Below are 41,101 nucleotides of genomic sequence, written 5' to 3' on the forward strand. Positions count from 1 at the left end.
ACAATGTAGTCAGAAGGCATGGGACTAATGGTGGACTGAGTCCCATGATGTACGAACTGAGAAATTAACCCCCGTGTCTACTTTACGGGGGTCATATCACTCTAGCCTCTAGCCTCTAGCCTCTAGCCTCTAGCCTCTTAAGCAACAACGTTCGCCACTTCTTTTACTAGTACGGCTAGTTCGTCCCAACGCTCTTCATCGATAAGGTTGCCTGGAACCATCCACGTACCGCCACAAGCGAAAACAGATTTCACTGCCAAGTAGTCTTTAACGTTAGCCGGGCTTACACCACCCGTTGGCATGAAGCTGACAGGGTAAACTGCAGTCATTGCTTTTAGCATGTTCACACCGCCTGAAGGCTCAGCTGGGAAGAACTTCAGGGTATCAAGACCCAGTTCCATTGCCTGCTCAACCATGCTTGGGTTGTTAACACCTGGGATGATAGGCATTTCACGCTGCTGGCAGTATTTCACAGTCGTTGGGTTGAAGCCCGGGCTTACGATGAAATCAACGCCGGCATCAATGGCTTGGTCAACTTGATCGGCATTCAGTACTGTACCTGCACCAATTAGCATGTCAGGAAAAGCATCACGCATGTTGCGGATAGCTTGCGCTGCCGCCTCTGTACGGAAAGTTACCTCGGCGCAAGGTAGGCCGTTCTCAGACAGTACTTCTGCCAGTTTCACGGCTTTGTCTGCGTCTTTGATAGCAATTACAGGGATAACTTTCAGCTCGGCCATGCGAGCGTTTAGCGTAGTCATGATGTCTTCCTTAATTCGAATTGAATAACACAGGCATTGCTGTGGCTGGAATAATGGCGCCCTGATGTTGGATCACGGTGCCAGCTAATAAGTGGGCATTTTTTGCCGCTTGTTCGGTGTTGCCGCCGGTGAGGCGTGTTGCCAGGTAACCGGCACTAAAAGAGTCACCCGCTGCGGTGGTATCAACTACATTGTCGACTTTGGTAGCAGCAACAGATTGGCAGTTGTCGCTTGTTATCACAAGGCAGTCTTCCGCGCCGCGCTTGATTACGATTTCACCAACGCCGCACTGTTGGGTACGGGCGATACAATCTTCAACAGAGTGCTCGCCGTAAAGCATGATTTCATCATCGAAGGTCAGCAGGGCGATATCGGTCAGGGAAAGCATGGTCTGGTAGTGCTTGGCGGCGATATCGGCGCTTTGCCATAGGCGAGGGCGGTAGTTATTGTCGAAAACAATCTTGCTGCCTTGGGCTTTGCAGGCTTTCAGTACCTCGAAAAGTCGTTCGAGGGCTGTCTCAGGCAAAATGGCCAGGCTAATACCGCTTAGGTAAAGCATTTCGAAACCGGTCAGTTTCTCAACCAAGGCATTGGTATCGATATTTTCCAGCCAGTAACGCGCAGCAGAGTCATTGCGCCAGTAATGGAAGGTGCGCTCACCAGTATCGTCAGTTTCGATCAGGTAAAGGCCGGGGTTCTTTTCTTCTGACTGGAAGACCAATTCGGTATTGATGTGCTCTTGCTGCCACTGGGCAAGCATATCGCGGCTGAAGCTGTCGGTACCAAGCCCAGTGATGTAGCTCGTCTCGACGCCATGCTGGTGGGTCAAGCGGGAAAGGTAAAGTGCAGTATTTAGCGTATCGCCACCAAAGCTCTGTTTGATAAGCTCGCCTTTACGCTGCAGTTCGACCATACATTCACCGATCACAGCAACACGATTTAAAGCCATAAAAATACCCTCAAGATTGGTCATTGAGGGTATTTTCAACAAGAAGGCTTAATAAGTCAATAAAAATGAAATTATGTTTCTATTTATTGCGGGTAGTTATGAAAACCTAGTTGTTCTGACACCTTACGGCTAGCATTTTGTAGCAGCTCTACGTAGTAGGACTTACGCTTTTCATCAAAACGGATGGTTGGTAGCGAGATCGACAGGCCGGCAATCACATTACCAAAGCGGTCAAAAACAGGGGCCGCCATGCAGCGAAGGCCTGGCTCTTGCTCTTCGTTATCTTCAGCAAAGGCCTGCTCTTTAACGGCTTTCAACTCGCTAAGTAGTTGATCGATATTCTCCAGCGTTTTGTCAGTATGCTTAACAAAGTCGACACCTTCCAGCGCGTTGCGGGTGAACTCTTCGCTGCGGTAAGCCAAAAGGACCTTGCCGATTGCGGTGCTGTAGAGTGGGTTACGACGGCCGATGCGCGACTGCATACGCAGGTTGTAGCCTGAATCAATCTTGTGGATGTAGATGATGGCATTCTCATCCAGCGCACCAAGGTGAAGGGCCTCGTTGGTCTGCTGCGAGATAAGCTGCATCTCTTTGTCACATAGGTCAACCAGGTCGACATGCTCCAATGATGTCGCTCCTAGCTCGAACAGTTTCAAAGTCAGCGCATACTTATCAGTCTCACCTTCTTGGGAAACATAGCCCAGCATCTTCATGGTTTGCAGGAAGCGGTAAACCGTACTTTTAGACATCATTAGGCGCTGAGACAGCTCGGTTACGCCGATCTCTTTTTGTTCGCCCAGGGCCTGAAGGATACCGAATACCTTCATCACCGAGGAGACGGCTTCAGGCTGTTTTGCGGATTCCATCTATCTTTCCTTTCTTTATATTCGTTGTTCTGTGCATTATACGTTCTAACTTTTTGTGTATCTATTTTTATGAAAACCTTTTTCAAAAAATATGAATCAACGCGAATTCCCCTTGTTTGTGTGACTGCGATCAAAGCTGAGCAATCAAAAATAAAACAGCTTTTCAAAAAACTTGATGAGGTTTTTCAGTGTTGTTATAGTGCAACCACATCAACGGAACACAAACATCTTGTTCAGGGCGTTGGAGCCGGGAACACATATCGAGGAAATGACATGATTCTGAATACATTCAACCTAGAAGGTAAAGTTGCCATCGTAACCGGCTGTGATACCGGTCTTGGACAAGGTATGGCGCTGGGCCTGGCACAAGCAGGTTGTGACATTGTGGGTGTCAACATTGTTGAGCCAACAGAAACGATTGAGAAAATCAAAGCCACTGGCCGCGAGTTCCTGGATATCCGTGCCAACCTGATGAAAACCGATGACATTGCAGGCATTGTTGATCAGGCGGTGACAAAGTTCGGCAAGATCGACATCCTGGTTAATAACGCCGGCATCATCCGCCGCAACGACGCGATTGATTTCAGCGAGCAAGATTGGGACGATGTAATGAATATCAACATCAAGTCGCTGTTCTTCATGTCTCAGGCAGTCGCCAAGCAGTTCATTTCTCAGGGGCATGGCGGCAAGATCATCAATATTGCATCGATGCTGTCTTACCAAGGTGGTATCCGCGTACCGTCATACACGGCATCGAAAAGCGGCGTAATGGGCGTGACTCGCCTGATGGCCAACGAGTGGGCGAAGCACAACATCAATGTCAACGCGATTGCTCCGGGTTACATGGCGACCAACAACACCGCGCAGCTACGTGCCGATGAGAAGCGTAATGCCGAAATCCTAGAGCGTATCCCTGCGGATCGTTGGGGCGAGCCTGCAGATCTGGCGGGTCCTTGTGTGTTCCTAGCTTCTGATGCGGCTTCTTATGTTAACGGTTATACCGTGGCTGTTGATGGCGGCTGGCTAGCACGTTAATCGCAACAAGACATCAAGCGGCTGCATCTGTATGGGGGTGCGGCCGCTTTGTCGTATTTGAGAGCTGCTCGTTTTGGCAGCTAACTACCAGTGGAAAAAACATTGTTCGGTGAATTATCTTTTGCCCAGGCGCTGGGCTTTGTCAGCTTTGCCTTGGGTATTGCGGCGTTTTATCAAAAGGATGATAAGAAGCTAAAGCTGGTGATGGTGATATTCAATATCAACCATATGATGCACTTCTTCTTACTCGGTGCCGTCACCGCAGGTTTCAGTGCGTTGCTGTCGGCTTTCCGCACCGCCTTGTCGGTCAAGTTTCAATCCAAGCTGCTCGCCTATTTATTTATTGGCTGTAACTTGGCGGTTGGCTTCTATCTAGCGGATGGTTGGCTGGATTTACTCCCCATTGCCGGGGCCTGTATCGGCACCTATGCCTTATTCTGCCTTGAAGGGATCAAGCTGCGTCTGGCGTTCTTTGTCGGTGCCCTATGCTGGCTCAGCAACAATATTGTGGTGGGCTCGATTGGTGGCACCTTGCTTGAAGCGACCCTGCTTAGCGTCAATGTGGTAACGATGCTAAGGCTTCACCGCCAGCAGCAACTCGCGACAGCGTAAGAAAAACGATATTAATCAGTCAACGCATTGTTTCCCGACAGGGACGTCATAGGAAAGAATGCATTGAATTAATCGGATATATTGTAAGCTCTTTCAAATGACTAGCATGAGGGAGCCATGAAGCTAGATGCGATTTTATGGGATTACGATGGCACTATCGTGAATTCTGTCCCCAAGAATATCGACATAACCAAGCGTATCCTCTCTATTGTTGCCCCCCACTTATCAGGCGACAACCTGCCCCAGTGCCTGCAAAGCGAAACTGCCTACCACCAGGTAAACCATGCTGCCAAAAACTGGCAGGAACTCTACGTGAAATACTACGGTATGACCGAGGCAGAAATGCTGCAAGCTGGCACTATGTGGGCAGAGCATCAGCTTAGCAATACGACGCCTGTCACCCTTTTTGAGGGGATGAAAGATACGGTTAGAAAACTGTCTGTTATTCCCCATGGTATTTGCTCGCAAAACGCAGCAATGAATATCAAAGGGGTACTTTCTGAAGCGAAGGTCGATACTTATTTCAAGGCAGTGATTGGCTATGACGATGTTTCGACGGGCGGGCAGAAGCCTTCTCCTGAGGGCGGTGTAAAGTGCCTGGAGCGGTTATTTGGTAAGCCTGACGGCAAGGTGATCATGTATGTCGGCGACCATGAGGCGGATGTGAAATTTGCCCGGAACCTGCAATCTGAACTCGGCCAGTATTCTACCGTCATTACCGTTGCGGCGGCTTATAGCGGCGCGCGGCCGGATACATGGCAGGCAAAGCCTGATTTTATTATTCGCTCGCCATTAGAGTTAACGGCAATCTGTGAGCCTTACCTCTAAAGAGATTATTGAATAAACCCCATAGCAAAAGGCCCAGAGCATGCTCTGGGCCTTCTTCATTTCAGTCAATAAACCAAAATCAAATTGGTCTATTGGCAAATTACTTTTCTAGTACAGACAGAACGTAGTCTTTGATGGCTTCGTCCTGGCAGTTTGCGAAGAAGCACTCCTGGAACTGCTTGCTGCCAACCGCAGTTTTCACCAATTCCTGGTCAATCCCACGTAGGCCTTCAACCACATCTTTAGATACAGCTGCTTTTACTTCGTTAAGGATTGCTGCGTTTGCCTGCTGAGGTGCTGCACGCTCAATTGGGTAACCCTCGCCACGCTTGCCAGTAAAGGCTTTTTCGAAGATGTAGCGGATGTTCAGCTCGCCTGCCCAGCCAAAACCTTTAGCGAAGGCTAGAGAGATAGCATTGCCGTTGTTGATTTGGTTGAAAAGGAATGCATCCGAAGGCTCTAGGCAGTAACCACACACAACACCTGGGTGAAGGTTGCTTGCCATCAATGCGCCCTGGCCTGTGCCACAGCCCGTTACGACGAAATCTACAGCCTTAGAGTTAAGAAGAATGCTCGCCATGATACCTAAGTGGATGTAGGTAAGGTGGTGATCGTTCTCATCTGTCATACCAACGTTGAAAACGTCGTGGCCTAGGCCACCTGCAACGTTGTTAAGCTCAGCTGCAACCATAGCATTCTTAGGTGCTTGGCTGTTTTCCATCATTAGTGCGATTTTCATAACTATATCTCTCTGTCGTTGATGGTTTGAGTATAAGATAGAGGTTTAAAAATGAAAAGGCTTTTCAAAAAAAATAAAAATTAAATTATTTAAACTGTGACTTTGAGCGAGTTACGTCACATTTAGTAAGGGGGATAGTGCTCATTCAAGACCAATTTTTGCGTCATTTCTTTATAGGTTTGTAACTTATTGAATTACCATGTATGGTTTTAAGTTTTTGTTTTTTATAGATTTGCTTGTGAGTGGTTAGATCGGGTGGTACTCAGGAGAGCGTAGTGGACTCTGGCTTTACAATGGACCTTCAAGGTAATGCTTTGGATTCACCGTAAAGTAAAACAAAGTTTCATTTATTTTTAATTGGTGAGTTTTTGATGTAAGGTGTACCAAGTTGCCCTGAGGGTTTGGGGCAAACCTATCAATGAAAAATGCACAACCAGAGAGAAGGTACGCAAATGTTTGTATTCAATAACGATATTGTGATGGAAGATCTGGGTGAAGGTGTGAGCCGTAAGATCCTGGCCCACAGCGATAACATGATGTCGGTCGAAGTGCACTTTGAGGAAGGGGCGATTGGTGCCTTGCACACCCACCCGCATGAGCAGCTAACCTACGTGTTATCGGGTGAGTTTGAATTCACCATTGGCAACGACACCAAAATCGTCAAGGCGGGTGACACTATGTACAAAGAGCCAGAGATCCTGCATGGTTGCCGTTGTCTGAAAGCAGGCGTACTAATTGATACCTTCACACCAATGCGCCAGGACTTCGTTGCAGCCTAAGCGCCGAAACGATACCAATAAATGAAATATCGAAAGGCCGAGGCATTGAACTGCCCCGGCCTTTTTGTATTCAGTCGGTATATTAGAGGATGGCTTACCTTGCCAGCCAGCCACCATCAACGGCCATGGTAAAGCCATTGACATAGTTGGCCGCATCAGAGGCAAGGAAAACGGCTGGGCCAGCTAGATCTTCTGGGTTGCCCCAACGGTCAGCAGGGATACGTTCGAGGATTTCCTGATTGCGTTTTTCATCATCGCGTAGTTGGGCCGTATTGTCTGTCGCCATGTAGCCCGGTGCGATCGCATTGACATTGATGTTGTGCTTGGCCCATTCGTTGGCCATCAGGCGGGTCACACCCATGACACCACTTTTTGAGGCTGTATAAGAAGGAACACGGATCCCGCCCTGGAAAGAGAGCATGGAAGCGACGTTGATGATTTTGCCACCATTACCTTGGGCAATGAACTGTTTGGCGACCGCCTGGCTGAGGAAAAACGTGGTTTTGAGGTTGATATCCATCACATCATCCCAGTCTTGCTCACTGAAGTTGATGGCATCTTCGCGGCGGATGATCCCGGCATTGTTGACCAGAATGTCGATTTTACCGAATTGCTCCAGTGTGGCAGCGATGATGTTCGGGATATCATCGGTCTTGATCAAATTGGCACGGATATCGATAAACTGGCGGCCCAATGCTTCGACTTTGGCTTTGGTCTCCTCGCTACCGGAAGAGCTCACACCGACAATATTACAGCCGGCTTCGGCAAGTCCTAGAGTAATACCTTGGCCCAACCCACGATTACAACCAGTAACAACGGCGACTTTGCCTTCAAGATTAAATGCGTTGAGTATCATGCCTATTCCTCGTAATGATGGTTATGCCAAAGGGCTGTCGGTATATTCAGGCCTCAAGTTTACCATCCTTGAGCTGAAACTTAAATAAATGAAACTGTGTTTTACTTTTTAGGTTTGATTTTATTTGCCGTTAAAGGCAACTGGCTTAATAGCTTTAAACAAAAACGGCTTTCTGTAGAAAGCCGTTGGGTAGATGCTATGCGAGGTTAGAGCTTGAAATAGTCTCTGGCGTTACGATAGCAAATGTCGGTGATGAGGCGCTTGAGCAGAGCGTCATCATCAGGCAGTTCGCCTCGCTCAACCCACTCGCCGACCAAGTTACATAAAATACGGCGGAAGTACTCATGGCGGGGGTAGGAGAGGAAGCTTCTTGAGTCGGTCAGCATGCCGACGAATCGTCCCAGAGCTCCTAAGTTCCCCAAAGTCTTTAACTGGTTAATAATGCCGTCTTTCTGATCGTTGAACCACCAGGCTGCCCCCAACTGGATTTTGCCCGGCCCGCAGTCGCTGTCCTGGAAAGCACCGATCATTGCTCCGAGTACATAGTTATCTTTCGGGTTAAGGCAGTACAAGATGGTCTTCGGCATCGAGTGTTGGTAATCCAGCGAGCTAAGGAGTTTGCCAAGGTTTTGTGCAATGCAGGTATCGTCGATAGCACTAAAACCCGTTGCCCCACCGAGCTGCTCGAAGCGGCGTTTGTTGGTGTCTTGCAATACCCCGATATGGATCTGCATGACCCAGCCAAAGTCATGGTTTTTTTGGCCGAGGAACTGGAATAGCTGGGTTTTGAATTGATGGATCTCTTTATCTGATAGCGACTCGCCTGCAAGTGCTTTGGTAAAGGCCCGGTTGGCGTCTTCCACTGTGCCGTCTGCATAGGGGATGGTCTTCAGGCCAAGGTCTGATAAGCGGCAACCATGCTGGTGGAAGTATTCGAACCGCTGTGTCAGGGCTTTGAAAAGCTCATCGATATTGTGGATCCTCGAATCTGTGGTTGACGCTAGCTTGGCAACCCAGGTTACGAACTTCTTACTATTGTCGATGTTGAACACATCATCGGCCCGGAAGGTCGGCAGCACTTTGATGTTGAAGTCGGTTTCTGCCAGATGGCGATGGTAGCGAAGGTCGCTCAGCGGATCATCAGTGGTGCACAGCGACTCGACATTCATCCTTGCTAATAGCCGCCTTGCAGAAAAGTTATCCCCTCCGATCTGCTCGTTGCATTGTTGCCAAATCTTGTCACAGTTTTCAGGGCAAATAAGATCGTTCACACCGAAATAGCGCTGCAGTTCCATATGGGCCCAATGATAAAAAGGGTTACCGACAAGGTATGGGACGGTTTCGCACCACTTCTGGAATTTCTCATAATCACTGGCATCACCCGTAATGTAATGCTCATCAATCCCGTTGCTGCGCATTGCCCGCCAGACATAGTGATCATGGGAGAGCCAGGCGTCGGCAATAGAGCGGTAATGGATATCATGATAGATATCTTGCGCGCTCAAGTGGTTGTGGTAATCAATGATAGGAAGTGTTTTGGCGTAGCTATGGTAGAGGTGCTGGGCTGTAGGGGTATGCAGCAGAAAGTGCTGATCAAGGAAAGGCTTCTTCATAACATACTCTTCTCGTGACGATATCGTTGTCAGCTTGGCTGGTTAGGTCAAACTAAAATGCCGCTTCAAGTTATGAAGCGGCATTGGATAGTAGGGGGGTGGATTAACTCTGCGTTACTAGGTTTTCAGCGGGTTGGGTTTTGCTTTGGGCACTCTTTTTGAGTAAGTAACCAGCCAGCAAAATCAATCCAGCGCAGCATAGGAACAGGAAGCGTCCCCACAGTGGATTAGGCAGCAGTGTCATCGCCAGTAGGCCTGTACCCATCATGATGGTGATGGTACCCAGTTTTTCACGCTGCATTTTGTCGAACTCGTCTTGTTCGCTGTCTGCGATACACTCTGTTTCAACGTTCTCGAAGAACTTCGCCACTTCTGCTTTTTCCTGCTCATTCAAAGAGTCTTCCTTGTAGAACAATGTTGTCGCCCAGAAGAAACCTGCGGTTAGGAATAGGTGGGCGGCGATAGCAATCATGTTACGCATTTCAGATGCTTCACGGCCAGTGAACTCGATGCCTAGCAGGTCACCAAGAGCTGCCGGAGTGAACACATTCACACACAACCAAGAGACGAACATACCGAATACTACGGTGCCCCAAGCTGCCCAACGTGGTGTCTTCTTAATGAACATACCCATGAACAGTGGCACTAGGATTGGTGATGAAGCCAGAGTTGATACTGTCATCATCAATTCGAACAGGCTCAGCTCTTTTAGGTTTGCGAACAGTTGGGCAACAAGGATGACGATAATGCCGTTAACGATACAGGTGATCTGGCCAACGCGTAGCTGTGATTTCTCGCTACCTGGCTTGTTCTTGCAGACAACCGGTGTCCAGAAGCTGCGTACAAAGATACCCGAGTTACGGTTCAGTGCTGAGTCCATTGAAGACATGGTCGCTGCAAAGATACCGGCAACAAGTAGGCCGACAGTACCGGCAGGCATGGTGTTTTCAGCAAACACTAGGTATACCGCGTCAGAGGCTTTGCCGCCTAGCGCTGCATATTGGGTAGCCGCTTCAGGGTAAAGGATAGCTGATGCCCATGGCGGGATGAACCAGATCAAGCTACCCACTGCCATCAGGCACATTGCCATCAATGCTGCTTTGCTCGCATTGTTGGAGTCTTTGGCGTTGAGGAAACGGTAAGAGTCCTGCATGTTGTTGATGTTTTGGACCTGTTTGACAAAGAAGAACAGGAAAGTACCAACAATAATCAGCGGGTAGTTCATATCTGGGCCCATTACGAAACCAGATGGGAAGTTGGTGACAATCTCACCTGGACCGCCAACAGCAACGAGGGCAACGATGGCACAGGCAACAGAGATAACCGCAACGACCATGGTCTGAACGAAGTCAGAGGCTACCACACCCCAAGCTCCGGATAGCAGAGAGATTGCCAATACTGCAAGACCTGTCAGCCAGATGGTCGTGGTCATATCAAAACCAAATGCGGCACCGACAAAGACTGACAAACCGTTTAGCCAAACACCGGCATTCAAGATGCTAAGGGGAATGATCGCCCAGGTGAAAAATTGTTCGTTGGTACTACCAAAGCGGTTTCGGATTGCCTGAGTCGGGGTATCGACTCGGGTCTGGCGGAAGCGCTTAGCAAACCAAAGGTAAGAGACACCGTAGGCCAGTACGTTACCGATGAAGACGGCAGCAGCCAGCATACCATCGTTAAAGCCTTTACCCGCAGCACCGGTGAAGGTCCAGGCACTGAACTGGGTCATGAAAGCAGTGGAACCTACCATCCACCACAGCATTCGGCCTCCCCCCCGGAAGTAGTCGCTAGAAGAGTTACTGGCCATTTTTTTGAAGGCGAGGCTGATGAAAACCATCAGCATGAAGTACCCGCCTATTACCATAATCTCTATATTCATAGTGCTCTCTTAGGTTTGCCAACCATTGCATATGATGATTGGTCTGTTGCGATTTATCGTTCAAAGTTTATGAGAGAAGTCTATGTATTATGATTAGACAAATCCGTGATCGAAATCATCTTCGCAAAAAAATGAAACGCAATTTTGTTTTTGTTGGTTATTCGTTTTTCGAATAACAACCAGTTACTGTTTGTATAACAGGTACTTATAAATAATAAGAGCGGTTTTTTAAGTTGTTGATAAAGATAAGATATTGTCTGAACTGTGATCTGCCTTGTTTTTTGGCCTTTTTTCACTACCAATTTTCATGTGATATGTATAATTGAAACAACGGTTCATAAAAAGTGAGTGATTTCATGCTGCAGTTTTCAAACGATGAAATGGCAAGGATCAAGAGCAAAGATTGCGCGGCAATTATTGATAACCTGATTACTAATAATCATACAGTTTTATCGTCGGACACCCTTGTTCCGCCGGATTCTCGCGCAACATGGAATCTGTATTATTTCTGCCCTGAACATGGGGTTCGCCTTGATTGGCAGAGAAATAGTCCGGAGGAACACCGCTGCCCGGTAGACGGCAAGGTGTTCACTGGCGAACCTTATGATGGGGCATGGTGGCGTTGGCTCAATGGGCTGAACTCCAAAGCCTGCAATGAACTTGGCTTGCTGTGGCACTTAACCGGCGAGCAGAAATACTTCGATAAAGTCCGTGAAATCTTGATGGGCTATGCCGACCATTACCCTGACTATGAAGAGCATGGCGGTATTCCCTACAATGGTCCGGGTAAAGCCAATGCCCAGACGCTGTGTGAAGCAAACTGCCATATGGATTTCGCCCGGGGTTATGATTTCGTCCGGGAAGGCCTTACGGCAGAACAGCGTGCCCATATCGAGCAGAACCTGTTACGCGAAGGTGCTGAGTTTATGATGCAGCACCGTAGTGACCAGCTGCATAACCATGAAATGAAAATCAGCTCGACCATTGGCGTGATTGGCTTGCTGTTGGACGAGCAACGCTTTATCGATTTTGCGGTAAATAGCCCCTATGGCCTTCGTTACCAACTGGAGCATGGCATTATTGGTGAAGGCTTGTGGTTCGAAGGCTCCATCCATTACCACTACTACGCGCTTCAGGCTCTGATGGGCTATGAAATGATGGCTCGCGGTAGTGAGTATTCACTAAAAGAACACCCTAGCTTTTTCCAGATGCTGGCATTCCCTCTCAAGCTGGTGCAAATTGATGGACGCTTCCCCCGCTTGAATGATTGTATTGCAGGTCAGGAAGTACTTACCCATTCCCACTTGTTCGAGTATGCCTACAGTGAGTTCAGGCATCCGTTGTTTGCTTCGGCATTGCGCAGTATTTACCACAACAAGAGCCGAGATAATATTGACGCCCTGCTGTACGGCGTAGATGAATTGCCAGACGCCACCCCACTCTCTACCCAGCCAATCCATGCGCCGGGTGTTGGATTGACGATTTGCAAAGATGAAGCCCTTCATAACATGCTGCTGGTCAAGCATTCGCCGTATGGTGGTGAGCATGACCATTATGACCGTTTGGGGATCATTATCTGTCGAGGCGGCAAGGAAATCCTGCCTGATCTGGGGACAACAGGATATGGTGCCGAGTTGCATTATGGCTATTACAAGAACACGGCGACGCATAATACCCTAGCGGTGAACCAACAAAACCAGCCACCGGCGATCCCCGAGGTGCTGAGTTTCAAACAAACAGAAGGTGTTACCTGTCTTGATACCGTGGTTGATTGGTCGAAAGCCCATCCCGGTTTGGATAGCCATACCTTGGTGCAGTGGGATGAGGAAGCCTACCGCGATGTGCGATTCCGCCGCAGCGTGATATGGCTTGGTGATGCGGCTCTTGAAATAAACCAAGTGCATAACCCCCATGCCAAGCAGCTGGATTTAACCTGGCATGTGCGCGGCGAGCATCAGGTAAGCCCGCTGGCTGTCCAATGTGATAATCCTCTAGAAGGGCCGCTGGCGCGGATGACTGATTGCAGGATAGAAACAGTGTCAGGTGTGGCCGCACAGCAGTTTGATATTAAGGGGGAGGCTGCTTACCAATGCTTTATATCCGCCGAGGGAGTGCTGCTCACCGGTCAGGCACCGGATAACCCTGCGACCAGTAACCTGTCCTATATGTTGCTGCGAAGCCAGGAGAAGACATTCAAATCGATAGTGGCCCATGATTTGGATACCCAGCAGCCACTTGATAGTGTCGATGTGAAATGGGTGGGGGATAGCGCCTATATCAGCCTGAGCCGAGATGGCAAATTGCACTCAATCAAAGTGGCATTTTCTCAAGCGGGAATGGATTTTCAATCATTGCATTGCGGCTCTTAACTCATTCAAGAGCAATCAATCAAGGCCAGCACTTATGTGCTGGTTTTTTTTATTGGCCTGTCTGGAAAAATATAAAATCTAACTGAATTAACCCTTGATGCAGCAGTGTCGATATCGCTTTATGAAGCTCTTATGAAGCGGCATGAATATCTCTGCTTTAACCTTTTTGCAATGTAGGGTTTCATCAAAAATTCGATATTGCTCCAAGTATCTTGCGGCTTTTCATTCGGCACTTATCAAAGGTTACAAATTCTCTCCCACAGGGTTGTTCCCAGAAGGCTGGATTTTATATTTTTAGAAAAATATCATCACCTTAAAGTCATTAAACTGAAATGCTTCAACTGAAATATAGCGTCTGATTTGTGAACGCGTGTTCATATTCTCATTACATATTTTAGGGAAGCAATTGTGAAAAATATTCTTAAGCTGGTTGGCGTAATAGCTGCAGTGTTATCGCTAACAGCCTGTAATTCAAGTGACTCTGATGATAGTGGTAAAGGGCTGGAAGTCACCCCTACTGTACGCTCTCATTCACATAATGATTACTACCGTGATGAGCCGTTTTTCGGCGCAGTAAAACTGGGCTTTGGTAGCTTTGAAGCCGATGTCTTTTATCGGGAAGGCTATGATGAAGTGCTAGTGGCCCACGATGAGTGGGAAACGGTATTTGAGTGGTCATTTGATGATATGTATATCCAGCCTTTGGTGCAGTATGTCAGGGATAACGAATACCGCTTTTACAACAACTGGTCTCATTCTGCGGTGTTGCTGATTGATATCAAAACCCAAATTGATAGCGAAGACAGCGGTTACGAAACCTGGCTGGCGGTTGAAGAAGTGCTGAGCCAGTACCCGGATATTTTCACCACCTATGAAAATGGCGTGGTTAAACAAGGGCCTGTGACGGCGATTATTTCAGGCCATCGCCCAATTGAGCAAATGGATGCTGCGCCTATTCGTTATTCTTTTGTTGATGGCCGCTTGGGGGACCTAGGTGAAATAACTGATCCAACGCTAATGCCACTTATCAGCAATAACTTCAGCCACTTTAACCAGCCTCAGTTTGGCAATTTCTTTGGTAAAGGCGAGTGGCCGCAAGAAGCCTTGGATGAGCTGGAAAGAATTGTTACAGAAGCCCATGCCAATAACCAGAAGATCCGTTTTTGGGCGACACCTGAAGGCAATGACTACATCAACAACCATATCTGGAGCGAGTTGGTAAAAGCCGATGTCGACTTCATTAATACCGATCACCAGCAGGACCTACATGACTGGTTGTTGGAAAATGACCCGCACCCATCAGAGCCGTCAGTCAATTGGTTGGATGACCCATTCTGGGATCCGATGTATCCATAATCTTCATTTAGCGGCTCTTGCCTCTATTGGCTTTACCGATTGAATACAGCACACAGGTATCCCTGTGTGCTTTTTAGTCCCTGCCTTTTTCTCGGAATGCAGAAGCTGTGATCCCGGCATTTTTGCGAAAGAAGCGGGCGAAATAGGCCGGATCGGTAAAGCCAAGCTCATAGCCGACTTCAGAAATTGACATCGCGGTGAGCAACAACATTCGCCGCGCTTCCTGCATGATCCTATCTGTGATTAACCGTTTTGAAGACAGGCCGCTGACCCTACGGCAGATATCATTGAGCCTAGAGGTAGTGAGTCCGATATGCTCGGCATATTGCGGCAGTGCCCAATGGGAGCGGTAGTTCTCTTCTATCAATACGTTGAATTGGTTGAACACGTTGACATCTGTGCTGCGGTAACTGGTCGTCACTTGTTGGTTGTTGGCGTAACGCATTATCTCTATCAGGATCAATTGCAGCCAGCTAAGGCTGGCAGACTCTGCCATAAACTGTTGCCCAGCCGATTCTTTCTCCAACATTTCAAATAACGTTTCAAGCGGTGAGGATTCCGGTAAAGGGATACAAAAGGGCTGCATCGCCGTGGAGGCAATATCATTGCGGCCAATCTCGATATCCAATAACCGCCAGACCAACTGCTGGCTGGCGGTGATGACAAAGCCGCTGGCGTGATCGTCGGTGACAAAAGAGTGGGGCACAGTTGGCGGGGTGAAAAATAACGTTTTACCGTACATGGAGTAATGGGACTGGTCGAGCAGGACATGGGTGTTGCCCTCGAGAATACAATGGATTTGGTAATAACGGTCGTGGTAATGGGTTGGCATATTGCGGCCGAAAAAGAGTGCGAGACTGTTTAGCCGCTCAAGGTGAAACTCGTTATCGCTATAGCGCGAGTCGTATACCTTGCCAATGTTCAGGTTGGGGATTGTAAGTGCTTCCATGGCATGACCTTCCGTTATTTTGATTTTATTATAGTAGTGATAGTTAACATGTTATCTAAATCACCGAAAAGTACAATTGAATACTTGTAACATCCATTTAACACTCCGTGGTCATTTCCCATAATGAATGCAAAGAAGCCGCAAAGCAGAAACGGCAAGGCTCACAATCATAAGGAACTGGACATGAAGCAACCGAATCCCCTGTTAGAAAAAATGCAAGCTATCCTACCGACTATTGCTGCCAACGCGGCGCAAGCTGAAATAGACCGTACCCCGCCGGAGGAGAATATCCGCCTATTGCGTGAAGTCGGCTTTTTCCGCGCTTTCCAACCGAAAGCCTATGGGGGTTCGGAAATTTCATTGCCGGAGTTTACTGATTGTGTTGCAGCCCTAGCGGGAGCTTGTGGCGGAACCGCATGGGGAGCCAGTTTGCTTGCGACTCACAGCCACCAGATGGCAATGTTCTCCAAGCAGGCACAGGAAGAGTTCTGGGGCGACAATCCAGATGCTACGGCGAGTAGTAGTATTGCCCCGTTTGGACAAACGGAAGAGACAGAGGGCGGGGTGATCTTCAATGGCAATATGCGCTGGAGTAGCGGCAGTGACCATGCTGATTGGGCCATTCTTGGCTTCAACCGCACTGATGTTAGCGGTAATAAGGTTTACTGTTTCGGCGTGGTGCCGCGCCATGAATACACCATTATTGATGACTGGTATGCAGCAGGCATGCGCTCCAGTGGTACCAAGACCTTGGTATTGAAAGATGTATTTATTCCCGAACACCGGATAGAAACGGCAAAAGGCATGATGGAAGGCCGCTCTGCTGGCTTCGATCTCTATCCTGACAGCGATATCTTCTACACCCCATACCGACCTTATTTCGCCTGTGGTTTTGCCGCTATCAGCCTAGGGATTGCCGAGCGTATGCTGGAGGTCTATAAGGAAAAGACCAAAAACCGAGTTCGTGCTTATACCGGGGCAAAAGTAGGAGCGGCTACACCCGCCTTGATGCGCCTTGCCGAGTCAACCCATCAGGTTGCTGCTGCCCGTGCGTTCCTTGAGAAGACTTGGGAAGATCATAAAGAGCACGGTGAGCGCAAAGAATACCCATCCGCTGATACTTTGGCTTACTGGCGTACCAACCAAGCTTATGCGGTGAAGATGTGTATCGCATCCGTTGACCGCTTGTTTGAAGCGATGGGGGGGATGTCCTGGTTCAATGACAATGAGGGCCAGCGCCTGTTCCGAGACTCGCATATGACAGCTGCCCATGCCTACACAGATTATGATGTCTGCGCCCAGATCCTAGGTCGTCAGTTGATGGGCCTAGACCCAGACCCAAGCATGGTTTGATGATTCTTTTGTTCAAGTGATGTTCTTCTATTTTGTTTCAAGACGCTTTGGTTAAAGCTTTGTTGTGTTCTTGCCCCCGACCTCGGGGGCTTTTTTTCATTTTAGTATTTTTATTTTCAACTTTTGTTGAGTGCTTGAGGCTGCTCTCTCTTGTTTTACATTCAGCTACCGTGTCACCAAAATGGCCAATCGTGATGCACCATCAACTGCTTGGTAATTAAGTTGTTGTTTATGAATTGTTTTTGTTTTGGTTGGTTGATTGTGAAGGTCGCTGGAAGGCGATAGTTATGAAACTGTTTGTTATAAGACGGCTTTTATTTCTATCAACAGGAAGTGAAATCATTGATGCCTTTAATCAAAAAAATCAGTAATCACTCAAATATTTTTTGCATTAATAAAATTATGTGATAAATTGCTTTCAAGATTTGAGAGCATCAATTTGCGAACAAAGTGCCGCACTCCTTAGAACGGGGGAGGGTGGTTTAAAGGTCTGAACTTCATTTGCATGATTAAGACCTGCTGGGGAGACCCAGTGGATATCCTGCTTGGAACCCAGGATATTAGGAACGGGAACGGCCTTGGGCGAAAGCTCAGGGCCGTTTTTCTTTTTGGGATGCTTAAACAGGTTTAAGTATTCGCCGTGTTGTACCTTCGGTTGCGTCCAGCCCAAATGGTAGTTTCTGCCAAATCTTCAATTGGGTTTTCTTCCCTTACCCGGCTTCGTCTACGACGGTGAATGCTGCCTTGGGTATTTTTCTGATAGTGGCTGCTAAGCTGCCGGAGGCTCTTGATATCAGCAAGTTTCATCGTTCTCTCCTTAAACAGATACTGACTCCAGCATAGAGGTCTTACCTGAATGGAAGTTGACGGATATATTCAGTTAGTTGCACTATTGCTTCAATCCTTGATCTGTATCTATTAAGTACGATGATGTGGGATTGTTGAAAAATAAGGGAAATCCATTTTTCACCGCAGAGTTGGAAGTATTACCGGCTATAGAGCAAATGATACTTGAGTGGAAGGAAATCACTGACCTTGCGCGAACCGCCATTTTTTGTTGTTTATTTACATGGAACGAGCAAATTACTTTGAGGTGCGTCACGTTAATTTGTAAGATCTCTCTCGTTTTCTGATACTTAATAACACATTGAGGTAGCAAAATGATTGAGATGTTAGCTCTCTCCCAACTCCTTCTGGCTCGCCTAAAAGCGGAAGAGCAAAAAACTAAGCAGGAAAAAACAGGCAATTAGCCACCTGTGGGCTCGGTTGCTGAAAAACAATGTAAGTAACCAGGGAAAAGCGGATTTTGATTCCAGCCATAGGTCCATATAAACGGTTTAGTGGCTGGAAATAGAAAAGCGGCGCATGGATATGTGCCGCTTTTTTGATGGGGGCTATTCGTTGTTTAACCAGAGTTGATCTTGTTCAGAGACATACTCTTTGTAGCCAGCCTCCCACCCTTGGATAGCAAGTGATTCATGTTCGGTGTTGAGGCACTGACCCGTATATTGCTGGCCTTGCTTACCATGTTTGTAGGTTTTGTATGGTAGGCAGTAGTCTTCAATACCTTGTTGATAACCGAGGCGGTATTCGTTGAGTGCGCCCTCTGGCACATCACTCAGTTTTTGAAGCTCATTCTCGGTGCGAACCAGACGGCCGTTTTCACCGTCTTTGACACCAAGCATCTTCCATTGGTTTTCCTGTGCCAGTTCTGTGTCATAGGACTGACCGGTGCAGGCCGCTAAGCTGAGGACAGCTACAAGTAAAACTAGATGTTTCATCGTCTACCTCCGCAAGCAAATGTGAATTTATCTCCGTTAGTGCAAATAGTGGACGACCAGGCGTTTAGACTGGTCTTACACTTTAATTATATATCTACATGAAAAAACGGGCATAAAAGCCCGTTTTTTTAGTAAGGTTTTTGCTAATTGCTAGACAGCAGCCTTGAGGGCGCAGTGCGGGGCCAGTAATAACCGAGGTAGTTCCAGCCGACCCAGAGGACTAGACCGGTGGCGACAATCATTTCGAAAATCCCCAGACGCTCTAGCCATGACCAATGGGGATAGTAGATAGCAAACCAGTCGGTCAGGCGTTCAAGGGCAACGGCACTGATCACCGACGGGAAGGTGACTGCAGCCAATGATGGCTGGAAGCGTTGCTTGAGCAAGTAGAAATAACAGAGGTAAACCAAGATAGTCATGGTGATCCCCACACCAGCCAAAGCACCGGTCAATACCGGATCCGGCTCGCTAACATTGAGCAGGTAGGCAGTCAGCGATAGGTTCACTGGTGCAGCCATAATCGCCAGTGTCGGTCTTGCAGGCCTTGGCAGGCGCCCGGCAAAGCACAAACGGTAGAGCACAACCGGCAACATCAGGAAGTAAATTGCGATGCAGGCATCTGTCATAGCTAAAGCGAATTCATGATGGCCGAGTTGCGGGCCAGCTAGGGTGCCGCTGATTGCTCCAACTGGGTACAGGAACCAGCTAGGGTACATGTTGGTTAGGCGGAATTTTCTGATTTGGCAGAAAAAGAAAAAGCCCATCATGAACATGTGCAGCGCTAAGGCTGGGTACCAAAGCAAGCGGGCGACTTCAACATGGATTGATGACAGGTAATCAGATAGCACCAGCATTGTCATCGACATCGGTGCCATCAGGCTGCCATAGAGTGGGTGGCGAAGGTCTTGGATAAATCGTTTGGGGTTGAACAGGTATTTCAGCACTACGGGGATCAGTAATACTGCACCGATCAGCGCACCAATACCTCGATACCAGTTGGCGTGCTCAGGGAAGTAGAGTGACCAGGCGAGGCCTGTCCCCATTGAGGCCAAAGCTAATGCAGCTTGGGCTGTAGGAATATGTATCAAAGCATTACTAAATGCTGGCATTGCGCTAAAAAAACCTTATTTGAGCATTAAACAGACGGCAGAATGGGCATTCTACACCAGTTTGTCAGTGAGGGTGCGTGGGATGGATCAAAACAAGGTTTGGAGTAGGTCACATTTTGGCAGAAGATTTGGTAAATCGGGTTTGCTAAAAGTGGATTTTAGTACCATATTTATGATGTGACCTGTAAATGAGCTGATTCATATTTAGCTTACGGAGGAATGAGCTGTTTTCATTCATTTGGCTCAAGGGTACAGGGAGCCGGTTGATGTGAATCAACCACACTAAGCGTCGGTATTGCTTAGTACTACAATTTGGTTAAGTGACAAACAATGTGATAATACTTCTTCGCCAATACTATTGATGTCCGATTTAAAATTGTGACTGTATCGGGCACGGCAAACTCAACGTAATGAGTGGCGAAGCCTCAAGTTGTAATTCAATCAACGCTCTATGTGTGCTGTGTAGGTAGACTAGGGCAACAGAATAGAGATAAACCTAAGCCGCACTGCAATGGTGCGGCTTTTCTTTTGTCTGAAAAAATAATGTCATTTTCTTGAAAATACTAACCTACTGTTTTTAAACGGCTGTTTAATGTTATCCACAAAAACAGTGGGTAACTTTATGGTAAATGTCAGATGTAATTGATTGTTTTGTCAACAAATGGTGCTATGACGAACAAAAATAGGGATTAATGTAATCATTCACTACTTTTTTGCTTGGGTTCAATAATTATTCAATTGGTGATGGGGCTACCGGATATCACGACCTTTTTTTGCTATCGTAAATTTGTAAAAGGAATTTACATAACAAGAGGTTAACCATGATCATCCCGCTCAAGCACTTGACCATACGCCAAACCTTACTCGTCACTTTCATTATCCCCACATTATTGCTTTTATCTGTTATCGGGTGGCAAGCCCACCAGTTGATAGAAAAGCGTGAACAAGCTGGTATTGCCCAAGAAACCGTAGCACTCTTTCACCTTTACGATGAAGTTGCCCACCAGTTTGCTGTTGAGAGGGGGCTTACCGCAGGTGTGATTGGTGCCAAGGGGCAAGGTCCACAGGTGCAGGCATTAAGAAACCAAAGACTTTTAGCCGACAATGCCTATCAGTCATTGTTGTCGTTTACCCCTCAATTCTTAGATGCACAGGCAATAAGGCCTTTATTTGAAGCGGTACGCTCCGAACTGGACAAACGTCAGGGGATACGCCAGCAAGTCGACAATTTGCAACTGGTGGACTCACCTTTTGCTTTTTACTCCAATGTAAACCGCCTGGCGCTGGACAATCTTGCAATCTTGTTGGCCCAAATCAGCAATGCAGAACTCAAGCAGGAACTTCAAGGGCTACTGCAGCTATTGGTTGTCAAAGAGCAGGCCGGGATGGCTCGCGGGGCACTTAACGGGGTTTTCGCCAGCGGACAGTCAGGGCTCGACCGTTATGCGCAAATTCAGGAATATATCAATGACGAAGCGTATGCGGTTCGGCAGGCCACACTGCTGCTGAGTGGCCAGAGGCTGCAACAGCTAGAGGCGATTGTACGTTCACCGAATTGGCAACAGGTGATGGGTATCCAGCAGCAATTCCTTGGTCAGAAAACCACGCTTTCAACCGTAAAAGGGCCGAGTGCACCGAGTTGGTTTGGACTGGCAACAGAAAGGATTGGGGCCATTAAAGGATTGCGCGATCAGATGGCCTTGGATTTGGCGGCGAAAGCGCAGGCAGAAAAGCAACTTGTGACTAATCAGCTGTGGTTCTTTGCTGCGATTGTCGCTTTGATCATCGTGCCATTAATCCTGTTCACCGTGGTTTCTCTCAAACGCCTAACCCACAGAGTGAAGGCATTTTCAGATAAATTATCCACCATGGCGGCGACAAAGGATCTGACTATTCGTCTTGCCGACGAACGTGAAGATGAAATCGGGGAAATAGGTAAGAAACTCGACAGGTTATCAGACAGTGTCAGCGACACGCTCAGCAAAGCGCATTCTGTCGCGAGCCAGACCCAACATGAGATGGCGGAGATGGTGAAGCTGATCGCTTTGGCCCGAGATGATAGCCAGCAGACCCATACCCGGTGTGACAGCATCGCGACAGCCATGACAGAAATGGCCCAAACCAGTGAGCAGGTGGCGGGGATCACCAACGAGGCCCAAAGAAGCACAGAGCTTGCCCGGGAAAGCGCCGAATCTAGCCATGCTCAAAGTGAACAGTCACAGCAAACGACTTCTCGGTTGCTGGAAAGTGTGAATGAAACTTACCAATGTATTGAAACGCTTGAGCAGCAGATGGAAGGGGTGACCGATATCCTGGATACCATAAACGCAATATCAGAGCAGACAAATTTGCTAGCGCTCAACGCGGCGATTGAAGCGGCCAGGGCTGGCGAACAAGGACGGGGTTTTGCAGTTGTTGCCGATGAAGTGAGAACTCTGGCCCAGCGCAGTAAGAAATCGACGGAAGATATTCGCCAGTTGCTCGACGGCATTACCCAGAATGCCAAGGCGTCGTATATCAACATGCAGCAAAGCCGGGAGGCCACGGTTGAAACCCAAGGCGTGGTGTCTGAAGCGAGGGCCTTGGTTGAAGGATTAATTGTGAACGTTAATGAAATTGCTGAATTCAACATCGGTATTGCCAGCGCGACGAGCCAGCAATCCCAGACAGCCCATAGTGTGGATGTCGATGTTGATGGCCTTTTGGAGTTGGCGGGTAACACCATGCAGGCGATTGCTGATATCCATGACGAAATGAACCTGATCAAACAGCGAATGACGGAGCTGTCACAGGAAGTCGATAAGTTCCAAATCCGGACCGCGGGTCAGTAGGTGCTCACTTTGCCGTGATTGTTTGTAATCGCTAATGTCTAAAGTATAAAAGGGGCTTTTTAGCCCCTGTTTATTGTTGGTAGTGTGCCATTCCAGAAAGATTCAACGATCCCGTTGCACTTAGCATCATGAAGGCTGTTGTTGGCAATATGCAGCTTATCAGCGTATTGCCGCCCTTCCACCCTAGCTTCTACCCATGCGATATGGTGGTCGGTGTTGCCTGCCTTGAGTGTACTTTGGATCAGGTAATCGCTGACACGCTGGATGGTCATGTCCGGCAATGTCTCGAAGAATTGGCAGGAGTCCAAGACACCATGGAGTTGCCCGGCAGAAGTGACAGTGGCCAAAGGGTTTGCAGCGGCGGTTGTGGCTGTTGTAGCACCCAGTAGCAGGGCGAAGATGACACTTGGTAGTCTTGGGGTAATCATACATTCGTCTCGTAGCAAGAGGTTGGGAATGCAGATAATTTACCTATTTTCGACTACCAAATGTGATTATCAGTTATGCCAGGTTACCTGGGTGTATTCGTTTAACTCAGGCGCTTCTCCCACCATTCTTTAGCCATCGTTAGCGCTTGCTCTTGCTCGCTGCAAATGCCCATCATTTTGAGCACAATCGCCAACGTTGAAATCACGGCACATTCGCCGTAATGGTTTTCAGCTTCGCCAAGCCAGACTTTCTGCAAAAACTCGCCGCTGATTTCACCGTGTTTACCTGAAGCGCCTTCAAGGTAAGTCGGCCATTCTTCGGTAAATAATTGCCCCAGGGAGACGCCAGACAAACGGCATGCGGTACGTGGGCTGCGCTCACTTTCGCCGCCCTCGCCCTTAAAGGCCACCATATTATTGTCACCGACTAACTGGGCGGCTTCGGCGTGCAACTGTTCATAGCCTTGATGGAAAATACCGTGGATTGAGAACGGTGCGGCGACTGGGTTAAGGGCCCTGGCAACCGTATTGAGCGGGGTCCTCAAACCAACCAAATTACGTATTGCTAGCAAATCGATTAAAGGCTCACAGTAGCTCGATAGCGGGATGTAGCAAATATTATCCTCGGCCAGGATACGTCTGGCTTCATCTGGAGTCGAAGCTTGTTGGATATTCAATGCAGGGCATGCACTTTCTACTTGGTATTTGATGGCATCGACAGCCATATGGCCACTTAGCATTACGCGAATACCGTTTTTCGCTAGCAGTTTGGCGGCTAGCAATAACCAAGGCGGCTGGCGGCGCTTACCTGCAAAGCATGGCCAATCAACATCGACATCTAATTCTTGCCATTCAGGTGAAATACGTCCGCGTAATGATTGGATATATCCCGCAGCTTCTTCGCTGGTCTCGCAACGGACACGTTGTAACATGAGCAGTGTGGCAAGTTGCAATAACTCTGCCTTGCCGTCGAGGTACATATCCAGCGCTTCTCGCGCTTCTTCTTGGGTGAGTGGACGACGGCCCTTTTCTCCGCGGCCTACGTGTTTAATGAATTCTGAAAATGCTGTCATGGTGCCTTCCGTGTAAATGTACCCAAGTCTCAAGTTGACCTTAGGTATATTAGCACTAAGCCAATAAATTTATTCACAATAGTGAAACAAGGGTGAGTTCGGCGTTGGGTCTGGTAATTTCTACACTTTTGTCATCGCTTGCCTACACTTATTTCTGGAAACTTAGTTATAACGCAATCAATAGGGATAACCGGAGCGGGTATGAAAACACTGTTTACGCCAGGTAGATTGACGCTAGGTGCACTGCTAACGCTGATGTCTTGGGGAGCCAATGCGGCTGAAGGGAGAGCGATTGAGTACAAGGTGAATGATGAAGCCTATGAGGGCTATTATATTTCGCCATCAGAAGATGCGCCGTTAGTATTGCTGATCCATGACTGGGATGGGCTCACAGACTATGAAGTTAAACGGGCTGAGATGCTTGCTGAGCAGGGGTATGCAGTGTTTGCCGCTGATCTGTTTGGTACCGGCGTCAGGCCGACCGAGGTCAAAGACAAACGCCAGCACACCGGTGAGTTATACAAAGACCGACAAAAAATGCGAGATTTGATGAACGGTGCACTACAGATGGCAGACTCTCTCGGTGCCAATACCGACAAAGCCGTGGCGATGGGGTATTGCTTCGGTGGTGCTGCGGTGCTGGAGCTCGCACGTTCTGGCTCAGAGATGAAAGGCTTTGCTACTTTCCATGGTGGTTTGAAAACCCCAGACGGGCAGGACTATTCAAAGGCGAAAGGTAATATCCTGGTCCTCCATGGCGCGGCGGATACGGCGATCCCTATGGCTGATTTTGCAGTGTTATCTGGTGAGCTAGAAAAAGCCGGTGTCAGCAATGAAATGATTGTCTACAGTGGTGCGCCGCATGCGTTCACTGTCTATGGCTCAGATAATTACCGCCAAGATGCCGATTATAAATCCTGGCAGCGCTTTTTGACTTATCTTGATGATGTAGAGTGGTAAATAAACCATACCTCTTGTATTGAGGCTTTTATTACAGAAAGCGTGTTGTTGAAAGTGAGATCAATAATTTGCTATAGGTGGTAATGCGTAAGTGAATTATTGGTCTTACTATATAGCATTAAGTGGAAATAACCATCAATGTTTGCAAATTTAAAATAATATTCATGTAATCCATTAACTCTAGGTGTATTCTGGCTATGCGCTTATTTAGTGTAATTATACTGCTTTGAGTTTAGCTATACCTGTCATATTTTGTTCATTCGTACTGTTTAGTTTTCCTCGCGATTTTTTTATTTCATTGATGGATCTCTAATGAGTACGAAGCCTCTTAAATATTTTGCTTTAGCAACGATTGCCGCAAGTTTAGTCGGGTGTAACAGCAGTTCGTCTTCAGATGGAAAGACGGATGAAAAAAGCCTCTTGATGAATGTAAGGCTGATTGAAACAACCGATCTGCACTCTAATGTTCGTTCTTTTGATTATTTTACGTCCAAAGGTAACCAAGAGTTTGGCCTGGCAAGGACCGCCGTTATCATCCAAGAAGCCCGTGATGAAGTCGATAACTCATTGTTATTTGACAATGGTGACCTGATTCAAGGCAGTCCTATGGGTGATTATATGGCGAATCTAGGGGTTGAGTATTTAAAGCGACACCCTCATCCGGTATATAAAGCGATGAACTACTTGCAATATGATGCCGCTAATATAGGTAACCATGAATTCAACTATGGTTTGGATTATCTCGATGCTGCAATTGCTCATGCTCAGTTCCCTTATGTCAGTGCCAATGTTTTTGAGTTTGATGAAAATGCCATTCGCTCGGGAAAAGTTCAGTTAAATACTGAAGAGTGTAGTTTTGACATCGAAGATCATTATGCCGGTGATTACGATGAGTTTTTCGACGAATATCAGCCTTATTTCAATCCATATGTGATCTTAGACCGTGAATTCATTGCTGATGATGGTAACCATTATCCAATTAAAATCGGTGTAATCGGTTTTGTTCCACCACGTATTATGGACTGGGATAAACGCCACCTTGAATGTAAGGCAATGGTAGCCGATATCGCGAAGTCAGCTGAATATTATGTTCCTAAGATGAAAGAAGAAGGGGCTGATATTATTGTGGCAGTTCCGCATTCGGGTTTGACTAACTCGCACAATGTCGAGCCGTTTATGGAAAATGCAGTATGGCAACTGGCCCAAATTGAAGGTATCGATGCTTTGATGTTTGGCCATGACCACAAGAATTTCCCAACAACGAGCGATGCCTATGACGGTATTCCGGGTGTTGAACCTGAAGAAGGGACCATTTTCGGCAAACCGGCAGTCATGCCAGGCTTTTGGGGGAATCATATTGGTGTCATCGATCTCAACCTAGAGTCAGTTAACGGTTCGACTTGGAAAGTGGCAACAAGTTCTGCTGAGGTTCGTGAGCTTAAGCCTTATACGCAAGATGCGGTGGTTAACTGGTTGGTCGAGGAAGATCACCAAGGGACGATTGATTTTATGGCTGAGGAAATTGGTGCGATAGAAGAGCCAATCAACAGCTTCTTCTCGAATATTGTGCCGGATATATCAGTGCAAATTGTCAACGAAGCACAATACGACAAAGGTTTGCATTGGCAGAAAGAAGGCGTCTTGGGTGAAGAAAATAAGGCGCTTCCACTACTATCTGTTTCAGCTCCCTTTAAAGGTGGACGTGGCGGTCATACCGATTACACCAACATTACTGACGATGCATTGACCCGTGCGAGTGTTGCCGATCTTTATGTGTTTGATAACAACACGCCATCGGTACTTAAATTGCAGTTTAAAGATGTGGTTGAATGGCTAGAATCAGTAGCCTCACAGCAGTACCAACAGATCACCGATGAAAACCTTGCCTTGTTGCACCAGACATTCCGCACATACAACTATGATGTGTTTTTCGGTGGAACTGACATCAATGATTTGAACTACGAAATCGATGTTTCTGTTCCTTCTCGTTACCAGACGGCGGCTAATGGTAATCTTGAAACAGACGCAGACGGTAACTTTATCGTCCGTGAGCAATACAATCGTATCAAGAATTTTACCTACAAAGGCCAACCCGTTAACTTGGACGATTACGTTCTGGTGGTAACCAACAATTTCCGTGCGGGCAGTACTTACCCGGGTGTTGGCAATGCTGATCGAATCTATGATGATGAAGCCGATACTAACCGTGACATTGTGGCTGAATATCTTGATAAGTTGGCTAGTGATGCCGCTGCTGAGTGTGAACAAGATCCTAGCTGTGACGAGCCTGTGATTGAGTTTGACAATATGCACAACTTTAAACTTGTGGGTGCTGAAGGTAAAACGGTGACCTTTATGACGTCAGGTTTGGGTGATGCGATTACCTATGCTGAGGAGCATATTGAACCGGGCCTGCTCAAAGCCACAGAAGAAACAGGTATTATCGAAGACAAGTCAGGCTATCGCGTTTTTGAATTGAACATGTAGTTCCTCTCATGCTTTGAACCGATTATCTAGCCAGCAGTAACCCTGCTGGCTTTATACCTTCTGAACCTTTGTAATAACTAAAAGTCAAAATACTCATTGCTGTACAAAAAGATAAGGATGATAAAAATGCTTTATGTCACGACCCCAGAAGTATATGGCCGCGAAATCAAGGAAGTGCTCGGTACGGTGACGGGTAATGTGGTGCAGTCCAAGCACGTTGGCCGCGATATTATGGCGGGATTCAAAACCATCTTCGGCGGTGAAATTCGTGGTTACACCGAAATGCTGACCGAAGCCCGTCAGGAAGCAACCCAGCGGGCAATCGCCGAAGCAGAAGCTTTGGGGGCCGATGCTATTGTGAATGTGCGTTTTACTACCAGTGCCATCATGCAGGGCGCATCTGAAATCTTGGTTTACGGCACGGCGGTGAAGCTGAGGTAAACCTCACTATCCAGTTCCGAAAATGGCTAGTATTGTCCTTGTTGCGGGGTAGACTAAAAGAAGAATCAGTCACCCTGACAACATTTTTGAGCCCAAGGACACGCTACCATGATGACCCCCGCCCAATGCCAGCAAGCCCGTTTGGCTAGGGACAGACGCTACGACGGACTGTTCTTTACCGCGGTGAAAACCACAGGTATTTATTGCCGTTCGATCTGCCCGGCTACTCCTCCGCTGGAAAAGAATGTTGAGTATTTCCCATCTGCGGTAGCTGCTGCACAGGCAGGCTATCGCCCTTGCTTGCGTTGCCGGCCAGACAGCGCGCCGGGCTCACCCGCCTGGCAGGGCAAGAGCACGACCTTTGTTCGGGCACAGCGGTTGATAGACGAGGGTGCGTTGATAGAGGGCGATTTGGTGCAATTGGCCGACAGGTTAGGTGTATCAGACCGTTACCTGAGGCAGCTATTCAACGAAGAAATGGGGTTATCCCCCAAGGCTTATAGCCTATACCAGCAATGTCTGTTGGCTAAAAAGCTGCTACACGAGAGCCAACTGCCGATCACCGATATTGCGCTGGCGAGCGGGTTTAACAGTATCCGCAGGTTTAATGATTGCTTCCAGAAACACTTTTCGCTCACGCCATCCCAAGTACGCAAGCAGCTCAATGAGGTCTGTGTAAACCAAAGTGCGGAGAGCCACATGCAAACGGTAACGGTGACCTTATCCTACCGTCCGCCATATGACTGGATCTCAGTGCAGGATTTCTTTGCTTCTCGCCTGATAGAAGGATTAGAGTGGCTGGATGAAAAAAGCTATGGCCGCACATTCGGCAAAGAATATGGTCAGGGATGGTTTACTGCCGTTCACGAGGCAGATAAAGCGCGCTTTAGCGTTGAACTCACCCTTGCTGATCTCCAATGCCTACCCCGTGCCATCGCCAATATCCGTCGCTGCTTGGATTTAGATGCCGATTCCGGCGTGATAGACAATGCGATAGAACAGGCAATGGGGCAGCCTTTGATTCAAACGGGCTTGCGCTTGCCGGGGACTTGGAGCCCTTTCGAGGCCGGTATCAGGGCCATACTGGGCCAGCAGGTATCGGTAAAAGCGGCGCGAAACTTGGTTGAAAAGCTGATTTTAATGAATCCGGATAACCACAGCGGGCGGTTGTTTTTCCCTGAAGCGAATGCGCTTTGCGGCTATGACCTCAATCAATTGGGTATGCCCGAGCGCCGCCGTGAGACATTGCGGGTGTTCGCGCGATATGTGGCAGAGCAGGGGATTGAAGATCCAAATGATTTATTGGCTTTGCCGGGTATTGGCCCATGGACAGTGGATTACCTTAAAATGCGCGGCTTGAGTGATCCCAATATCTTTCTGGTCGGTGATCTAGGGGTAAAAAAAGCGCTGCAGAAAAGAGAACAGCAACGCCTCGAGAACCCCGATGTACCGCCATGCCAACCTGAACTAGCCGCGCCTTGGCAGAGTTATTTGACCTTATATTTATGGAAAACACTATGAGCAACCAACTGATCAACACCCCCATTGGCTGGCTGAATGTACTGGCAAGTGACAATGCGATTACTGCTATTGAGTTTGCTGCCGATCCGAAGACTCAGCAACAGCCTTCATCAACAACCGAGCAGTGCTGCCAGCAGTTACAAGAGTACTTCAACGGGCAGCGGGAGCAGTTTGATATTGTGCTAGACATGGCGGGGACGACATTCCAAAAAACGGTATGGCAGGCGCTGAACGGTATCGAGTATGGTGAAACCTGTTCATACGGTGATATTGCCAATCATATTGGTAACCCTAAGGCCGTCCGGGCGGTAGGGGCGGCAAACGGTAAAAACCCAGTCCCGATTATTGTTCCCTGCCATCGGGTGATCGGCAGTTCCGGCAAACTGACAGGCTATGCCGGTGGATTGGATATCAAGGTGTGGCTGCTCGAGCATGAAAAGCAACACTTTGCCAAATAGTGGGGTTATTCACTAGCCAGTTGATCAACTGATAAATTGATTTCCTTGCTGTTGCCGCTAGCGAAAATCCGATAGGGTGGTTTCAGTATTTGATTTCAGTTTTTGGTTTGAGCTTTGGAGTAAACAATGATTATTGAGCCAGTAATCAAGGGTGTGGTGGCCCGTTCGGCCCATCCTTACGGTTGCCAGCAGGCGGTGCGCAAGCAAATTGACTATGTAAAGCAAGCTAGTCCTATTGTTGGAGGGGCCAAGCGAGTGTTGGTGCTCGGTGCGTCATCCGGTTTTGGTTTGGCATCGCGCATTGCTCACGCCTTTGGTGGCGCACAAGCTGACACTATCGGCGTGTCTTTTGAGCGGGGCCCGAGTGAGAAAGGTGTTGGCAGTGCGGGTTGGTATAACAACATTTTCTTTAAGCAGGAAGCGGAGAAAGCAGGCCGTATTGCGACCAATATTGTGGGGGACGCCTTTTCACAGCAGGTACGGCAGCAGGTGATCGAGGCGATCAAAAATGATCTCGGTGGCGAGGTTGATCTGGTGGTGTACAGCTTAGCAACCGGTGTTCGTCCGAACCCTGAAACCGGAGATATGTGGCGCTCGGTGATTAAGACCACGGGGAAGCCCGTGGTTGGCCCGACTCTGAACCTAGAGACCGACAGCTTGGCAGAAATGACCGTAGAGATGGCGACTGAGCAGGAGATTGCCGATACCGTCAAAGTGATGGGCGGTGAGGATTGGGCGAGTTGGATTGAGTGTCTCACAGAGGCCGGAGTAATGGCGCAAGGCTGCCGCACCGTGGCTTATTCTTATATTGGCCCTGAAGTGACTTACCCTATCTACCATCATGGTACGCTTGGACGTGCCAAAGTGCATATGCACAATACCGCTGAAGCGCTCAATAGCCAACTCGCAGATATTGGTGGGCAGGCTCATGTTGCGGTGTGCAAAGCCCTGGTAACCAAAGCCAGTGTATTTATTCCGGCTTTTACCCCTTATATCCTCGCGTTATTTAAAGTAATGAAACAAAACGGCACCCACGAAGGTTGTATCGAGCAGATGCAGCGTTTGTTCAATGCGCGCTTTTATAACGATGGCGGTGTGGAGACGGATGAGCAGCGCTTAATCCGTATGGATGACTGGGAGCTCGCCCCTGAAGTGCAGCAGCAGGTGAGCGAAATTATGGCAGGCATGACCGCAGATAACTTTACTCAACTGGGAGACTACGCAGGCTATAAGCAAGACTTTATGGAGCTAAACGGCTTTGGCTTTGCTGAGGTCGATTACCAGCAAGATATTAGCCTTGATAGCCTGAAGGCACTTCAACCTTAACGCTGTTTAGGTTGCGTGGTGGCTTGCTGATCTCGATAAGCAACAATATTGATAGAATCGTCATTATATTGTCGCCTGTATATAGGTGATGGTGATGGCGATTTTTATTTTTCTCACTAATGAAACACATTCTGTTCGGAAATTCTTCCCTGAACCATGGTTTATCAGTGTAGAGATCATAAAACCTCAACATAGTTAATTCTGTAATAGGATAAATCTGGTCTAATCAGCCAATAATCATTAGAATTAGTTCAATAAAAGAACAACAAAGAATGCAGTGATTATGGTTGAACGTCGTCACTTTAGTCGTATTTTATATCAGGCCCCAGCTACGCTAATCAATGCTAATGGTGAATGGCAGGCGGAAGTTCGGGATCTGTCTTTACAGGGGATATTGCTGACCAAGCCGGAGAGCTGGACGGCACAAGATACTGACGATAAATATTTTTTATCGTTTTGCCTGCACGACTCTGACATTGAACTGCGGATGGAAACCCGGTTGGTTCACCATGATGCTGCTTATTTACGTATGCATATCTTCCATATTGATTTAGAAAGTGCCGGACATCTCCGGCGTTTGGTCGAATTAAATGTTGGCACTGATGAACTATTACATCGTGAGCTGGAACAGCTAACTGATTTGCAGCAACATCTCGACGAGTCGTGAATAGTCATCATGTCAGAAAACATTTGTATTTCGGTGTCCGATCATCGTGGCACCTCTCATTATCTTATTAACCGCTTCAAGAAACGCTATATCGCCTTTGCCGCAACCGCTTTGATTGCTGCCGTTGCGGGTGGTGGGTACGGTGTTTACAATCTCTACCAAGATAATTTGCACTCGAACCTGCAGCTGAGCCAACTCAATGTACAGGCTCAGCAACTCAGCGCGTCCTTGACAGAGGAAAGTGCGAGCAATCGTGATTTGGTTGCTGAGTTGAATGAGAAAAAAGCGGAATTAGATGCGCTGTCATTGCGCATTGATGATGTAGAAACCATCTTAGGCCTGCAAACAGCCGAAGACGGGGAAGTGGTGACCCTTGAAGAGCGGGTAGACAGTGCGGCGATCAGTTCGGCGGTAAGGGGAACCTTATTCCGTATGATCCCCAACGGTAACCCGACACCGGGGATCCGTATGTCTTCACAGTTTGGTACCCGTGTCCACCCGGTAACCGGCAAACGTAAACGTCATTTGGGCTTGGACTTTGCCGCTAATACCGGTACGGAAATCTATGCACCGGCTGATGGAGTGGTTGAAGTTACCCGGCCAAGTAACAAGGGTTCTGGTAACTTCCTCAAGCTTGATCACACCATGGGGTTCACCTCAACGTATTCGCATATGAAGAAGTTCAATGTGAAGCGCGGCCAGTTCGTCCGCAAAGGTGAATTGATTGGTTGGACGGGCAATACAGGTCTATCGACCGGGCCGCACCTGCATTACGAGATCCGCTTTTTGGGACGGGCATTAAATCCTCGTCCATTTGTCGAATGGACGCCGGATAATTTTGATAGCCTGTTTGAAAAAGAGAAAACCGTCCAATGGGCGTCGTTACTCGATATGATTAATAATGTGGTAGCGATGCAGGTTACGCTCACCCAGTCACCGCATATTGCCCGTCCGATCCAAACGGCGAGCAATGAAAAATCGATGACGGGTGAAAAAGGCTAACCCATCGGACTCTCTTTTCTGCGTCTTGAATATATGTTTGTGGAAGGAAACGCTATGGCCCGTGAGCTTTATATTGGTGTGATGTCAGGAACCAGCCTTGATGGGGTGGATACGGCCTTGGTTGCTTTTGAAACCGGCCCTGAAGCCGGAGATAAAACGACAGTTGAACCAGCCTCCCGGCCTGAGTTGCTGGCAACCGATGCTTTCCCAATGCCTGACTCCTTGAAATCGGCATTGCTGGATGTCTGTATGGGCCAAGAAACGAACCTGAAGCAAATCGGGCAGCTAGATCACCAGCTTGGACACTTGTTTTCTGATGCCGTTAATCAACTGCTGGATAAGGCAGGTATTGAGCCATCCGAGGTAACAGCGGTGGGCAACCATGGCCAGACGGTGTTCCACCAACCCGACGGTGACTACCCGTTCACCATGCAGTTGGGGGATGCCAATATTATTGCCGCCAAGACAGGCATTACCACGGTGGCGGATTTTCGCCGCAAGGATATGGCACTGGGCGGACAGGGGGCACCTTTGGTCCCAGCGTTTCACAAGGGGCTGTTCTCAGAGCAAGGCTCGACTACGGTGGTGTTGAATATTGGTGGCATTGCCAATATTTCAGTGCTGCAGCCAGGCCAGCCTGTGATTGGCTACGATACCGGCCCCGGCAATATGCTGATGGATGCTTGGGTATATCTTCATCACGGCCAGAAATACGACAAAGACGGAGCCTTTGCCGCATCGGGCACTGTGAATCCGGCTTTGCTTGCTGAGTTGATGGCAGATCCGTACCTATCCCGACCATACCCTAAAAGCACAGGACGGGAGCACTACAATTTGCCTTGGCTGGAAGGCCAACTCACTGACTTAGCCGAAGACGTATCAGAGCCAGACGTACAGGCAACCTTGTTGCAGTTTACGGCTCAAACTATTGCAGAGCAGGTGGCTCGTTTTGCTCAAGGCCATCGTCCACAATTGCTCGTCTGCGGTGGAGGGGTGAATAACCCACAATTGATGCAGCGTCTTGCCGAATTACTACCTGGTTGGTCTGTTGCCAATACCCGTGATGCGGGTGTCGATCCGGATTATATGGAAGCGATGGCCTTTGCCTGGCTTGCCCGTCAGCGTATCCATGGTCTATCGAGTAATGTACCGGAAGTGACAGGGGCATCGGCCTTGGCATCATTGGGTGTCGTGTACCCAGTGTAACGGCGTAAATTGATGCAAAGCGTGTTTTTGTCAAAAATGACTGTGCGGCTGCTCATAAGCATTGTTTTTCACAAAGCGATGGTTTACAACCATAGATGCCATTGGTGTATGTGGTAAGAAGTGAGGTTATACATGAAAGGTCATTGGCGACATGGATTGTTGGTAATGTTGTTGGTCGCAGGCAGTGCCCACGCGGTCAAAGAACGTCAGTTGGGCGAGATATTTATCGAAGAGTCAAAGTCCAAGCAATCGCTAGAGTTTGTCGGCCAGGGTAGCCGTCCAGTTGATAATACCGGGCGCGACAAATACAGTATTTACCAGAACAAGAATATTGAAGATCCGACTGAGTTCGGCGGCGGTCTTAAATTCAATGCGACTGATGACTTCAGCATCTCGATTGAAGCGGGTGGGGCTGTAGTCGAAGACAGTGATATAGATATCGATAGCGGCGCTGTGAAATTCGAACTCAGTTATTAATATTTTTGTTACGTTTACCTATTTTGTTATTTTGAGATTTTACCTGCAAAAAGTCTTAAGTGCGGTCTAACTGACGTGAAATGGTTGGGAATATCATGAAACCCAACCAGAACGTGCCAGATTAATACTTTGAAACATCTTGTCTTTTTTCCATCATCGAAGTTAAGCTTTTCTGTCATTCGCAATCCCTATATTCAGCATGAAATTTATACATGCTCATATATAACGGGATTGATATGTTCAAGAAATCACTAGCTGCAGCGGTATCACTGGTACTGACTACGTCAGTATTTGCAATGGATGCACGTTACGAAGATCGTACCGGTAATCTAACGGCAGACCTACCTCAAAACGAAGCAGAATGGGTTAACCCATCAACCTTGATCTTTGCTTACACGCCAGTTGAAGACCCTTCAGTATATGCCAGTGTCTGGAGCGAGTTCTTGGAGCATATGGAAGAGAAGACAGGTAAGTCTGTTCGTTTCTTCCCGGTACAGAACAATGCTGCACAAATCGAAGCGATGCGTTCAGGCCGTCTGCACATTGCAGGCTTCAACACCGGTTCTACACCGCTAGCGGTTAACTGTTCTGGTTTTGTTCCGTTCACTATCATGGCGGGTGAAGATGGTTCATTCGGTTACGAAATGGAAATCATCACTCACCCAGACTCAGGTATCGACAAAGTTGAAGATCTGAAAGGCAAGAACCTGGCTTTCACTTCTCAAACCTCTAACTCTGGCTTCAAGGCTCCGTCTGCGATTCTGAAAGCAGAATACGATCTAGAACCTGACCGTGACTTCAAACCTGCTTTCTCTGGCGCGCACGACAACTCCATCATCGGTGTTGCTCACAAAGATTACGATGCAGCGGCTATTGCGAATTCTGTTCTGACTCGTATGTTGGATCGTGAAGTGGTGAAAGAGTCTGACATCAAGAACATCTACACGTCTCAGACTTTCCCAACGACGGCTTACGGTGTTGCCCACAACCTTCACCCAGAGCTGCAAGAGAAGATCCAAGATGCGTTCTTCAGCTTTGACTGGAAAGGCACCAAGCTAGAAGAAGAATTCTCCCGTAACGGCGAATCACAATTCATTCCTATTACTTACCAAGAGCACTGGGCGGTGATCCGTACCATCGATGAGGCGAATGACGTCTCTTACGCTTGCCGTTAATAGGAACTACCATGTCAACACTTCAACTTCGTTCACTGACGATGCAGTACTCACCGAAAGATAAAGCGCTGAGTAACGTGTCGTTGGATATCCAAGCTGGTGAAGTAGTTGGACTTATCGGCCCCTCTGGGGCCGGTAAATCAACACTGATCCGCTGTGTAAACCGCCTCACCGAGCCAACGTCTGGAGAGGTCTTGTTCAAAGGACAGGATTTGACCAAACTGGGGAGCCGTGAACTGCGTCAATCACGCCGTAAAATTGCGATGATTTTCCAGGAATACGCCTTGATTGAGCGGCTCACTGTGATGGAAAACGTCTTGTCCGGCCGTTTGGGCTATGTCCCGTTCTGGCGCAGCTTCCTGCGTAAATACCCTGGAGAAGATATCCAGTCGGCGTATGCACTGCTTGATCGCGTTGGTCTCATGGAGCATGCCGACAAACGTGCCGATGCCCTTTCTGGTGGTCAGCGCCAACGTGTCGGTATTGCCCGCGCTTTGGCCCAACAGCCTGAATTATTGCTGATTGATGAGCCAACTGCGGCATTGGACCCGCGTACTGCCCGTCAGGTCATGCGCCTGATCTGCGATATCTGCAACGAGCACAAGCTACCGGCGATTATCAATATTCACGATGTGAACCTGGCTAAACAGTTTGTAGACCGTATCATCGGGCTCAAAGCCGGTGAAGTGGTATTTGATGGCAAACCGGAAGAGTTGGGTCACGACGCACTCACCCGCATCTATGGCGAAGAGGATTGGAACAGCGCAACGGAGTCACAGGACGAAGAAGCGTTACCAATGGCAAGCGCTGAGTTGATGGCGGAGCCTGCGTAATGGCCCAGACTTATCCGACTCATTGGAAAAAGCCGCCTTTTATCGCGCAACCTTTTTGGCGTTGGCTACTTTGGCTGGGTGCAGGTCTCTACTTTTATGTCGCCATCGGCTCGGTTGAAATCAACTGGATGCGTGTTTATGAAGGGACCGATCGGGGCTTGAATTTCATCATGGCCTTTATGCGGCCTGACTTTGCCAGCCGCTGGGATAATATCGCTATTGGTCTGGTGGAAAGCCTGACCATGACCCTGACTTCGACGGTTGCGGGTGTATTGCTGTCGATTCCCTTTGGCTTGGGTGCGGCACGTAACTTGGCCCCACGCCCGGTTTACTTGTTCTGCCGCAGTTTCGTGGCGGTTGCCCGTAGCTTTCAGGAAATCATCATTGCCATCCTGTGTGTAGCGCTGTTCGGGTTCGGCACTTTTGCTGGTTTTGTTACCCTGACTTTCGCCACCATTGGCTTCTTGGCCAAGCTGTTTGCCGAAGAGATTGAATCGGTAGACCCAGCTGCGCTGACGGCCATGAAGGCAACGGGCGCGAGTTGGTTCCAGCAGGTGAACTATGCCATTCAGCCGCAGGTGATGCCACGTGTTATCGGCCTGAGCATGTACCGTCTGGATATCAACTTCCGTGAATCGGCGGTGATCGGTATCGTTGGTGCTGGTGGTATCGGTGCCACGCTCAATACCGCGATGGACCGTTATGAGTACAGCTCGGCGGCCGCTATTTTGCTGATCATTATCGGCCTTGTGATGTTGGCTGAGTATGTCTCTGCCATTATCCGTAACCGTATTCAATAGGAGCCGGTATGTCTATTTCCCAATCTACCTACCTGGCCCATTGGCAAAAGTACTCGGCTAAAGAGAGCTTGTGGCGCTGGTTTGGCTGGCTTATGTTTGTCTCAGTATGTGTGTACTGCTGGCAGGTGATGAACAAAGACACCATGTGGTTCTTTGTGGCCGATGCACCTAATCAGGTGGCTGATATCACCGGTCGTATGTGGCCTCCGCGCTGGTCGTACATGGATCAGCTGTGGCAACCCCTGTGGGATACTATCAATATCGCCACACTGGGCACTCTGCTGGGCGTGGTGATGGCCTTCCCGGTGGCTTTCCTTGCTGCAAGGAATACCACGCCATCGACGGTGTTTGTCCGTCCGGTTGCCCTTTATATCATTGCGGCCAGCCGTTCGATCAACTCGTTGATCTGGGCCTTGCTGCTGGTGGCTGTGCTAGGTCCTGGCTTGCTGGCGGGGATTATCGCCATTGCTCTGCGCTCGATCGGCTTTGTCGCCAAGTTGATGTACGAGGCGATTGAAGAAGTGAACAAGACTCAGGTCGCAGCTATCACGGCAACCGGTGCGTCGCCGCTGCAAATCCTCGATTACGCAGTGATGCCTCAAGTGTTGCCGAACTTTATTGGTACTTCTATTTTCCGTTGGGATATCAACATTCGAGAGTCGACAGTACTTGGCTTGGTGGGGGCTGGTGGTATTGGCCTGAAGCTTCAGGAATCGATGGCCGTGCTGGCATGGCCACAGGTAACGGTGATTTTCATCTCCATCCTTGCCACAGTTGTAGTCTCTGAGTGGGTGTCGGCACGCTGTCGTCATGCCCTGATTTAATGGCAATACTCCGCTCTGAATAAAAAGGCCCACTATGTGGGCTTTTTTATTTGTATATCAGTACGAAAAAAGCTGATCACATTAAATTTTATTTTGGGAATGAAGTTGTCTAAAAAACGCGAGTGTATCGCATAAATGTGCCTTGCTTGCACCCTGTAGTATGAAGTTTAATAAAGTAATGATTGTCTGAAAAACAGCCTCAGGGGAACCACTTCAATCATTGATGACAAGGAAGTAAAAATGGCAAAGTACCAGTTCTTTTGTAAGCCAGATTCAAAGCAGAAATCATTTACCTTCGTAGAGATGGGAAGCGCGAGTTTTTCAGCCGAGAAGCAGCAGTTACTCGAAATGGGGTTTGAGGTTGAGGAGGATGTGATTTACGCAGACTCCAAAGAGGAGGCTGTTGATAAGTTCAAGTCGAACTTTTTAGCACCGTTGGATGATTATACTAATTCACACCCTGTTACTGCCGTGGTGACGTTTATCTTTGAAACTTTAAAAGCTATCCGAGGTAAGAAATAGTCGCTAGAGATAAAGGCTCTACTTGGTGAGCCTTTTATTTCCCAGTCGCAAATCAGCTTTCAATAATATAATCCAACTGGTAGAAGTGAGCTTCGCTTTTGCCACCTTCAAACTGGTTATATACCCCAGCTTTGAAATAGCTTAGTAGATGCTGCCAATAGGTAATGTCATGGCTCAACTTGGTTTCACCATCGACATTGACGACCAGTTGGTTATTACCCACAGATATATCGAATTGGGTAGGGCGGTTTAGATCTGCGGGCCCTAAGTCGATATGACGGTATGCTTTCTTGCATTCGGCATTGCTTCGGTGTTGACTGTTGCTGCTGCAATCTAGGGCATTGGCTTTAATCACTGCCCAATAATGGCTTTCTTTTCCATTGCGCTCCAATTCCCAGGTAATCCGAACCAGTGGGTGGGGAATATAGCCAGTCCCATCTTCATGAATGCCTTTGTTATGAACTTGCAGGTAGGTGATTTCTTTCTTGCCTACTGGGCTGTTTTGCACGGATGTGATGGGGTTAATAGGCTGCAGGTTGGCTTTCAATTGGTAGGTGGTATCCGACTGGGCAGTACTGAAATTTTCCAGTACTCTCAGTTCGTTTCTCAATTTATAGCCTTCCATATTAAATACGAGTGCTTCACTACTTCCGTCGACATAAAAGTGTTCATTGACGATGCCTGTGAAGTCACCGTTTTTGGCCATTTCATTTTTACTGCCGGGTTTGGCATTGGGAGTAGAAATTTGCAATTTTGATGACGATAAAATGTGGCTGAACTGAGGATAACTAGCTGGCTTGGAAGTTATTTTTTCTTGGAATGGTAATGTGTTGTGCTTTGGTGAATTTGCGACTGCAAATTGGCTGGTAATAATACTGCCAATAAGCAACAAATGGGTTTTTCTCATTATGTACCTTAAAGATGGACTCAATGATAACGCCTTTTTAATAGCTTCATCATTTTGGCTGAAATCGTATCAAGCTAATTACAATTCTGACAGGTCATTTCGCGACATATTTTAGTGGGAGATATTTTGCTTTTATTTTGATGAGGTATTGACCAGTAAAGGTTAAATAATAACCGGTACTGTAAATTGTCAGTTAAATATCTGACTTTCTAACATTTTAACGTTTGCGTCGCTTTAATATTTCGGCTTTTTATCGCAGTGGAAATATTATGAAGAAGTTAGTGACGCTATTACTGGCGCTTGGGATGTGTGCATCAATGGGAGCGAAGGCAGAGACCGGTATTGGCCTATCCGTCGGTGACCCTTTCTGGGGTGTGGACATGAAGCACAATGGTTTTCGTATCAATGTCAGCCTTGACGACCAGTTCGGTGTCGGCGTCAATAAAACCTACGGTGTCCAGGGCACCCCTTTATATTTGTTCCTAGGCGGTCAATACGTCGATCGCAATAAGCATTACGTGGCGATCACGCCGGGTATCGGTGCCGAGTTCCGTGTTCGACCTATGGGGTTCTATGTTGATCTAACTCCTGCAGTCTACTTGGACGAGTTGGATATAGAGTTGGAAGCAAGGGCGGGTTTTAGGGTTTACTTCTAAGGCCCTTGGTGATTTCCTGTTTCCAATCCCTTCTCTCCACCAAGGTTGTTTGTTTCAAGTGATCCTCGCCGCCCGGCGAGGATGTCATGCCATTTAAGTGGCAAGACACAGGGATAAAACCACCTCGCTACCGGAAGAAAACCGAGCAGCCGGCCTGCTGGGATTACATCCCCTTTACTTCAGCAATATAGAGCTTAAGTAGAGCTTTTCGATATCTTCAAGGTTGCTGCACACTTCAATGGCTTCACGAAGTGGTGTCGATAACTCAAGGAAATAGCTTGGCGGCACCTCAAACAAGCGTGCGGCTTTGCTGATCACTTTTCTTGAAGGGGTATGTTTTCCGTTTTCTATCAATGAGAGATAGGTTGTGGTGATATCTAGCTTGCTGGCACACTCTTCGCTCTTCATTTTGTGGTGAAGTCGTAGTGCCCGAATTTTAAAACCGCTAATACTCATCAAATCTAGTTACCATGTTTTATTTGTTTTAAATCAATACTTTGTTATTGAAAGTTCAGACAAAACATTGGCTAATCCCTATGATACAGTGTGTACAGGGTATCATTTGTCCTTTTCGTTAATTCTATTTCAGTATCATTAGTTTAACCCATGTTATTTAAACTTTTTAAAAATATTGTTCTATTAAATTTCATCTAATTAATAAAATATTCTCTCT

Annotated in this window: 39 protein-coding genes; 24 read left to right on the forward strand and 15 right to left on the reverse strand. The window is 47.8% G+C overall.

Annotated elements, in window-relative coordinates; all coding sequences use genetic code 11:
• Positions 1-137: 137 nt before the first annotated feature.
• From BIZ37_RS12515 to kdgR, 3 genes are all read right to left on the reverse strand, one after another.
• Complete coding sequence (locus BIZ37_RS12515; protein WP_187461783.1) at positions 138-761, reverse strand: bifunctional 4-hydroxy-2-oxoglutarate aldolase/2-dehydro-3-deoxy-phosphogluconate aldolase; 624 nt, start codon at positions 759-761, stop codon at positions 138-140.
• 10 nt (positions 762-771) lie between these two features.
• Positions 772-1,710: a sugar kinase gene (locus BIZ37_RS12520; RefSeq protein WP_187461784.1), complete on the reverse strand. Its 939-nt coding sequence runs from the start codon at positions 1,708-1,710 to the stop codon at positions 772-774.
• An 83-nt stretch (positions 1,711-1,793) separates the two neighbouring features.
• The gene (gene kdgR / locus BIZ37_RS12525; protein WP_107299512.1) at positions 1,794-2,576 is read right to left on the reverse strand and encodes a DNA-binding transcriptional regulator KdgR; all 783 of its coding nucleotides are present in this window, start codon (positions 2,574-2,576) and stop codon (positions 1,794-1,796) included.
• A 273-nt stretch (positions 2,577-2,849) separates the two neighbouring features.
• Here kdgR and kduD (BIZ37_RS12530) point away from each other — a divergent pair, with 273 nt between their 5' ends.
• The 3 genes from kduD (BIZ37_RS12530) (at position 2,850) to BIZ37_RS12540 (ending at position 5,051) form a co-directional block, all read left to right on the forward strand.
• The gene (gene kduD / locus BIZ37_RS12530; RefSeq protein ID WP_187461785.1) at positions 2,850-3,611 is read left to right on the forward strand and encodes a 2-dehydro-3-deoxy-D-gluconate 5-dehydrogenase KduD; all 762 of its coding nucleotides are present in this window, start codon (positions 2,850-2,852) and stop codon (positions 3,609-3,611) included.
• A gap of 90 nt (positions 3,612-3,701) precedes the next feature.
• Positions 3,702-4,223 carry a YgjV family protein gene (locus BIZ37_RS12535; RefSeq protein ID WP_370577347.1) on the forward strand — a complete coding sequence of 174 codons (522 nt, stop codon included), beginning with the start codon at positions 3,702-3,704 and terminating at the stop codon, positions 4,221-4,223.
• A 117-nt stretch (positions 4,224-4,340) separates the two neighbouring features.
• Positions 4,341-5,051, forward strand: coding sequence for an HAD family hydrolase (locus BIZ37_RS12540; protein ID WP_187461786.1), 711 nt, complete (start codon positions 4,341-4,343; stop codon positions 5,049-5,051).
• Positions 5,052-5,151: 100 nt separating this feature from the next.
• Here BIZ37_RS12540 and BIZ37_RS12545 read toward each other — a convergent pair whose 3' ends face one another.
• Positions 5,152-5,790 carry an RpiB/LacA/LacB family sugar-phosphate isomerase gene (locus BIZ37_RS12545; RefSeq protein WP_187461787.1) on the reverse strand — a complete coding sequence of 213 codons (639 nt, stop codon included), beginning with the start codon at positions 5,788-5,790 and terminating at the stop codon, positions 5,152-5,154.
• A gap of 452 nt (positions 5,791-6,242) precedes the next feature.
• Here BIZ37_RS12545 and BIZ37_RS12550 point away from each other — a divergent pair, with 452 nt between their 5' ends.
• Positions 6,243-6,569: a cupin domain-containing protein gene (locus tag BIZ37_RS12550; protein ID WP_107299516.1), complete on the forward strand. Its 327-nt coding sequence runs from the start codon at positions 6,243-6,245 to the stop codon at positions 6,567-6,569.
• Between the two features lie 94 nt (positions 6,570-6,663).
• On the opposite strand, the gene kduD (BIZ37_RS12555) is transcribed toward BIZ37_RS12550, so the two are convergent.
• From kduD (BIZ37_RS12555) to BIZ37_RS12565, 3 genes are all read right to left on the reverse strand, one after another.
• Entirely contained in the window at positions 6,664-7,425 is a 762-nt protein-coding gene (kduD, locus tag BIZ37_RS12555) for a 2-dehydro-3-deoxy-D-gluconate 5-dehydrogenase KduD (protein ID WP_187461788.1), read from the reverse strand.
• A gap of 206 nt (positions 7,426-7,631) precedes the next feature.
• The gene (uxaC, locus tag BIZ37_RS12560; RefSeq protein WP_187461789.1) at positions 7,632-9,038 is read right to left on the reverse strand and encodes a glucuronate isomerase; all 1,407 of its coding nucleotides are present in this window, start codon (positions 9,036-9,038) and stop codon (positions 7,632-7,634) included.
• 103 nt (positions 9,039-9,141) lie between these two features.
• On the reverse strand, positions 9,142-10,917 hold the full coding sequence (locus BIZ37_RS12565; protein WP_107299519.1) for a transporter: 1,776 nt from the start codon (positions 10,915-10,917) through the stop codon (positions 9,142-9,144).
• 356 nt (positions 10,918-11,273) lie between these two features.
• Here BIZ37_RS12565 and BIZ37_RS12570 point away from each other — a divergent pair, with 356 nt between their 5' ends.
• Positions 11,274-13,286 carry a heparinase II/III family protein gene (locus BIZ37_RS12570; protein ID WP_187461790.1) on the forward strand — a complete coding sequence of 671 codons (2,013 nt, stop codon included), beginning with the start codon at positions 11,274-11,276 and terminating at the stop codon, positions 13,284-13,286.
• 408 nt (positions 13,287-13,694) lie between these two features.
• Positions 13,695-14,642, forward strand: coding sequence for a phosphatidylinositol-specific phospholipase C/glycerophosphodiester phosphodiesterase family protein (locus BIZ37_RS12575; RefSeq protein ID WP_370577348.1), 948 nt, complete (start codon positions 13,695-13,697; stop codon positions 14,640-14,642).
• 73 nt (positions 14,643-14,715) lie between these two features.
• Here BIZ37_RS12575 and hpaA read toward each other — a convergent pair whose 3' ends face one another.
• Positions 14,716-15,591, reverse strand: a complete 876-nt coding sequence (gene hpaA / locus BIZ37_RS12580) for a 4-hydroxyphenylacetate catabolism regulatory protein HpaA (RefSeq protein WP_187461791.1) — start codon at positions 15,589-15,591, stop codon at positions 14,716-14,718.
• Positions 15,592-15,774: 183 nt separating this feature from the next.
• On the opposite strand from hpaA, the gene BIZ37_RS12585 reads away from it, so the two are divergent.
• A complete protein-coding gene (locus BIZ37_RS12585; protein ID WP_187461792.1) occupies positions 15,775-16,944 on the forward strand; it encodes a p-hydroxyphenylacetate 3-hydroxylase oxygenase component in 1,170 nt (389 codons plus the stop codon).
• Between the two features lie 627 nt (positions 16,945-17,571).
• On the opposite strand, the gene BIZ37_RS12590 is transcribed toward BIZ37_RS12585, so the two are convergent.
• The 3 genes from BIZ37_RS12590 to BIZ37_RS12600 form a co-directional block, all read right to left on the reverse strand.
• Positions 17,572-17,751, reverse strand: a complete 180-nt coding sequence (locus BIZ37_RS12590; protein WP_107299523.1) for a hypothetical protein — start codon at positions 17,749-17,751, stop codon at positions 17,572-17,574.
• 587 nt (positions 17,752-18,338) lie between these two features.
• A complete protein-coding gene (locus tag BIZ37_RS12595; protein WP_107299525.1) occupies positions 18,339-18,725 on the reverse strand; it encodes a DUF2799 domain-containing protein in 387 nt (128 codons plus the stop codon).
• 143 nt (positions 18,726-18,868) lie between these two features.
• A complete protein-coding gene (locus tag BIZ37_RS12600) occupies positions 18,869-19,834 on the reverse strand; it encodes a TDT family transporter (protein ID WP_187461793.1) in 966 nt (321 codons plus the stop codon).
• A gap of 821 nt (positions 19,835-20,655) precedes the next feature.
• On the opposite strand from BIZ37_RS12600, the gene BIZ37_RS12605 reads away from it, so the two are divergent.
• Positions 20,656-22,665: a methyl-accepting chemotaxis protein gene (locus BIZ37_RS12605; RefSeq protein WP_187461794.1), complete on the forward strand. Its 2,010-nt coding sequence runs from the start codon at positions 20,656-20,658 to the stop codon at positions 22,663-22,665.
• Between the two features lie 59 nt (positions 22,666-22,724).
• Here the strand turns inward: BIZ37_RS12605 and BIZ37_RS12610 are convergent, their stop codons facing one another.
• Positions 22,725-23,093 carry a hypothetical protein gene (locus BIZ37_RS12610; RefSeq protein WP_187461795.1) on the reverse strand — a complete coding sequence of 123 codons (369 nt, stop codon included), beginning with the start codon at positions 23,091-23,093 and terminating at the stop codon, positions 22,725-22,727.
• Between the two features lie 101 nt (positions 23,094-23,194).
• Entirely contained in the window at positions 23,195-24,166 is a 972-nt protein-coding gene (locus tag BIZ37_RS12615) for a glycosyl transferase family protein (protein WP_187461796.1), read from the reverse strand.
• 201 nt (positions 24,167-24,367) lie between these two features.
• Between BIZ37_RS12615 and BIZ37_RS12620 the strand changes: the two genes are divergently transcribed.
• From BIZ37_RS12620 to BIZ37_RS12690, 15 genes are all read left to right on the forward strand, one after another.
• The gene (locus tag BIZ37_RS12620; protein ID WP_370577349.1) at positions 24,368-25,126 is read left to right on the forward strand and encodes a dienelactone hydrolase family protein; all 759 of its coding nucleotides are present in this window, start codon (positions 24,368-24,370) and stop codon (positions 25,124-25,126) included.
• A gap of 312 nt (positions 25,127-25,438) precedes the next feature.
• On the forward strand, positions 25,439-27,613 hold the full coding sequence (locus tag BIZ37_RS12625) for a bifunctional 2',3'-cyclic-nucleotide 2'-phosphodiesterase/3'-nucleotidase (protein ID WP_187461797.1): 2,175 nt from the start codon (positions 25,439-25,441) through the stop codon (positions 27,611-27,613).
• Positions 27,614-27,739: 126 nt separating this feature from the next.
• The gene (locus BIZ37_RS12630) at positions 27,740-28,054 is read left to right on the forward strand and encodes a heavy metal-binding domain-containing protein (RefSeq protein WP_107299531.1); all 315 of its coding nucleotides are present in this window, start codon (positions 27,740-27,742) and stop codon (positions 28,052-28,054) included.
• 108 nt (positions 28,055-28,162) lie between these two features.
• Positions 28,163-29,575, forward strand: coding sequence for a DNA-3-methyladenine glycosylase 2 family protein (locus tag BIZ37_RS12635; RefSeq protein ID WP_187461798.1), 1,413 nt, complete (start codon positions 28,163-28,165; stop codon positions 29,573-29,575).
• Positions 29,572-30,033 carry a methylated-DNA--[protein]-cysteine S-methyltransferase gene (locus BIZ37_RS12640; RefSeq protein WP_187461799.1) on the forward strand — a complete coding sequence of 154 codons (462 nt, stop codon included), beginning with the start codon at positions 29,572-29,574 and terminating at the stop codon, positions 30,031-30,033. Before BIZ37_RS12635 ends, BIZ37_RS12640 begins: the two co-directional genes overlap by 4 nt.
• Before the next feature lie 126 nt (positions 30,034-30,159).
• Complete coding sequence (fabV, locus tag BIZ37_RS12645) at positions 30,160-31,359, forward strand: enoyl-ACP reductase FabV (protein WP_187461800.1); 1,200 nt, start codon at positions 30,160-30,162, stop codon at positions 31,357-31,359.
• Between the two features lie 283 nt (positions 31,360-31,642).
• A complete protein-coding gene (locus BIZ37_RS12650; protein WP_187461801.1) occupies positions 31,643-32,026 on the forward strand; it encodes a PilZ domain-containing protein in 384 nt (127 codons plus the stop codon).
• 9 nt (positions 32,027-32,035) lie between these two features.
• Positions 32,036-33,028 (forward strand): M23 family metallopeptidase, encoded by a 993-nt coding sequence (locus tag BIZ37_RS12655; protein ID WP_187461802.1) that lies wholly within the window; start codon positions 32,036-32,038, stop codon positions 33,026-33,028.
• A gap of 54 nt (positions 33,029-33,082) precedes the next feature.
• Complete coding sequence (locus BIZ37_RS12660) at positions 33,083-34,234, forward strand: anhydro-N-acetylmuramic acid kinase (RefSeq protein WP_187461803.1); 1,152 nt, start codon at positions 33,083-33,085, stop codon at positions 34,232-34,234.
• A 132-nt stretch (positions 34,235-34,366) separates the two neighbouring features.
• Positions 34,367-34,711: a hypothetical protein gene (locus BIZ37_RS12665; RefSeq protein ID WP_187461804.1), complete on the forward strand. Its 345-nt coding sequence runs from the start codon at positions 34,367-34,369 to the stop codon at positions 34,709-34,711.
• 236 nt (positions 34,712-34,947) lie between these two features.
• Positions 34,948-35,886, forward strand: a complete 939-nt coding sequence (gene phnD, locus BIZ37_RS12670) for a phosphate/phosphite/phosphonate ABC transporter substrate-binding protein (RefSeq protein WP_187461805.1) — start codon at positions 34,948-34,950, stop codon at positions 35,884-35,886.
• 11 nt (positions 35,887-35,897) lie between these two features.
• Positions 35,898-36,719, forward strand: coding sequence for a phosphonate ABC transporter ATP-binding protein (gene phnC, locus BIZ37_RS12675; RefSeq protein WP_187461806.1), 822 nt, complete (start codon positions 35,898-35,900; stop codon positions 36,717-36,719).
• The gene (phnE, locus tag BIZ37_RS12680) at positions 36,719-37,519 is read left to right on the forward strand and encodes a phosphonate ABC transporter, permease protein PhnE (protein WP_187461807.1); all 801 of its coding nucleotides are present in this window, start codon (positions 36,719-36,721) and stop codon (positions 37,517-37,519) included. Before phnC ends, phnE (BIZ37_RS12680) begins: the two co-directional genes overlap by 1 nt.
• 8 nt (positions 37,520-37,527) lie before the next feature.
• The gene (gene phnE / locus BIZ37_RS12685; RefSeq protein WP_187461808.1) at positions 37,528-38,343 is read left to right on the forward strand and encodes a phosphonate ABC transporter, permease protein PhnE; all 816 of its coding nucleotides are present in this window, start codon (positions 37,528-37,530) and stop codon (positions 38,341-38,343) included.
• Between the two features lie 240 nt (positions 38,344-38,583).
• Positions 38,584-38,865 (forward strand): hypothetical protein, encoded by a 282-nt coding sequence (locus tag BIZ37_RS12690; RefSeq protein ID WP_187461809.1) that lies wholly within the window; start codon positions 38,584-38,586, stop codon positions 38,863-38,865.
• Between the two features lie 52 nt (positions 38,866-38,917).
• On the opposite strand, the gene BIZ37_RS12695 is transcribed toward BIZ37_RS12690, so the two are convergent.
• A complete protein-coding gene (locus BIZ37_RS12695) occupies positions 38,918-39,772 on the reverse strand; it encodes a polysaccharide lyase family 7 protein (RefSeq protein ID WP_187461810.1) in 855 nt (284 codons plus the stop codon).
• 269 nt (positions 39,773-40,041) lie between these two features.
• Between BIZ37_RS12695 and BIZ37_RS12700 the strand changes: the two genes are divergently transcribed.
• Positions 40,042-40,428, forward strand: a complete 387-nt coding sequence (locus BIZ37_RS12700) for a hypothetical protein (RefSeq protein WP_187461811.1) — start codon at positions 40,042-40,044, stop codon at positions 40,426-40,428.
• Positions 40,429-40,602: 174 nt separating this feature from the next.
• Here BIZ37_RS12700 and BIZ37_RS12705 read toward each other — a convergent pair whose 3' ends face one another.
• Positions 40,603-40,884, reverse strand: coding sequence for a helix-turn-helix domain-containing protein (locus BIZ37_RS12705; protein ID WP_187461812.1), 282 nt, complete (start codon positions 40,882-40,884; stop codon positions 40,603-40,605).
• Positions 40,885-41,101 lie beyond the last annotated feature (217 nt).

The organism is Photobacterium sp. BZF1, from assembly GCF_014349205.1.
In the GTDB taxonomy this organism is placed as follows: domain Bacteria; phylum Pseudomonadota; class Gammaproteobacteria; order Enterobacterales; family Vibrionaceae; genus Photobacterium.

Excerpts from the sequence above, each read along its gene's own strand:
- BIZ37_RS12515 (WP_187461783.1), bottom strand. The coding sequence starts at position 761 with ATGACTACGCTAAACGCTCGCATGGCCGAGCTGAAAGTTATCCCTGTA.
- BIZ37_RS12520 (WP_187461784.1), bottom strand. The coding sequence starts at position 1,710 with ATGGCTTTAAATCGTGTTGCTGTGATCGGTGAATGTATGGTCGAACTG.
- kdgR (WP_107299512.1), bottom strand. The coding sequence starts at position 2,576 with ATGGAATCCGCAAAACAGCCTGAAGCCGTCTCCTCGGTGATGAAGGTA.
- kduD (WP_187461785.1), top strand. The coding sequence starts at position 2,850 with ATGATTCTGAATACATTCAACCTAGAAGGTAAAGTTGCCATCGTAACC.
- BIZ37_RS12540 (WP_187461786.1), top strand. The coding sequence starts at position 4,341 with ATGAAGCTAGATGCGATTTTATGGGATTACGATGGCACTATCGTGAAT.
- BIZ37_RS12545 (WP_187461787.1), bottom strand. The coding sequence starts at position 5,790 with ATGAAAATCGCACTAATGATGGAAAACAGCCAAGCACCTAAGAATGCT.
- BIZ37_RS12550 (WP_107299516.1), top strand. The coding sequence starts at position 6,243 with ATGTTTGTATTCAATAACGATATTGTGATGGAAGATCTGGGTGAAGGT.
- kduD (WP_187461788.1), bottom strand. The coding sequence starts at position 7,425 with ATGATACTCAACGCATTTAATCTTGAAGGCAAAGTCGCCGTTGTTACT.
- uxaC (WP_187461789.1), bottom strand. The coding sequence starts at position 9,038 with ATGAAGAAGCCTTTCCTTGATCAGCACTTTCTGCTGCATACCCCTACA.
- BIZ37_RS12565 (WP_107299519.1), bottom strand. The coding sequence starts at position 10,917 with ATGAATATAGAGATTATGGTAATAGGCGGGTACTTCATGCTGATGGTT.
- BIZ37_RS12570 (WP_187461790.1), top strand. The coding sequence starts at position 11,274 with ATGCTGCAGTTTTCAAACGATGAAATGGCAAGGATCAAGAGCAAAGAT.
- hpaA (WP_187461791.1), bottom strand. The coding sequence starts at position 15,591 with ATGGAAGCACTTACAATCCCCAACCTGAACATTGGCAAGGTATACGAC.
- BIZ37_RS12585 (WP_187461792.1), top strand. The coding sequence starts at position 15,775 with ATGAAGCAACCGAATCCCCTGTTAGAAAAAATGCAAGCTATCCTACCG.
- BIZ37_RS12590 (WP_107299523.1), bottom strand. The coding sequence starts at position 17,751 with ATGAAACTTGCTGATATCAAGAGCCTCCGGCAGCTTAGCAGCCACTAT.
- BIZ37_RS12595 (WP_107299525.1), bottom strand. The coding sequence starts at position 18,725 with ATGAAACATCTAGTTTTACTTGTAGCTGTCCTCAGCTTAGCGGCCTGC.
- BIZ37_RS12600 (WP_187461793.1), bottom strand. The coding sequence starts at position 19,834 with ATGCCAGCATTTAGTAATGCTTTGATACATATTCCTACAGCCCAAGCT.
- BIZ37_RS12605 (WP_187461794.1), top strand. The coding sequence starts at position 20,656 with ATGATCATCCCGCTCAAGCACTTGACCATACGCCAAACCTTACTCGTC.
- BIZ37_RS12610 (WP_187461795.1), bottom strand. The coding sequence starts at position 23,093 with ATGATTACCCCAAGACTACCAAGTGTCATCTTCGCCCTGCTACTGGGT.
- BIZ37_RS12615 (WP_187461796.1), bottom strand. The coding sequence starts at position 24,166 with ATGACAGCATTTTCAGAATTCATTAAACACGTAGGCCGCGGAGAAAAG.
- BIZ37_RS12620 (WP_370577349.1), top strand. The coding sequence starts at position 24,368 with ATGAAAACACTGTTTACGCCAGGTAGATTGACGCTAGGTGCACTGCTA.
- BIZ37_RS12625 (WP_187461797.1), top strand. The coding sequence starts at position 25,439 with ATGAGTACGAAGCCTCTTAAATATTTTGCTTTAGCAACGATTGCCGCA.
- BIZ37_RS12630 (WP_107299531.1), top strand. The coding sequence starts at position 27,740 with ATGCTTTATGTCACGACCCCAGAAGTATATGGCCGCGAAATCAAGGAA.
- BIZ37_RS12635 (WP_187461798.1), top strand. The coding sequence starts at position 28,163 with ATGATGACCCCCGCCCAATGCCAGCAAGCCCGTTTGGCTAGGGACAGA.
- BIZ37_RS12640 (WP_187461799.1), top strand. The coding sequence starts at position 29,572 with ATGAGCAACCAACTGATCAACACCCCCATTGGCTGGCTGAATGTACTG.
- fabV (WP_187461800.1), top strand. The coding sequence starts at position 30,160 with ATGATTATTGAGCCAGTAATCAAGGGTGTGGTGGCCCGTTCGGCCCAT.
- BIZ37_RS12650 (WP_187461801.1), top strand. The coding sequence starts at position 31,643 with ATGGTTGAACGTCGTCACTTTAGTCGTATTTTATATCAGGCCCCAGCT.
- BIZ37_RS12655 (WP_187461802.1), top strand. The coding sequence starts at position 32,036 with ATGTCAGAAAACATTTGTATTTCGGTGTCCGATCATCGTGGCACCTCT.
- BIZ37_RS12660 (WP_187461803.1), top strand. The coding sequence starts at position 33,083 with ATGGCCCGTGAGCTTTATATTGGTGTGATGTCAGGAACCAGCCTTGAT.
- BIZ37_RS12665 (WP_187461804.1), top strand. The coding sequence starts at position 34,367 with ATGAAAGGTCATTGGCGACATGGATTGTTGGTAATGTTGTTGGTCGCA.
- phnD (WP_187461805.1), top strand. The coding sequence starts at position 34,948 with ATGTTCAAGAAATCACTAGCTGCAGCGGTATCACTGGTACTGACTACG.
- phnC (WP_187461806.1), top strand. The coding sequence starts at position 35,898 with ATGTCAACACTTCAACTTCGTTCACTGACGATGCAGTACTCACCGAAA.
- phnE (WP_187461807.1), top strand. The coding sequence starts at position 36,719 with ATGGCCCAGACTTATCCGACTCATTGGAAAAAGCCGCCTTTTATCGCG.
- phnE (WP_187461808.1), top strand. The coding sequence starts at position 37,528 with ATGTCTATTTCCCAATCTACCTACCTGGCCCATTGGCAAAAGTACTCG.
- BIZ37_RS12690 (WP_187461809.1), top strand. The coding sequence starts at position 38,584 with ATGGCAAAGTACCAGTTCTTTTGTAAGCCAGATTCAAAGCAGAAATCA.
- BIZ37_RS12695 (WP_187461810.1), bottom strand. The coding sequence starts at position 39,772 with ATGAGAAAAACCCATTTGTTGCTTATTGGCAGTATTATTACCAGCCAA.
- BIZ37_RS12700 (WP_187461811.1), top strand. The coding sequence starts at position 40,042 with ATGAAGAAGTTAGTGACGCTATTACTGGCGCTTGGGATGTGTGCATCA.
- BIZ37_RS12705 (WP_187461812.1), bottom strand. The coding sequence starts at position 40,884 with ATGAGTATTAGCGGTTTTAAAATTCGGGCACTACGACTTCACCACAAA.